Raw genomic sequence first — 57671 nt, 5'->3', positions numbered from 1 at the left:
ACGGCTATGTGCTCAGCAATGCCACCAATGGATACGTAAGTACATATCCGGACCATGAATTTATTGAACAATATCAAGTATCGAAAACGCCGAAATGGACAGGCGCGAGAAATTTCGAACAATTTAAAATGAAGGGCGGCAAACAGGTGGTCAGCCTGGTCAGAGGATCGCCTTACATGAAAAACGACTTAGGCATGATCGTTGTCAATGTGAGCACGGAATCCTTGAACAAGCTTACCGAAGAGATGCTGGATTCCAACATGAGCTTCATTCAGGTTCAGGATACCTTCGGAAATCATTTGTTCGGCACCAAAGCGGATCGTCCGCCATCCCAAGTCAATTCCCAGTATGTATCAAGCTATACGAATTGGAACTATGGAAGCGGTTTGTTGAACAACGGTTTTGTAAGCGCTATCTCTTATCTCTATAATCTTTGGTTTATCATAGGTCTTGGCATGATTGCCATCGGCTTCCTATGGATGATTTATGTTTCCAGGCGAAATTCCAAGCCAATTGAGGAGATCGCTGCCCGTTTCAGCAGCTATTCGCTTCCGGTGGTGAGCAGTAACCGACGTAAGGGGAAGCTGGATGAATTCGCATTTATCGAATCCGCCTTTGACAACATACTGGAACAATCCAAGGAATATCAGGAGAAATACCGGGAGGATCTCCATGTCAGGACCCGGTTTATGTTCCGCCAGCTGATCGAAGGGGACTCGCCTCTATCTGTATCCGAATGGAAGTCTGAAGCGGCTCGACTGAATTTGCCGCTGCCACTGGATCGATATCGTATGCTCATCCTGGAGATTGATAAGTACGGGGATTTCTGCCGGGATTATTCCAAGACCGATCAAGATCTGCTTAAATTCACTCTGCGGACGGTCGTGGATGAGATCGCTTCGAAATGGGACTGCCGGCTGTGGTCGGAATGGACATCACCTTCCAACCTGTCCATTATTCTGTTTGAAGAACGGGATCAGGACAAGTTCGAGGAGGCCGTACTGGTTCCGATTGCGGAACAACTCCTGGCATGGACGCACCAAAACTTGAAATTTACAATTACGATGGGAATGGGTCGGTCGACGGATCAGATTGGCGATATTCCGCAATCCTATAAAGATGCGATGCAAGCCTTAAAGTATAAAATCGTGCTCGGTGAGAATCGTTTGATCCGCAGCGAGGATATTTCGAGCCATGGCATTGTCGAGGTCTATACGCATTTAGGTGAGATTCGTGCCATCATCCAGTCCTTCAGAATGCAGAAGGAGCAGTGGAGCGAGGATTACGATCAATGGTTTGAACAGCTGAAGAACAGCTTCTTGACCAATGATGAAATATTCAGCCTGATGAATTATCTGGTTTATTACACCGGCCGCGAAATGTCGGGACTCGGCAAGGAAATCTACAACAAGTGGATACAGGAGGGATTGCCGAAGCTGACGGTTAAGGTGGATAATTCCCATTCCCTGGAACAGCTGAGACAGGAAATTAAACAAGTGCTGACGGAGCATTATGAACAGATGAAGCAGATTCATAATGACAACCAATACTCCAGCATCATTAGAAACATATGCGATTTAATTGAGTATGACTATGCGAATCCGGATCTGTCCCTTGAAATGCTGGGCGATCGGTATCAGCTGAACGCCAAATATGTGAGCAAATTGTTTAAGGAAAATACCGGACAAAGGTTCGTTGATTTCCTGATTGATATCCGTATGAAGGAAGCGAAGCGGCTGCTGACGGAAACCGATTATTCCGTGCAGGAGATCGCAGAGCGGGTCGGATATGCCCATGCTATTTCGTTTACCCGCGTTTTCAAGAGGACAGCTGGAGTTACCCCGGGCGAATACAGGAATGGCCGGAAGGCCAAGGAACCGGGAGAAAATGATTCAGCAGTAGAAAACGGTTAAGGCGGCGATCATGGATCGCTGCCTTTTTTGATTGAGAACGAACCCGTTGTTAAGGCGTTCCGTCCGCCTGGAATGAACCCTGATTCGCTTTCTATGAGGAGGCCCAGGCGAAAATGGTTAGTCGTTTTTATTTTTGTTTCTTGTTGCCGGATGACATTGTTGTGTACACTCGGTTTACATCGCAAGGACCTGAAAGTAGGAATGGACGAAAGGAGCTAACCCGCATGCCGAGACTGAACGCTAGGCTTCAAACCGAACCAAGCCTGGAACCGAAACCTCCCATAATATTGAAAGCGCTGCCAGAAGTGAAGAAAGGAAGGTCCAGAGGAAAACAAATTAAGCGTCATTGGCAGCTGTATCTCGTTCTCTTGTTACCCGTTCTTTATTTGATTATTTTCAAATACATACCGATGGCCGGTATTGTAATCGCATTCAAGAATTATAACGTCATCCAGGGAATCTGGGGCAGCGACTGGGTCGGGCTGAAATATTTTCGCCAGTTCTTCGATTCGCCGAACTTCTGGCTCTACATTAAGAATACGCTTGGCATTAGCTTCTACGGATTGATCGTAGGCTTTCCCGCACCGATCCTGCTGGCACTCGCGCTGAATGAAATCCGCAACGGCCTATTCAAGAAGACGGTACAGATGGTTTCATATGCCCCTTATTTCATATCTACGGTGATCATGGTTTCGATCATTATCGTCAACTTGACGCCAAATGTGGGGATGATCAGTAAATTTTTCGAGATGTTAGGTATGAGCAACACGAATTTTATGGGTATACCGGGCCTGTTTAAGTCCATTTACGTCTGGTCCGATGTTTGGCAATTTACAGGTTACGGAGCGATTATTTACATCGCAGCACTGTCCGGCGTTAACCCGGAGCTGTACGAATCAGCCAAGGTAGATGGCGCGTCCCGCATCCAGAAGATTCTGAACATCGATATACCAAGCCTTATTCCCGTATCGGTCATTCTGCTCATTCTCAATCTGGGCAACATCATGAAACTAGGATTCGAGAAAATATACCTGATGCAAAATCCGCTTAATTTAAGCACGTCGGAAGTCATATCCACTTATGTGTACAAGGTTGGTTTGCTGGGCTCCAGCTTCAGCTTCTCAACGGCGATCGGTCTCTTCAACTCGGTCATCAATCTTATTCTGCTGGTGTCCGTCAATTACATCGCCAGAAAGCTGTCGAACAGCAGCTTGTGGTAGGCCTGTTCTACGCAGCCAGTAAACAATAGCAACTTTGGAAAGAGAGGAGACCCTATGTTCAAAAAAGCCGCTATACGTGAATCGAAAGGCGACCGCCTATTCATGTTCTTGATCTATCTGTTCTTGACCCTGGTTCTTATTGCCGTAGCTGTACCATTAATCTATATCGTAAGCTCGTCCTTCAGCTCGCCTCAGGCGGTTACATCGGGCAAGGTTTGGCTGTTTCCCGTAGATTTTACGCTGGACGGCTACAAGGCGGTATTCAATAATCCGCAGATCGGCGTCGGCTATCTGAATTCCCTCTTTTATACCGTTGTCGGCACCCTCATCAATGTAACGCTCACGATTATGCTGGCTTATCCGCTGGCGAAGAAGTCGCTTTACGGCCGCAATTTCTTCATGGTTCTGCTGGTGATCACGATGATGTTCGAAGGAGGACTGATTCCTTATTACCTCGTCGTTAAGAATCTCCATCTGCTGGATACGCGGTGGGCCATGATTTTACCGGGGGCACTGGGGGTATTCCAGGTTATCGTTGCCAGGACGTTTTTCCAAACCACGATACCCGATGAATTGGCGGAAGCCGCGGAGCTGGACGGATGCAGTGACATCCGGTTCATATTCAGCATTGTCCTGCCGCTGTCCAAACCCATTATTGCGGTCATGACCTTGATGTATGCAGTCGGGCATTGGAATGCTTATTTTGATGCACTGATCTTCTTAAGGAGTCCTGACTTGTTCCCGCTTCAAATCATTCTCAGAAACATTCTAATTCTGAATTCAGTCGATGCTTCCATGATGGCGGATGTGAGCCAGATGCAGGCGCAGCAGGGGCTCAAGGATTTGCTGAAATATTCCTTGATCGTTGTTGCCAGCTTGCCTGTGCTTATCATATATCCTTTCGTCCAGAAACATTTTGTCAAAGGCGTCATGATCGGCTCGCTAAAGGGCTGATCATGACAGAGCGATTATGGTTTCAAGGAGGTGAGGCCGTACATTATTCAGATACGGCAAAAGCTGGTGGAGGCAAAAGCATAGGAAAGGGCCAAACGCCCGAAATACGGATGATAAACGGGGGGTATATTCGATGGAAAAGAGCATGAAGAAGAAAAACTGGCTAGGCATCATTAGCTGCCTAATGGCTTGCATGCTGCTGCTTAGTGCCTGCGGCGGAACCAATTCCGGCAATCAGTCAACTGGCAAGACGGACGACAACGGTGCTGCCAATGAAGATTTATTTAATGCCGTTGGTTCCTATCCGATCGTGAAGGAGCCGATGACCATTAAAATGTTCGCGCCTCAGTTTGCGTCAATCGAAAACATGGATACCAACCTATTTACCAAATATCTTGAAGAGAAGACGAACATCAATATCGCTTGGGACCTAGTACCGGAAAATGCTTTGAACGACCGCAAGCAGCTCATGCTGGCCGGCGGCGATTATCCTGAAGTCATTCTCCAAGGGAATTTGACCAAGGAAGAGCAGATGAAGTATGGGTCGCAGGGCGTGTTTATCCCTCTGAATGATTTGATTGACCAATATGCACCCAATATCAAGAAAGCGATGGAGGATATCCCTTACATGAAAGCCTCCATCACGACTCCGGACGGCAACATCTATGCATTGCCGCAGGTCAATGAATGCTACCATTGTGACAATGCGCTCAAAATGTGGATCAATAAAAAATGGCTCGATCAAGTGGGACTGCCTGTTCCAACGACAACTGACGAATTTTATACTGTGCTGAAAGCGTTCAAAGAGAAGGATCCGAACGGCAACGGCAAACAAGATGAAATCCCGCTGACAGGCTCGGATGAAATGTGGGCAGGCAACGTCTCCGCCTTCCTGATGAACTCGTTTATCCTTGATGATTACGTCGACAAGGGTTCGGGTACGTTCCTCCGCGTCATGGATGGCAAGGTTGATTTTACGGCAAACAAAGAAGAGTGGAAGCAAGGCCTCCTTTATCTGAATCAATTGTACAAAGAGGGATTAATTGATCCCGCAGCCTTTACCCAGAATGCCGATGCGGTTCAGCAAATGGCCAACCGGGAACCGGACAATATTATGGGTACGCTTTCAACGGCATTAATCAGTTATGCTTACAGCATGGATGATAAGGCGCCGCGTCATAAAGATTATGTTGCCCTGCCTCCGCTGAAAGGCCCGAACGGTGTGCAGCAGACGCTGAATTTTGCGGGAATCGGTGTTTCGCAATTTGCGATAACGAATAAAGCGACGAAAGAGCAGCAGATTGCCGCCATCCGGTTAGCGGATTATCTGTATACGGAAGAAGCGATCGTGTTGCAGGAACATGGCCCTGAAGGCAAAGGATGGCGGAAAGCTGAATCCGGAGAAAAGGGCATGGATGGGAAGCAAGCTAAATATACGGCTATTCCTATCCCCGACAAAAAGCCGACGCATAATGACGGTTGGGAGCAGATCGGTCCATCACTGAGAACCTACGCTTATCGTGCGTCCTGGACAGCTCCTCAGGATCCGCTCGCTCCCGATGGATACGGTACTCGTCTGAATCAAGTCTCCGAGGAATATGAACCGTATCAATCCAAGGAGCAATATCCATCGGGATTGTTCATCGCGCTTGAAGATGCCGAGCTCGTAGCTCAGATCAAGACAACGCTTGTCGACTACGTGAAATCCAATATGGCCCAGTTTATTACAGGCTCCAAAGATATTAACAAAGAATGGGATGCATATGTGAAAGGGCTGGATGGCATGCAGCTGAACCAGTACCTGGAAATCTATCAAAAGGCATTGGATGCCGGAAAATAATGCGAAATCGGTTCCCTGCGCACGGGTCTCCCTTGCGCAGGGGATCATCATTTTCATAGAAGGCAGGTGTATGATTCAATGAATGAACTTGCAAAGCCATCTCCGCAGCAGCTGGCATGGCAGGATATGGAGCTGGGTATGTTCTGCCATTTCGGTATGAATACGTTTTGCGATCAGGAATGGGGAGACGGAACGGATTCGCCGGAGATCTTCAATCCGGAGCAGCTTGATGCCCGGCAGTGGGCCAGGACCGCAAAACGCGCAGGCTTTAAGTATCTGGTATTGACCGCAAAGCATCATGACGGGTTCTGTCTGTGGCCGACGAAAACGACCGATTACTCCGTGAAGTCCAGCCCATGGAAAGGCGGCAAAGGAGATGTTGTCCGTGAAGTTGCCGATGCCTGCAGAGAGGAAGGGCTCCAGTTCGGGTTGTATCTGTCCCCCTGGGATCGGCATGAACCTTGCTATCCCGATAAAGAGGCTTATGACGATTTCTACGCGGAGCAATTAACCGAGCTTCTGACCGGGTATGGACCGTTGGTCGAAGTATGGTTCGACGGAGCCGGTTCCCAAGGCAGGGAATACGATTGGAACAGAATCATCGGTCTGGTGGATCAATATCAGCCGGATGCAATGGTCTTTAATATGGGGCGCCCAACGATCCGCTGGGTAGGAAATGAAGACGGCGTTGCGCCTTATCCCTGCTGGAATACGGCCACCACAGCGAGGGAGAGCATGTTCACCAGTGACATGATGACCTGGATGGAAGGAACCCCGGCCTGGGTACCGGCCGAATGCGATGTTCCGATACGCAAACGTCACTGGTTCTGGCATCCTGACGATGAAGCAAGCTTAAGAAGCCTGGAGGACGTGCTGGATATTTATTACCGTTCGGTCGGCCATGGCGCTACGCTGCTGTTGAATATATCTCCGGACAACAGCGGGCTGCTGCCTGAAGTGGATGTGGAGCGTGTCATTGAATTCGGAGATGAAATCCGCCGCAGATTCGGACAGCCGGTTGGCCAAACGAGTGGAGAAGGAACCGAGCTGCTTCTGAAGCTGGAGCATACTCAGCCAGTCAATCACGTCATCATCATGGAAGACATTGCTCATGGGGAGCGTGTGCGTGAATATGTGCTCGAAGCATTCAGCCATGGCGAATGGAAGGAGCTTGTACGCGGAAGTGCGATCGGGCATAAAAAAATCGACCGGTTCGACACCATCGAAACCGATCAATTGCGGGTTCGTATTCTTTCCAGCGTGGAGCAGCCTTTGATCCGTAATTTAGCTGCATATCACGTGGAATGAAATTAGTAAAACCAAGAACAGACTGCCACGGCAGTCTGTTTTTGTTATTTAATGTAATGGGTTGTTTTTTGGCAGGGGTTTATTCATACTGAATAACTGAATACGATGTGCAGATTGATCCCGCCCTCAGGGTTTGAAAACATAGGAGGAACCATGTCCTGGAGCAAATTGAAACAACAGCTGGAGAGCTTTCTCAGTCCTGCATTAGCTGGAAGAGTTGAATATCGCGCAACCGGTTATCGTTATTTACCTGATAAAGCAGGGCTTTGTTATATTTCGGTAGATAAAAAGAACGTACTCCATATGAGTGATAAAACCAACTCCATAAGGTGGTATCAGACGGAGCTGGAAATTAAGAATGATCCCCATATCCAAATTCCGATCAGCGACGATGAATTGGAAGCCGTCAGAAAGGAAACCAAAGGGACCGTTCCAGAAGATCGTCTCAACGTCATTGCAAGAAATAGAAAAGTATCGGTCCTCGCAAAAGAGCTTTTGTCAGCACAGGCTGCATTAAGTAAATCCAATTTTGTCGCTACGGCGAATAAGTTCTTATCTACTTCTATAGAAGAAAGCATGGAGAGCGATGATATCTTATTGAATATTCTAGCTTTGGTGGACAGACGAGTTGGCAAAAAGCGGATTGTAAACATGGCAGACAGGATGAAGCTAAAGCATCCGATTGTGCAATATTTTTATGAACTGCGGCGCCGTGCGTGATGAGCATGAATAATTGTCGTTACTCGCTTCCGATAAATATCAAAAGGCGGTAGATAAAGATCAGCTTGGGTCCAAACGTAAAGCCGCTTTCATGTACATTAGAAGTTCATATAAATAAATTCCTGCGTTTCTCCGGAAAAGAACAAAATACCAAGTACGATGGCGATCAGGACGATGGCTCCGCCAAGTGCCACTCCCACCATGATCAGTGCCCTTACGACATGATGAGTGAGGCTGCGGGCTTTCGTTTCGGCCGATGTGGTGCTATGGGGCTGTAATTCCATAATCTTTCATCCTCATATACAAGATTTCGCCAAACATGTTATTCCCTTTGTCGATAAGATGGGCCGAGTCGCGATAATATTCATGCGGGATTGTATTGTTCTCCTCTTGATTAAATTCGATATAGGGGTATCCTCTCGACTCTACCAGCTTCTGATAAGCGCCCATCGCTTCGGTATATTCGCTCCAATGGAAAAGCTTCTTGTTGGCAATATGCTCTTTATCCAGCGGAGCCGAATAGAACACGGCTTTCTTATGATGCTCCTGCAGCAGTTCAAGCGTTTTTTCAATCATGAACAACCCGAAGCTGTGATCTTGATCAAAAGGCTTACTCCACCGATAAAGCTCTGCATAGTGCTTGTCGATGCCTTCCTGTTGAGCGTCATTCATTTTGTCATAAGCGGTATACATCGGCGTATAGCTTTCTTCTATCCCTTTTCTTTCATTTTCGTTCTTGTGGACTTCCTGGCGGATTTTCTCCATCGGCGTACGAGTCCTGAACAGACGGTAGCTGATTGCGTCGCGATCATGATACAGGGCCCACTTATTCAGAAAATGGGACGTTACCCAATTGTGGGCGTTGCTTGGGAGCGATTCGCGGTTTTTGTCCGGGAAATCAACCAGCCAGCTGCGCGGGATAGGTTGACCCAGCTTCTCCACCAGCGACGGATAGACGACAACGTTCGGATCATTTTCCGAGACGACGACGATCCCATAATTGATCTCATAGACGACAAAATCAATCTCGTCGATCATCGAGGCGAGCAGGGCGTAAGTCTCCGTAAATCTTCCGCCGGAAATCCCCAGGTTGATCACGCGGCTGTCTTTCAAATGAGCCTGAAGGACGCCGGCCGAGGTATTCTCCCCCTTTTTTACGGTCGTGCCGAAGACCGTGGAGGGCCCGAACATGCCGATCACCTTTGTGCCGTCATCCGGATGCTCCTTCAAGTATTCGACCCATAACGGCGTAAAGACAATGGCATCGTATGTCGGAACGCGAAGCTCTTTTTCCGCATGCGTCACGACTTCTTGTTTCATTTGATCGACCACTTGATCGGCTTCAATGCTCAAGCCAAGCAATCCGACCAAGGCAAAGGAGATCAGCATGACGGACACGGTTTTATTCAAAACTAATTTACGCAAGATATCTTACACTTCCATTTCCATCCATATTCGAGAATCGGTAACTTATCGCATACCAAGCAGCCGGAGCATTAAATCCCATCCGTCTGCGATCGGCAATATGAAAAACACGCGGCTGATCGTTACACCGAAGAACGTGATCAACATCGCGACAGTGACCGTTACCGGCTTCAGCCATTTCGGAACAGGCTTTAATGCAGGCTTTAGCTGCTTCACATAATAGCGATGAATGCACAGCATCACGCCATGGAACATGCCCCAAATGACGAAATTCCAGGCGGCTCCGTGCCAGAGGCCGGAGACAGTCATCGTCGCCATCAGATTGAAATAGACCCGGGGAGCAGGGACACGGCTTCCCCCGAGGGGGAAATACACATAGCGGGTCAGCCATGAACCGAGCGAAATGTGCCAACGGTTCCAGAACTCGGCTATGCTGCGGGCCAAATAAGGGAAGCGGAAGTTCTCCGGGATGACAATGCCGAACAAGCGAGCTGTCCCGATGGCAATGTCTGAATAGCCAGAAAAATCAAAATAGATGACGAACGTATAGGCGACAAGCGAAATCCAGAGTCTGGCGGTATCTGCCTCAGCTATGCCGGATGCCGAGTAGACGGGCTGCGCCAGCATATCAATGGATCCGGCGAGGACGAGCTTTTTGAAAAGGCCGCACCCGATTCGGGCGACTCCGATCAGCATGTGGTCCAAGTGAAATCTCGATGTTAGCTGCGGATGAAACATCTGAAATTGCTTAATTGGACCCGCCACCATCGACGGGAAGAAGAAAATGAACGACAACAGACCTTCCGGCCGATGCTCCGGCAGCGTTCCGCGTTTGCGTTCAACCAAGTAATGAATCAGCTCGAACGTAAAGTAGGAGATGCCGAGCGGGAGCACAATCTGTTCTGCCTTAGGCAAGAAGGGCTGATGAATAAAACCAAATAGATTATGTAGCGTATCCAGCATCATATTCGTGTACTTGAAATAACCAAGGACCAGAATGGCGGTAACGATACCTGCGGGATAAATCCATCGCCTGCTCCATTTCGCTGCAGATTTCACGACAATAATCGCGATGATAACTTCCGCAAGCAACAGGAACAGGTAAGCACCTGCATAATTGTAGTAAAATGCGACGCCTGAGGCGAAGAGCACCCAAGGTCTGAGTCGATGCGGCATGAGGTGATACGTGACGACAGCCACGAACACGAACAGCCAATAAAACCAATCCGTATACATCATAATTTTCCGTATCCACCATCCGAGTTGCCAAAAATACGTGTCTCTTAAAGCACTTATCCATATTACAGTATCCATCAGTTGAAACGTATGGGAATTTTATGAATGTATTTATTTTTAAGTGGTTATCGAATCCAAAAACCGATTCAAGTTCATGCCCCTTAGGGGAAGCACATAGAATAGACGATCATCATTCTACCAAAGTTGCAACTGGCTGTTCTAAAGCATCATGGAGGGGGAGCGGTCATGGCAATCGAACCCTAATAATCAGTGCGGGACGGCTTTTTAGTTCGTTACCAACGGAACCGGACGAAATTAAAGCTCTTGTTCTAGCGATCGCCCCTCCTTTTTTCGAATTTATAGGGAGTATGCTCCTCTCTGGATTATGATATAGTCATTGAAGTGTCTGCGATATAACATAAACTGCCGTTTGATTAAGCTGGTTAAACATGCTATAAGTGAAGGAAAAGCAAGGACCTGAACAGGTTGTATTTACTATTTCGGGATAAAGATTTGTCCTGGTATGTATAGAGGAGTTTTTAATATGAAAGACAATTTTTGGCGTGATTTACCACGGCCTTTCTTTATACTGGCGCCCATGGAAGATGTGACGGATGTTGTGTTTCGCCATGTCGTAAGCGAAGCAGCCAGACCGGATGTGTTTTTTACGGAGTTTGCGAATACAGAGAGCTATTGTCACCCGGATGGGAACCACAGTGTGCGCGGACGTTTGACTTTTACGGAGGATGAACAGCCGATGGTAGCCCATATCTGGGGAGATAAGCCGGAATACTTTCGTCAGATGAGTATCGGCATGGCGAAGGAAGGGTTTAAAGGCATCGATATTAATATGGGTTGTCCTGTAGCGAATGTAGCGGAGAATGGGAAGGGAAGCGGGCTGATTTGCCGTCCCGACATTGCAGCGGACATTATCCAGGCGGCCAAAGCCGGGGGATTGCCCGTCAGTGTAAAAACAAGGCTCGGTTTCACCGCGGTAGACGAATGGCGCGACTGGTTGACCCATATTTTGAAGCAAGACATTGTGAACCTGTCGATTCATCTGCGGACAAGAGAGGAAATGAGCAAGGTCGATGCGCATTGGGAACTGATTCCGGAGATTAAGAAGCTTCGCGATGAGGTGGCGCCCGATACGCTGCTGACCATTAACGGGGATATTCCTGACCGTCAGACCGGCCTGAAGCTCGCTGAACAATACGGTGTGGATGGCATTATGATCGGGCGCGGGATTTTCCATAATCCATTCGCTTTCGAGAAGGAGCCGAAGGATCATAGCAGTGAGGAATTGCTTGGTCTGCTGCGGCTGCATCTGGATCTCCATGATCAATATTCGGCACAGATGCGGCGCTCCTTCAGCGCACTTGTCCGCTTCTTCAAAATCTATGTCCGTGGATTCCGAGGGGCAAGCGAACTCCGAAATCACTTAATGAACGCAAAGTCAACAAGTGAAGTACGTGCGCTGCTCGATGAGTTTGGAAGCAAGCATTCTGATGAGGCAGATGAACGAGGAAATTAAATGGACAGGCTGGAGAACACCAGCGCTTCAGGAGAACAAATAATATTTTTGGAAAACATGGCCGACTTGGCTGTGTTTTTTCTTTTGGACAATCTCAGCCCGTCATGCTTGCTATAGCTTTTAGCTATAACTAGTTATGAGATTTTGGTATGCCTTATAACTCTGCTCGTCGTGATATGATATCGCTATACAACGAGGGGGTTATGTACATGACTGATAAGTTCCAGATCGTAGGAAGTTTGTTGCGGCCCGAAGAGCTGCTGAAATATAAAACGCAAATTGAACATCGTGATGATATCCAATATCCGTTCTATGATAACTTCGAAGGGTATGCCGAGTGCGAGACCGAGGCGATCAAACAGGTCGTGAAAAAGGAAATCGAGCATAACCTGTCGGTCGTTACGGACGGCGAATTCTCCAAATCGATGTGGCATCTGGATTTTGTATGGGGCTTTGACGGAGCCCAGCGTTATATCGCGGACCATGGCTACTTTTTCCGGGATGTGGACGGAACCTCGAAATATGAAACACGCAAAGATATCGGCCTGCGCATTACAGGCAAACTGAGCGGAAAGAATCATCATTTCATTAAGTTGTTCAAACAGCTGCAAGAAACGGCTGGCGATCAGCCAACGAAGCTTTGCGTACCGTCTCCTTCCCATATTTATGGTGAACTTTCCTGGTCGGATAACATTGGCGGCACGGATGCGGTTTATCAGAACAAACAGGAGCTCAAAGCGGGCCTTGTGAGCGCGTATAAGGAATTTGTGGCGGAATTCGCTGCGGCAGGCGGCAAAATCCTGCAATTCGATGATTGCTTGTGGGAGCTGTTTGCAGACGACAACCCGAACTCTCCGTTTACAGGGGAGCATATTAATCAAGCGGAAGTTCAGGGTCTCGCCACCGAGTTTATTGAGATTAACAATACGGTGATTGACTTCGGTCATAGCCTCGGCTTGAAAATGTGGACACACAACTGCCGCGGGAACTATGATTCCCGCAACATGGGCGGCGGATCTTATGCGAATATCGCCAACCTGTTCCTGAAGCAGTTGAAATATGATCGCTTCTTCCTGGAGTGGGATGACGATCGTGCGGGTTCGATTGAAGCACTGGAGGTTTTCAAGGACAGACCGGAAACGGAGATTGTTCTGGGCTTGCTGTCTTCCAAAACCAATACGCTGGATGATGAAGCGCGCGTCATCCGTCTGCTTGACGAAGCATCCAAAATCATTGATAAGGATCGTCTGCTGCTCTCGCATCAATGCGGCTTTGCATCCTGCGATGGCGGGAACGAGCTAAGCGAAGCCGAGCAATGGGCCAAAATCGATCAAGGTCAACGGATTGCCAAGCAATACTGGGGTAGCTAGACAATACAACGAGATATTAATATAAACGGCGACCTTCTCCCGGAATTCAATCAGGGGAGAGGTCGCCGTGTTTTTTTGGATGGTCCCTAGTTGTTCAATGTGATCAAACGATCATTTCTGGTCTTTGCATGAGTCATACCTCCAATTATATTCTGAGCAGGATGATTTTGTTGCGTCTCACAAATGGGGTGCAGTTCATTTGAGGACTGTTTTTTGTTAAGAATGGATAAGATCCGAAAGATCAACTTAGTGAGCAGAGTCCTTTATCAAATATTCCATGTTTAGCATACCGTTAATCCGCTGTCTGCACCGCCGAATGCCGTGATGTCATGCTGGACAATACAAACACGGCAATGATGGCGATGAGAACGCCGAATACCCCGAACCAGGTAATGGATGCCAAAGAAACACGGTTAACGATCAGCCCGCCGATTCCTGCGCCAACAGCCATGGCAAGTTGCATCATGGAACTGTTCAAGCTTAGCATGACGCCCGAGGATTCAGGAACAAGCGAGACCAGGTTAAATTGCTGCGCAGGAGCGGATGACCAGGCGGCAAAAGACCAGAGGATCAAAATGGCGAATACGGCAATGATCGACTGTCCGACTAAGGATAGCAAAATCAACGAAATGACATGAAGCACCATCCCTGAAACGAGCGTGAATATAATGCCCCGTTTATCCGCGCTGTAGCCGCCGACTTTCGAGCCAATCAAACTGGCAATGCCGAACACGAACAGAGCTGCGCTAATCAATGATTCATTTAAATGAGTCACCTCTAGCAGAAAAGGGGAGATGTAAGTATAGGCGAGGGAATATCCGCCCAACCAGAAAAAAGTAATCGCTAAAGCAACCAAAACCTGAGGTTTTTTTAACAAAGCAAATTGTTTAATCAAAGGGACAGGCTTGTCGCCCTGCAAACGTGGAAAAACCGCAGAAATGACAAGCATGGCGATGACCCCGACAATTGCGATGGCCAGAAATACCGCTTTCCAGCCAAAAGCCGAGGCTACCATTCTGCCGAGTGGGACGCCGATGATGAGCGATGCGGTAATGCCCATGGTAACGTTGGCGATGGCGCTGGCTTGCTTGCCTGGCGGAGCGATTTTGGCGGCGATACTGAGCGCGTTAACGGTGACCACCCCGGCGCCTAACGCCGTAATGATTCTGGCGGCAATGAAGAGACCGAAGCCGGACAATATAAATGTCAGCAGATTTGCGATAATAAAGAGGCCCAGCGAATAAAGTAAAAGCTTACGCCGGTCCATTTTGGCCGTCAGCGCCATTAAAATAGGCGTGCCGACCGCATAGGCCAGGGAATAAACCGTAATGAGCTGGCCTGCTGCCGCAACACTTGTTCCCATCGTCTCTGCGATCCGGTCCAATACCCCCGAAATGATGTAATTGGATGTTCCAACTAAAAAGCTGACCAAGGCTAGAACGTAAACTTTCCATGTGCTATTCATAATTCACTCTCCTGATGTGTTTAAATAACGATGTTTTTAAAAATATCGAAATAAAAATATAAACCGCAATTTATGCATATATAAGCATATACTCATATTTAGGCAGGATCTCCATCAAACATAATCTGCGCCTTCGCCAAATCGAATCTAGCACCATCCAGCTAATATAGCTGTACGACGCCTTGTATATCACTCCAAATCTCCGAGTACCGCAATGACAGCCGAAGCCTCGACCAATTGCTGTTGATTGAATGCGATCGGAAGCAGCTTCTGCTTCAGCGCCGGCGAATCGATAACGAGAAACCGCCACGGCTGCAGGTTAGCGGCTGAAGGTGCCAGCGTGGCTTGCCTCAATATCTCGGTCAATTCCTCCCGCGAAATCTTGTTCTCGGGATCATAGCTACGAACCGACCGACGTTTCCGAATAACATCAAAAAAAGTTGGTGCTCCATCGTTAGTGACGGTCGTGAAACCGACATGGTTCTCTCCTCCTTTTGGAAAAGCGGTATTCTGCATTTTGTTTCAATACAACATTAGTTGTTTGAACAACACCTGTTGTATTTATATGTTATGATAACAACAGAATGGTACGCAATCATCAATAACCATAAACCGTTGTATAGGCAACACTATTTCTATAATGTCGTTTTATTGGGGAGATCAAAACCATGACAATTAAAAAGAATGAAGCTGATCCTCGTGTGATACGTACGCGGCGACTCCTTCAGGACGCTTTTGCTTCGTTAATTCAAGAAAAAGACTTTGAATCGATAACCGTTAGGGATATTGCAGAGCGGGCTACTGTTAACAGAGCGACTTTTTATGCGCACTTTGTAGATAAATTCGAAATTCTAGAGGCCAGACTAATGGATTCCTTTATGACAATCATAAATCGTAGAATTAGCGGTCACGAAGTATTAAATGAAGAAACCATTCAGAGTATTTTTCTGGGGGTATGCGATTTTCACAAGAGTCTAAGCACTATGTGCAAAAGAAGGTATACATCGCTTGGAGCTGTATTCGAAATTCAAATAAAGGAAAAAATTCAAACGATACTTCTTTCCTTTATAGACAAAGACAAGATGCTGTCGAGTCCAAACGCGAAATTCTTAATAAATACAGCTACTAACATGTTAAGTTGGGGGATGTATGGGGCGGCTTACGCTTGGAACAAAGAGGGGCGTCTAATAAGTGCGGAATCATTCGTTAAACAGACTATGCCCTTAGTGATGAACGGAGCTAAAGAATTGCTGGGATAGGTCCTGTCGCTATTGCTCTATCCTGCGGAAGAAACAAGATGCAATGCGGACAATTTGCGAATCCTTATTCAGGAGCGAGGCTTGTACCGACCGATTACAAGCGTACCGGAATCCTGGGCATGAGGCGATTCGTCTGGCGGCACTGGATATTTGGACCGTTCTTGAATAGAAAGGCTGTTTGGGACGGATGGTTGCATCCATAGAATGGCCAGGTATGAATATCAAACCGTACTAATTAATTTTCCGAGAGGTGAGCGAGGCGATGCTATATTTAAGTAACTTCAAACTCTCTTCTACCATTTCGAGCAACCCGAATATCTATCCCGATCATGTGTTCAGGCACATGGCAGGGGAAGTTCTGCTGTTTGATCGAATCACGATATTATACGGCAGTAACGGCTCCGGCAAATCCTCCTTGCTGAATCTGATCGCCAACAAATTGGGTATCGCGGGCGCTGAGCGAATGACAAGCTATGGTCACAACGCTTACGCGCAGCGGTTTATCGAGGAAAGCAGCTATCAACTCGGGCATGATGATCAGGAGCGTCCCCTATATAAGCTTCCCGACGGGAGCCGGTACATCAAGTCAGAGGATCTGTTGTATGAAATCAAGAAAATACAGCAGGAAAGCGTGCTTCGCGAAGGGCTGCTGCATGAGCAGCTCGTTCAGGGAAAGAGCAAGGCCGAGGTAGAAGAGCTGGAGCAGTCGTATGAATTCAAGAAGAAGATGGACATCATTCAATTCGCTCAGGAGAAGTATTCGAACGGGGAAAGCTCGATGCAGTTTTTTGAGGAATATTTGCTTCCCGGGAAACTTTATTTATTGGATGAACCGGAAACGTCGCTTTCTCCGGCAAATCAAATCAAGCTGGCCGAGCAAATGAACGATTTGGCGCGTTATTTTGACAGTCAGTTTATTATTGCTACGCATTCTCCCTTTGTTCTGGGTACGCTTCATGCGAAGATCTACAATCTCGATGCCAAGATGTTGCAAACGGCCGAATGGTTTGAGCTGGACCATGTACAATTCTTTTATCGATTTTTCCATAAACATCAAAGATTGTTTGAATGAATATGTTCAAGTATCAGAAGAGGTATCCTTCGAGTAAGGATATCTCTTTTTGGTATGGGGCTCCCACTAGGAAATGACTCGACTCAGGTATTTAAATATGCCACAATAAAAGATCAGGGCCACAGGGAAACAATGCAAGCCAAGATCACTTACCAATTTGCGTTCCAATAATTTATACTAATTAAGCCAGATTATATTGAAGGAGCTGCCGAATCGGATATGAACAAAAAAGAAGTTGCCAATATACGCAAGCAATTTAAGCTGGATCACGATTTAATGAATATTTATGATATTCTCAATGTCTATATTACGAAGGAAACGAATGAAATCTATCACTGGGAGCGCCTGCCGTTCGAGCTGGTGGATCGGGAGAAGCAAGAGTTATACATGGGAAATTTCAAAAAACTGCTGACCGGCGAACTGGATCAAAAATTGTTCGAATTGAGGTTTCAGGAAGCAGCGGAGGAACCGGCGCAGGTCATGCTTCACCAAGCGCTCGTGTCGGGTGATCCGGAAGAATGGCAGGACTTGATGCTGATGCTGGTGGATCGAATGCTGAAGGATGCCCAATATGAGCGGGATATGGTGGTCACGTTCGTTCGGGGACAGTATTATTTGCCGACCAAGGCGAGAAACGATGAAGCGGAAGAGAGCGAGAAGAACGAGGTGTTCGCCCATCCGTTCATTCTATGCAGCGTGAATTCTACGGAGAAACAACGGAAAACGCTCTTGTTCGATTATGTGGAGCGGGAGTTCAAGTACAATGTCATCGTGGATCCGATTATCAAGTTAAGTGCGCCAGAGCAAGGATTCCTATACCCTAGCGTGACGGACAATTATTCCGATGTGAATCGTATTTTGTATTGTACGGGAAAATCGAATTTTCCGGATCCGCATTTTGTCGAACAGGTCTTGAACGGAGAACGTTCCGTGACGGCACTCGAAGAGCGAGCGATCTTCGAGGATATCGTCAAGGAAGTGGCTGGCGAACAGCTCGATTCAGCCACCATTGCCCAGGTGTACGAGGAAATCAACCGGGTGATCGAAATGAACGAAGAGACGAAGGAGGAAGAACCTCCGAAGCTGGATTATAAAGATCTGGAGCGCGTGCTGAACGCAAGCGGCGTAGAAGACGTGACAACCGAGAAGGTGGAGCGGGCATTCGAAACCATCGTGGACAACAAGAACTATGAAATGAAAGCAACCAGCGTCATGCCGAAGTATACTACCAAATCCATCAAGATCGAAACCAAGGTAGCTACGATTTCGGTGAGCCCGCAGGATTTAAGATATGTCAAACAGGTGAATTTCCAAGGCAAACGCAACATCATGATTGAAGTCGACGAAGATGTCGCGATTGAAGGATTTACGCTGGCTTCAGAGACGCTTTTAAGTTAAATCAGTTCCATTTTAGACAAGATCAGGTATCGTACGCAGGAACAGACCGCATCCCACAGTTGGATGGCGGTCTTTTTGTTTTTCTTCCTTTTGGAAAATTGCGTCCGGAGTCAGTCATCGCATTCCCTTTGCAGTCGCTAAAGCGAAATCCTTCCTGAGGCTGATGATGGAATACATCGCGTGTCGGGTGTCTCTTGTACTGTAAGGTGTAATGATGAGATTAAACGCATCAAGGCCAACTGAAAATCCAATACGGGGAGATGTACGAAGTGACAACGTTAATCGAATTCAAAAAGGTAACCAAGGCCTATCCAATCGGCGAAGTGACGATTCAAGCCCTTGCGGGCGTTGACTTCTCCATATTAGAGGGGGAATTCGTCGTGATCCTAGGGGCTAGCGGGGCAGGGAAAAGCACGATTTTGAACATTCTCGGCGGGATGGATACGGCAACCTCGGGACAAGTGTTTGTTGGAGATCAAGAGATTACGGGATGGAGCGAGAAGAGATTAACCGAATACCGCGGCGAGCAGGTTGGCTTCGTATTTCAATTCTATAACCTGATTCCGAATTTGAATGCGCTGGAGAACGTGGAATTTGCGACAGAGGTATGTAAGGACCATCTGGATGCACGAGATATTTTACATAAGGTTGGACTAACGGATCGTTTGAAGAACTTCCCTTCCCAGCTCTCTGGCGGCGAACAGCAAAGAGTTGCGATCGCAAGAGCGGTTGCCAAGAATCCCGCGCTGCTCCTCTGCGACGAACCCACCGGTGCTCTGGATTATGTAACAGGAAAGTCCGTCTTAAAGCTTCTGCAAGATTTGAACCAGGAAACGAAGACATGCGTCGTGCTGGTCACCCATAACTCGGCCATCGCGCCGATGGCGGATAAAGTGATCCGCGTCAAGAGCGGGAAGATCGAGAGCATCACGATCAATGAGCACAAACAAAGCGTTGAAGGGATCGAGTGGTGATGAAGATTTTAGCGTTAAAATTATTAAGGGACATGAAACAGTCGGTAGGACAATTCATAGCCATAGTTTTGGTCATCGCGGTGGGAGCTTTTTTCTACACGGGGCTGGTCACCTTGAGCGACAATCTTAGCGGCTATACGAAGGGGTATTTTCAAGAACATAATCTAAGCGACTTGAACGTCTATTACAGTCAAATTTCCGCAGAGGATGTGGCGGATTTACGAAGCATTGATGGCATTCAAAATATTGAAGGGCGTTATACCGTCCAGGCCGAACAGGCTTTTGAGGATGATAAGGCTTCATTAACGGTGCATTCGATCCCCGTACCTAATACAATCAACACGTCCAGGATGATGGAGGGCAGGATGCCAGCAGGGCCGAATGAGATCCTGTTGGACTCCCACTATGCCGAAGCGCATCATTACCGTGTTGGTAATTCCATCCTCCTCCGTGTGAATGACAAGGACATGACGTTCACGATCAGCGGCTTGAATGAGAATGTCGAGCATGCCAAGAAGAACGAAACCCAGGACCACCAAGCTTATGGAATCGCTTATATCCCCGAAGAGACCATTCCTGAAATCGCTGGCGGCATGTTCTACAATGAGATCCTGATTGATGCCAAGGACGGTTACGACATGGACCAGTTAGGCCAGGCCATTGAAGCACATTCCCAGTCACTCCCTTATGTAAGCCAGGTTAGCAAAGAACGGACCTTCAACTATTCCCAGACCCAGCAAACGATTCATAATAACAAGCTGATGAGCAGGGTGATCCCGATCGTTCTCTTTTTGATTGAAGCGGTGATCCTGTTTCTGATCATGTCGAGGATTATCGATTCCCAGCGAAACCAAGTGGGCATTATGAAAGCTTTAGGGGTGAAAAAAAGAAGCATCATGCTGCATTACATGGGTTACCCCGTGCTGGCAGGCGTCATCGGCTCTATCCTGGGCTATGCTATCGCCGCCGCCCTGTTCATTCCACTCATAACAACGTCGATTGGAAGAAGCTACTCCCTGCCTGACCTGACGTTCTCCCTTTCGTTCTTTACGCTCCTACCTCCAATGATCTGCTCCAGTGCGTTTGGCATGCTGTCCTGCTATTTCAGCGGCAGAGCGATTTTACAAGAACGTGCTGCGCAGGCGATGCGTCCGAAACCGCCCAAGAAGGTGAAGAAGCTGCTCATCGAGAACATTCCAGGGATGTGGAGTCGTCTGTCCTACAGCAACAAGATTATTCTAAGAAATATCTTCTTAAATAAACAAAAAGCACTCGCAAGCTCCGTTGGCGTTGTGGTCAGTACGGTTTTGTTGATCACGGCTTTCGGCACGCAGACGGCCCTGCTCAAGGTAGCCGGTCAGATTGAAGAGGTAAATACGTATGATTTACGAGTCGATTATGCGATAGGATCGTTCCCGGATAGGGCAACACTGCCGTCCGGCATTGCAGACCATTATGGGTTGTCTACCTACCCTGTGGAACTCATCCAAGGGGAAAACAAAGAAAACGCTACGCTCGTGGTAACGGAGCAGGATAATGAGCTGATTCGCTTTTATGATGAACAAGGCAATCGGCTATCGTTAGAAGATCATGGCGTGTTGGTACCGAAATCTTACGCGGATCAGTATCATATTGCTGAAGGGGATACGATCCAGCTTCAATTCACCGCACCGGAGCTTAACCAAACCATCGTCGAGATGGAGGTTCTGGACATCTCCACCCAGTATTCGAATCCGTCGTTCTACAGCACACCGAACTATATGAAGAGTTTGGGTATCGACTATGATCCATCCTCGCTGTTAGTGAGCGTTTATAGCGCTGCCGATCTGGCGGGCGTTCGCAGCTTCTTCGAACAAGACCCGCAGGTGGAGGCCATTGCGGACAAGGATGATCTCAAGAAATCAGCGCAGTATATGCTGAAGCAAAACAGCTTTATCTTCATCATGTTTATTATCTGCGCCGTCATTCTGTCCTTCGGTGCCATCTACACGATCTCTTCCATCAACATTTATGAAAGGAACCGTGAGCTTGCCACCCTGAAGGTCTTAGGCTATCCCAAACGTAAAATCAACCGGCTAATCTTCTCTGAGAACATGCTGCTAACCGCTTTTGCGGTCATTGTCGCCCTGCCGATCAGCGGTTATGTCTATTCCATCATCATCCAGGCGCTTTCGAGTACGCATCAGCAAATTCCGGATCAATTAAACCTTGTGATTATGCTGGCATCGGTTGTGCTGGCGTTCATCCTGACCCTCCTCTCCAACCTTATGCTGCGGAAGAAAGTGACGCGGATTCATATGATTGAATCGTTGAAGGGTGTGGAGTGAGATGGATGCCCGCAGCACCGAGTACTCTAGGCCGCTAAAATATCGGTTGTTAGATATAAAATGAGGGGATTGTGAGTGACACCATGACATAAGAAAGCGCCACGCCTTTTTCATGAGACGTGGCGCTTTTATAAATCTAGCGGCGATGCGTTGACATCCCTAATAATCATCGCTTTAGTAGATATAACTACTTGGGGTGTAGTCGCATGTCTAACAGCAAAGAGAACTTATGAGGAATTAACCATCAACTACACTCATTTGCGCATATCCGGTTGTACTGTACGTACTCGCACGAGCCCCATAGGCCGTGTTACGAACCGGGTTAGTAAGATATATTTTACCACCTTGTCTAACGTTATTTACATAACCCAGGTCCGCACCAGTGTCAATGTTTGTGAACCCACCATTATAGCTTGTCCCTGGTAAAGAGTCGGCTGTCATTGTAACTCTTTTGGCGCTGCTATAAAAGGTGTAGAACGGCAGTGTCGCTGAAGAATCGGATGGCTCAAATAGGTAGACAAACCCTACATAATTCGCGGCAAGGATCTGAAAATCATAAGCCTTAAGATTAGCTAACTGTTGTTTGCGCACGTCCTCTTTCAATCTAGGCACGTCCCAGTCCGGGAACAGGTCCGAAAATTCAGGAAGTTCTTCAATGGTTCCATCCGGCAGCTCATACGCAACCTGGCCATCAACGGTCCAAGAAGTGCTGTAAATGATAGAATTCCTTGCCTCCAAAATTTCGTCCTTCCATTCCTCAGGCGCCACGTCAAGGTTCTGATACGCGAGTTCTTCTTGTGACATGGAAGCTAAGTGGTCCTGTCGATCATTCGCCAGAGCAAGGCTTGGAGTGAGGAGAAGGAGAAGAGTCAGTACCGAAAAAAATAAGAGAGCGTTTTTTTTCATTGCGGATAACCTCCATTCTAAAACTGAAAATTTGGGTTTCAAAAAGTGTTGTATTATCAAGTGAAGTATCATGCTGTCCACGTGAAGATGTACGTTAATTATCCAACGGAATCACCTCCAGTTCATGAAGTGTTACATTGTTGGGGCTTTCATTACATATATGTTCTACGGTATCGGTCTGCGGACAAGTTTCTTCATTTATTCAAGAGCATTTTTTTGGTGATCCAGATTTTATCTGGTTTGTTTAGGTTTGACATGCATATAAGACAAATGTAGAATATTAGGTAGACAATTGTCTTAAAGGAGTTGATTCATAAAACAATGAAAAAGCTGCCTGATGCGGAGTTTGACATTATGAAAGTGGTTTGGGCTAATGATCCGCCTGTAACGACCCATATTATTATGCAACAGCTTGGAAACGAAAGGGGATGGAAAGCGCAGACGGTCATTTCCCTAATGTTACGGCTGATGGAACGAGGTTTCATTCGAACTGAGAAAAAAGGAAGAGAGCGCATGTATTTTCCACTTATCACCAAGGAGGACTACCTGAAATTTGAAACAGGTGACTTTATGGAGCGTTTTCATTCGAACTCCTTCTTCAGCCTGGTTGCTACGCTGTATTCCGGTAATAAAGTAAAGGACAGCGACCTAGACCAACTGGAAAAGTGGCTGAAAGAAAAGAGGGAGTGATATGCAGGGATTGTTAGTAACCCTGATTCAATGCTCTGTTTCGATGACGTTGATAACGCTTGTATATGCGGCAATACAGCCTCTTTTATCAAAACGATATGCCGCAAAGTGGATGTATGGGATGTGGCTCCTGATTGCGGCAGGCTGGATAATCCCTTTTCGTCCACAGATCGATCAGTTAAATTTCCATGTGTCCATCCCGGGAAATCCTGTTGTCCAATCAAAGCTGTTCATGGACGTAAGCGATATGGGGAACACTCAGGCCACAGTCTTGTTGTGGGTGCTTGCAGCAGTTTGGGGATGTGGTGTTGTAAGCGTCGTATTGTATCATGCTCTGAGGCATGGTCGCTTCATAAAGAGGGTACGCCGATGGAGTGAGCCTGTTATCGATGTGAAGGTTTTGGGGATTTTGGACCGTGTAAGATCGGAACTGAGGATTACCAAACCTATAGGGTTGAGCATGTGTGAGAGTATTACAAACCCAATGCTCGTTGGCTTTTTCAGACCTGTCATTTTACTTCCGCCTATGAAACTGTCAGATGATGCATTGTCACTTATTCTAAGGCATGAGTTGATTCATTACAAACGGCACGACCTTTGGTATAAGGCCATGATTCTGACGGCAACCGCGTTACATTGGTTTAACCCGTTGGTCTATCTAATGGCAAAAGCGGCTGCGAAACAATGTGAAATTTCCTGTGATGCATTGGTTTTACAGAATGCAGATCATCAACGCCGAGTGCAATATGGGGAAACCATTATTGCCGTTGTCAGGAATGGGGCGAAGCTCCGAACCACATTATCAACTAATTTTTATGGAGGAAAAAAAGACTTGAAAAATCGGATATCTCTCATTATGGACCAAAAAGGGAAGAAGTCGGGCATTTTACTCTTTTGTTTGGCGCTGGTGGGGATTCTATGGACCGGCTCCGCGCTGACCGATGAAGCTAATGCAGATGACCCGCAAACATCTATTGCTATTGAGACTGTTACTTGGTCTTATGACAGCGATAGCCATATGGATAACGAAGTAACCCGCCTCAAAGAATCGCTGCGCCGCTACGCAAATAATTTAAACTCAAGTCATAAATAAAGAGAAGGCAACTTTGTTGAACTGACTACCGTAAAATAAACCGTCATTTAAAACCATCTTCAGCAACCTGAGTCCAGTTTCGTTCGGACTTAGGTTGCTTTCATTTTTTCAGGATATTGTGTGGAAGGATTATACTATCCCGCACCACTATAGCAGAGTCAATTCCCTGCTCTTTCGCCACCGCTTAATTTCTCATCCTGCCTTTCTTGATATCCTCAGCCCTTTTTTCGAATTTTGAAGAAATTGTTAAATCGCCCCTTTTAATCCGCTTATCGATTAAACTATAAATACCAAATATTATGAAATTATATAAAATAATCCCTAAATTGGAGAATTGGTATGCGGGGAAGGTGGTGAGAGGGTGGTTCTAAATGATGACCAACGACGTGTTATTAAAGCATTATATTTGGAAATGTATTTTTTATTGTTTTCATATGCACAAAACATGTTGAGCGACCGTTCACTAGCTGAAGAAGCCGTTCAGGACACATTTAGAATTGCGTGTGCTAAAGCCGACAAACTCTTATGTAGTCCCAATCCGAAAGGTTGGCTGTTAAATACGCTAAAGTATGTTATTAAAAACAAAGTTCGCAGTTGGGCGTACCACGGAAATTCCTTGGAGTTAGATGAAAATATAATCCCTGGGAATTGTGATGTACTCGATATTGATTTTATGTACTCTGACCTAACCAATAGTGAGGACTATAAATTGATCAAGAAGATTGCTCTTGATAAGTGCTCGATGTTGGAGGCGGCTAAAGAAATTGGGATTTCTGTAGAGGCTTGTAAAAAACGAGTTCAACGAGCGAAGAAGAAATTGAAAAAGGCTTTAAAAAAAATGGTTTAAACAGCTACCAGCATAGAAAGAAAGTGCCCTGCGCTTTGAATCCAAAGGAATAACGGATCAGTATCGTATATCAAAGTGTACGGGCTGCAGCCCCTTGATCTATAATAAGTGACGTGCATGCAATGGCAAAATTCAATCGCGAATGGAATAGGAGAACAGGATGAATAAACAAAAAATGGCCGTTATCGGCTTAGGGCATATGGGCCGGCATATGATTCACCGCTTACTGCCCCAATATACGGAGAAGATCGAGTTGGTCGCCATTTGCGACAGTGATGAATCCAGTTTGCATCGTGAAGCTGCCGAAGCTGAGATTGGTCCAAGGCAGTACACCGACTATCGCCAGCTGCTGGATGAGGTGACGCTTGACCTGGTGTATATCGCGGTTCCGCCGTCCCTGCATTATGATGTGGCCCGGATCGCATTTGAGAAAGGCATCCACGTATTCTGCGAGAAGCCGCTGGCCAATAGCTTGACCGAAGCCCGGAGTCTGGTGGAGCTGGCTGAGGAGTCCAACGTGTTCCATGCGGTTCATTTCTCGCTTCCGCTCGATCCGGCCGTTCTGAAGCTGCAGGGATTGCTTGAGCAGCAGGCGATCGGCCGGATCCAAAGCATGGAACTGTACCTGGAGTTTCCGCAGTGGCCGAGGGCCTGGCAGCAGAATCCATGGATCACGTCAAGGCAGCAGGGCGGATACCTGCTGGAGGTCGGCATTCATTGGATCCAGATGATCCAGCAGGTGTTCGGGCCGATTACGCATGTGAAGAGCGAGATCGAGTTTCCGCCGGATTCGAATCAGTCCGAAAGCCGTGTCCAGGCCGTTCTAAGATTACATAATGATATCGAGATTCGCCTGTCGGGAACCGACCAACTGGAAGGGGAGGAGCGTGTCTCCCTGGTGGTCCACGGTGAAGAAGGCACCTTGGCATTGGAGAACTGGTGCAATCTGTACCGAAGCAGCAAGGATGCCGATCTGCAGCGTGTATCTGTAGATGATGTCGTCAGTCCGCTGCCGATCCTGAAGCAAATCATTCAGATTTTGAACGGAGAGTCCGGTCTGATCTATGATTTCCATAACGGGTATAACGCGCAGGTTGTTTTGGAAGCTCTGCGCAAGCCGGGTGAGGGCTTTACGGATGTAAGGCCTCAATTGATGGGGGATAAAACGGAAGGGTTTATTGTAACGACCTGATGGGTGAATGTTCTGTCACAACAAGGACGCCATCTTAGAAGGTATCTCTCTGGTGAGGCTGTTCAATGCGGCTAGCGAGTTTGTGGGTTTCGCTATCTTGAAGCAGGTTCATGACGAGGTTTCCGCATAGGGTGCATGTGGAAATTATGGCGAGTTGGTAAGAAAGTAATACAGGTTGAAATCACATCGCGTTGAGGTGATCCATGGTGTTCGTGCAACTTAGCCGTTTCATCACGCTCGGCCTGTAGAGGATGACATAACCCTCTTGGCTCCTTTGCAGGCTGGGCCTTATCCCAAGGGGCGTGATGGAATGAAAAGCAAAGGCAACAATCGTACTCGTTCGTATTACCGTCATCATCGACGGAGAGTGATCCAGCGTAAGAGCAGGCTTGCTAAACAGCTTGGTTGGCATGCCAAGTTTACAGGTGAGTTTGCTAAGGGGAAGATTCATTGCTCTTGCAAATATTGCAGGGCGAAATCGAGAGAAATCGGATGGCCTAAGTCTGATCTTGTAAAACTTGCACGTATGAATGAGTTTAGTAGTTTGGAGTAGAGTGTTAGGTTGAATGTGGGAAAGGCCGTAGATGGTAATGTCTACGGTCTTTTATTTTGCTCAACGATGTTCAATAAAAAAACGGCAGGGTATACCCTGCCGCTTGCTCTACTCAAGATCCTCTAGAATGTATGTGAAAACATCGTCTACAAGCTTCACGATGCTGCGTATTTCCTTATCGAATGTTGAGCTGGTAATTGTTCCTTTATTATAAGAGTCGACGTTCAGTTTGACTCCGGAAGTTTTGGCTAAAGAAATTTCTTTAACTTGTCCATTGAGTTCTTTTTTCGTTTCAGCTGTTTCCTTATTGCAGACTTTCTTTGCTTCACTAAGACTTTTCTTAGCCTTATCAAGTGTTGCCTTCATCTGACTCAGTTCCGTTTTGCTGGCTTTGGACTTCTTAAGGTTGTTGTACTTGGATGTCAGCTGCTTGGATTGATTCGTGAGGGTGGTTACATCGGAGCACACAGGAGCTTTATATGTCCGTATAGCAGACTTAACTTCCTTTAACCTCTTGTTGTATTCCTCAAAGTAGATCTTATTAACCTCGGAGATCGACATTTTGATGGAGGGTGGGGCGGCATACGCCTGTGACGGGAGAATTAAGATAGCGAGCATCAACAAAAGGGCTAAAGTCTTCTTCATTTATGTATGAACACCTCTCTATAAGTATTAACATTATCATAACTTAATTTGGGTCCTAATCAATAGATAGAGAAAAGGATTTTCACAGGTTCCCACAGAATAACATGAAGCTGCACACATTTATTGAGATTTGAAGGGGATTTGAAATGAAGACGAAATTAATCATGGTTGAGGGCCTGCCGGGGTTCGGCAAATCGACGACGTCCCGTATGCTGCATGATATTCTTTCCGAGCACAACATTGAGGCCCGGCTGGTGATGGAGGGGGATACCGACCACCCGGCGGATTATGAGGGAACCGCGTGTCTGACGGAAGAGGAATTCGAGCAGTTGCTGGAAGTTGCAGGCCCTTTTAAAGAAATATGGATCGAACGGGCTGTCAAAAAAAACAGCTGGAACCTCTTACCCTACCAGAAGCTGAAGAACGAATATGGCGCTTCTTTTCCGGATGATCTATATCATTCGTTGGCTAAAAAGGATATTTACGAGCTCCCGCTGGACCTCAACCGGTGGCTCATCACCGATCGGTGGGAGGCATTTGCCGAGCAGGCGCTGCATGAGCCTACCGTCGCGATTTTTGAGTGCTGTTTCATTCAGAATCCGGTGACCGTCGGCATGGTGAAGCATGATGCGCCGGAAGATCAAGTGACGGACTACGTGCTGGGGCTGGAAAAAGCGGTCCTTCCGCTAAATCCCCTCCTGTTCTACATTGAGCAGAACGACCTGGAATACGCATTCCGCAAGGCCGCCCGGGAACGCCCGGAGGCATGGTCCACAGGGTTCGCCCGTTACTACACTGGACAGGGGTACGGCAAACATCACGGTCTGGAAGGCGTCGAAGGGACTCTGCAAGTATTGGAAGCCCGGCGCGAGTTGGAGCACAGGATCTTGGACAAGCTCGGACTGAACAAGGAGTTAATCGATAACTCCCTTTATGACCAAGAGACGTACAGAACCATGCTAATGGACAAGCTGAAGCGGCATGGGATCATCCCATAATATTTTTCATAGATAAGGAAGGACGGTTTAATGAAGCGATTACTCATGATCATGATGCTTTACATGACGGCTTTATTGGTAGGCTGCGAGAAGGAACCCGGTTGGGAGACGATGCAGCTACTTGATGAAAAGGTTGCCGAGATTCGGATTTCAACGTTCGAGACATGGGACGAGATGAATGGGGATACACTGTTGTCCTTTAAGGAAGCGAAAGATGTAAGAGCGTTTGAGGAAGCGATCCGTACCGCCCGCAAGCAGCCGGATGATGCCAAACGAACGGACCCGGATTACGACGTGATGGTCGTCTATGCCCAGCCATCTCCGATCCATGCCATCAAGCTGTGGTTGGGGGAAGAGGGTCAGGAAAGTGTGTTCAGCTATGGGTTCAAAGATTGGGGAGAAGATGTATATGTGGTTTCCGCCAAACATACGGATCGGATGAGAGAACTTATTTTGCCAGAGGGGCGTTAAAGCCGTTATCGAGCCCCTCTCTTTGACCGACACTGAATGCCTCATATCCCATAAAATAACGATTTGGATGTATAAAATCAGGGGATTGGGAGATGAATGATATCATCATTCAGGAGGCGATGAAGTGAAAAAGTTGACCAACAAGTTAAAATATATGGCTGGAGCGTTTCTTGCCGGAGCCCTGCTGATTATAGGGATTATGTTCGCTGCTGCGAATCCCGAAGGAACCTTAGGTACGATTCAACACACGATGTCTAAAATAAGCCACTTCGTTAACGGCAAGGACAACGCCACCGCTGACGGCCCATCTGAGAAACAAGGGACGGCGACCTCGGATCCTAAGATTCCTACCGACAGCAGCGATGCGCCAGCTCGCATGGTTTCAGATCCGGTTAACCAACCCGTGTACTGGGGCGAGGCTTCCAGAAAAGAATCCTTGGGGCAGCCTGTAGTCAAGCTGTACAATGCGGCGGGCAAGCCGGTTGGTTCCGCTACCTTGGAGCAGATCCATGACGGGGTTAAGGTGAAGATTTCCGCATCCGGCCTCACTCCAGGCAAGCATGGGTTCCATGTGCATGAGAATGCGATTCAGGGAACGGATTTTAAATCTGCCGGAGGGCATTTTAATCCGACTCACAAGCATCATGGCCTGGAGAATCCGCAAGGAAGCCATGTCGGCGACATGCCGAACCTGATCGTGGGCGCAGACGGCACCGTGGAAGCGGAGACGATCATTCAGCATGGCACGCTGGAAAAGAACCAGCCGAACTCGGTGCTGGGGCGCTCGCTGATCATTCATGCCGGCGAGGATGACAATGTTACCGACCCGGCGGGCAATTCCGGCGACCGTGTGGTGGGCGGGAATATACCGGAGTAATCTGGCAAGTTGATAGTGCATCCGTTTGCAGCATATGAAATTCAGTGAAAAACGCATCTCCACGGGGAGGTGCGTTTTTTTGTTAAGTTATGCTGGTTCAAGTGCATCTGGAGAATTAACCCCGCAAGATAAAATTGAATTACTTGCTTCGACGCGGTGGGGTTCGTGGTCGTATTCGTTTCTGACGACACATTCTGAAAATATTGAATGATTTTGAGCAATTGTCTCATGTAGTTCCCGGCGGCTCTCCTTCTATACTTAAGGTACGGAAAAGGAGAGTGAATTCATGGAACGAGCAACATCTTTAGCATCCGAAATACCTGTTCGCAAAAAGCCATTTCGCAAGCGCTGGGACTCTCCCCTTGCAGGTTATCTGTTTATATCCCCTTGGCTGATCGGATTTCTGGCGTTGACAGCCTATCCGATGCTGTTGTCCCTGTACTATTCCTTCACAAATTACACCCTCATGAAGCCGATCGAGTGGGTCGGCTTAGACAATTACGAGCGTATCATTACGGCGGACGACAAATTTGCCCAATCACTCAAGCTCACGTTTTATTATGTACTCGCCTCGGTGCCGCTGAAGCTAATTGCCGCGCTGATGGTTGCTCTCCTGCTAAAAAAGGCCGTGCGCGGGATATCCGTCTATCGAACGGCCATTTATTTCCCTTCCTTGATCGGGGCGAGCATCGCGGTTTCCCTGCTATGGAAAAATATTTTCGGCGTGGACGGCTTCTTCAACCAAGTGCTTGGATTCTTCGGAATTCCCGGAACGGGCTGGGTCACGAACCCGGATACCGCATTATGGTCTCTCATTGGCTTGTCGGTATGGCAATTCGGTTCATCGATGGTGATTTTCCTCGCGGGCCTGAAGCAGATTCCGAATGATCTATATGAAGCCTCCGCGGTGGATGGTGCGGGCAAGCTAAAGCAATTTTTCAAAATCACGCTTCCGATGCTGTCACCCACGTTATTTTTCAATCTCATCATGGGGGTCATTAACTCATTTCAGATGTTTACGCCTGCTTACGTTATCACCGGCGGGGGGCCGATGAACTCTACCTATGTCTATGCGTTATACCTGTATGAACGGGCATTCAGCCGTTATCAGCTGGGTTATTCCTCTTCCTTGGCCTGGATCATGCTGATCTTGATTGTGGCTGCCGCCGTGATCATTAACCTGACTTCGAAATACTGGGTATTCTACGAATCCGAGAGCCAAGGAGGGAAAGGAAAATGACCAGACGCAAATGGAACCCCGTGATCCGCCATTCGGTCCTCATTATGTTCAGCTTGATTATGGTTTATCCGGTCATTTGGTGGATTGGCGCTTCGCTGAAAACGAACCAGGAGCTTAGTTCCCCATCCATCTTCCCGTCCGTGCCGCAGTGGTCCAATTACATCAACGGATGGAATTCCGTTCCGGGGTTCACCTTTACCGACTTCTATTTGAATACGTTCTATTTAATTACTGCGGTGATCATTGTAACGGTGATTTCCTGTACGCTGGTTGCCTTCGGATTTGCAAGGCTGGACTTTCCGCTTCGAGGCTTCTGGTTTTCGCTGCTCATGCTTACGCTGATGCTGCCGGGCCAAGTGCTCATCATTCCGCAATATGCGATGTTCCACCAATTTGGTTGGGTCAACACCTACCTGCCGTTTATCGTGCCCCATGCATTAGCGGGAGGAGCGGGAGGAACCTTCTTCGTCTTCCTGCTCGTTCAATTCATACGCGGGATCCCGCGGGAGCTGGATGAATCGGCCAAGATCGACGGATGCAGCTGGTTCGGGATTTATTGGAGAATTGTGATGCCCTTGATGAAGCCTTCCATCGTGACGGTCATTATCTTCTGCTTCCTATGGAACTGGGATGATTTCCTTGGTCATCTCCTGTACATTAATTCCGTCGACAAATATACGGTAGGCTTGGCTTTACGGATGATTAACGATTCGCAAGGCGGCGCGGAATGGGGACAATTGCTGGCGATGTCTCTCGTATCCATTCTACCGGCTACATTGCTGTTTATCTTTGCCCAGAAATACTTTGTGGAGGGTGTAGCTACCACAGGACTAAAAGGGTAGTAGCTAGCTCTACCGTTATATTATAAAATGAGGAAACATTGAGGCAGCGGTACGCCGCACAGCTTCAATGTTTTTTTCTGATAGGAATGTAAAGTATGGAGGATGAGAATTATGATCAATCCCTTCAAAAGATACCGGATCGATTCCCTGTTTATTATTTGCTTTGCAGGGCTGATCACGATTGTGCTGGCGATCACGGTATGGACCAGTTATGTCATGACTTCGCGGGAATTGGCTGAAAACACGTCTTATTATCAAAAAAGACTGCTCGAGGAGCTGAACAACGAAATTACGGGCCGCCTGACGTCGATCGAGCAGATATCGCTGACCACGTCCAGGGACAATGATTTACTTACGTTTCTGTCGGGAAAAGAAGATGAGTTCAACCACTACAGGAGGTCCAAGGGTATACAGGAAGCGCTGGCTCATCTAACCTATTCGATTCCGCAAATTCAGGCCATCGATTTATATATGGAACAGCCGGAGTGGGGGGATCGGCAGAGCTATATTCAGTTCCATGGATTAACGGAGGCTGCGACAAAGCCATGGTATCCTTTGCTGCAGAACAATGACTTTTCCTGGTCAGAGGAGCATGATTTAACGACCTACAATGGGAACGTGCCTGTGCTCAGCTTTTCCCGCAAGGTGTACAACAACTCCCGGTACTTGGGTATTCTTGTCGTGCATGTGAAAGCGGATTGGATCCGCGGGATTCTCGAAGGATACTCTAAAGATTCGAACCGGATGCTGCTGGATCTGAACGGCAGGGAGCTGCTGAGCGTCGGGAAATCAATGAGGGATGCCGGATTGCAGGAGCAGGATTTGCGGTTCACGGACCAATCCGGTGTGTCACGGCTGCATACGCAGCATGGCGTCGAGTCTCTGGTCGTCTATTCCAAAGTCGCCGACTCCAACTGGATGCTGGTGGAGATTACCCCGTGGGAGAGAATTACGTCAGGCAGCGTCAAGCTGGCTGGAGCCATTATTACCATCGGCATCGGAGCCCTATTGCTGGCTTTCTTGTTAACGCTATGGCTAAGCAGGCAATTGTTGAAGCCGATCGCCCAGTTAGTGAGAGCCATGAAGAATTACGATGTCGGTGGGAGGCAAGCTGAGCTGGCCGGTGATTACACGAATGAATTCGGCATTCTGTTTGCAGGGTTTCGCAGACTGAATGAGAGAATCCAGGCATTGTACGCATCCCTTGCGCAGCGTTACGAGCAGCAGCGGAAGGCGGAAATCGAAGCGCTCCAAGCCAATATTAATCCGCATTTTCTATATAACACCTTGGACCAGCTGAACTGGATGGCGATTGCGGAGGGACAGGAGAAGATGAGCCGCATTCTGGAGCTGATGGGCCGCATGTTCCGCATCGGATTATCGCATGGAGAAAGCTTTATTACGATTGAAGAAGAGCTGACTCACGTCGCATGCTATTTGGAAATCCAGCAGATCCGGTGGGAAGACGGTCTGGAATACGAGGTGCATGCCTCCCAGGAAATCCGCAACTTATTCATTCCCAAAATGACGCTCCAGCCTTTCGTCGAAAATTCAATCATTCATGGATTTAATTCAAGGCAAACTGGCCGAATTCAAATTAAGGCTGAGGAAGAGGGCAGCCGGATCCGAATGACGATTATCGACGACGGAAGTGGGCTTGCTCCTCAGAACAAAGGGAGCCATCGCCGCAAAGGAGGTTACGGGATCCGGAATGTGAGAGAGCGGTTCTCGGCGTTCTTCAACGATGATTATGAGATCCTCGTTAAAGATGGAGAGAATGGAGGAGTGGTTGTATCGATCGCCTTTCCAAGGCTTGAGGAAGCACAGCGGTAAAGCATAATCAGACGATTTTATAATAAATTGTGCATCTCTCTTATACTCCAGTCATCTCGGAATTGATAGGATACATATTGACCACAATATATTGTTTTAGGGGGAAGTCGGCATGAACAAATGGAAGCGATTGCAGATTGTCGCGTTATGGATGGTGTTCTCCTTGCTGGTGGCGGCATGCGGCGGTAACGGAAGCACCAACTCAAGCACGGAAAGCACAACCTCAACCAAGAACAATACACAGGCCGAAAGCGGTTCGGCGACGGAAAATGTCAAGCTGCGGATTATGTGGTGGGGTTCGCAGCCGCGTCACGAAGCTACACTGAAGGCATTGGAGGTATACACGGAGAAAAATCCGCATGTTACCTTCGAGCCCGAATATTCCGGGATGGACGGTTACCTGGATAAACTCTCCACTCAGGCAGCGGCGCATAACGAGCCGGATATTTTCCAAATGGACCCGGGCTGGGTTTCGGACTGGACATCCCGCAACCAGCTCGAAGAGCTCGACACCAAGGTTAGACTGGATGAATTGACGCCGAGCCTGCTGCCGATCGGGCAGAGAGACGGCAAGCAATACGGCGTGCCGCTGGGATCGGTTGCTTTTGGGATGATCTACGACAAGGCGGCTCTTGAGAAGCTGGGCGCAACGATGCCGACAGACGGCTGGACATGGGATGATTTCTTCGCATTGGCGGAAGAGGTAAAGCCTAAACTGGCGGAAGGCCAATATTTCACGCTGGATTATGCCGGCAACTACTTTATGTTCAGCGCTTATCACTATGCCAAGGGTAAGGGCACCTTGATTACGGAAGACGGCAAATTCAATATTGATGAAGCGACTTTCCTGGAATGGACCAAGAAGTTTGAACAGCTGCGCAAGGACGGACTTATACCTCCAGCCGATTTGAACGCATCCGACAAGGAAATGGATCCGACGGCAGACCTGCTGGTCAACGGCAAAATCTTATTCCGCTACTCCTTCTCCAATAACTACACCACATGGGACAGCATGAAGGAAGGGGCGTACGATCTGGTTACGATGCCGCGGGCCGAGGAAGCGGGAGGCTGGCTGAAGCCGTCCATGTACTTCAGTCTTTCGCCTAATTCCAAGCACAAGGAAGAAGCGGCAAAGTTCATCGACTGGTTCATCAATGATCCGGAGGCAGGGGCTATCCTTGGAACCGCTCGTGGTGTGCCTGCCAATGCCAAGATCGCCGAGTCGCTGATTCCGAATCTTCCGGAGGGCGAAAAGGTTGGGATGAAACTGATTGACGCAACGACGCCGGACGGACAGATATTTACGACAGGGCCGGAAGGCTGGGTGAACTTCATCGATAAAGACTTCCCGCTCGTCCGGGATGAGCTGAGCTTCGGCAGAACAACACCGGAGAAGGCCTATGAATCGTTGAAGAAGGCCGCGCAGGAATATGAATAGATCATATAAAATGAGATGAGAACTAGATGGATGCAAGCAAGGGAGTAAAATGATTCCGAAGAAACGGAAGTGGTCGCCTTTGTGACCGGATTTTTACCGCTTAATATAAAATCCAAAAATCCGGGAGCAACAGCGATCGTAGGAACATTATACGTACTTGCCCCCCGCATCCAAATTAATAATTCAGCTTATATATTCCGGTCAACTCCCGGTTTACGTCATGCCTAAGCGGTTTTATCGCCGATTGGGCATGACGTATTACCGTTAATGTGAGGCATTGCCTTTTTGCAAATTAGAAGGAGGATCTTCAGATGTGGAAGATAGGAATCGTTGATGACGACCGCGTCGTGCTGCAGGGAATCCGAAAAGCCATCCCTTGGGATGAACTGAATGCAGAGTGGGCGGGAGAAGCCTTGAACGGGGAAGAAGGGCTTGAAATGATTGAATCGGCCAGCCCCGACATCGTGATTACCGATTTATATATGCCTGTCATGAATGGTCTGGATATGATCGAGCAGCTGCGGAAGAACACCGGCTATTCAGGAAAAGTGATCATTCTGAGCGGTTACTCGGACTTCGAGTATGCCCGTCAAGCCTTGCGTCTGAACGTGAGCGATTACTTATCCAAGCCGATCAGTCTTCCGACGCTGAAGTCTGTTTTAAATGAAGCCATATCCGATTTGGAGGAGCAGGAAGAGCTGCGCATGAAGCAGGATGAACTGCTCCAGAAGCTGCAGCTTTACGAGCCCTTCGTGGAGAAGGAGTGGGTCAAATCGGCCGCAGCGGGTGCACTGCAACATTCAGGTCTCCAAACGGAAATCCCGGAGCCTTATCGGTATTGGTCCGATTTCGATCATACGGTCATTGGCATCGAGCTGATCTCCGATCAACGGGCAGCTAATCTAAGCTTGCCGGACTGGAGCCTCCTTCGATTTGCAATCAGCAATATGGTGTGCGAAATTACCCAGGCGGCATTCCCCCGCTTCGACCATACGGATCTCCACACCAACCGCTCCGTGGTCATTATTCATCATGATCGAACGGAGTCTGCCGAGCGAGTGCGGCAGCAGCTGGAGCAACTGGGTGTCCGATTAATCGAATGTGTGCAGAACTACTTGAAGCTGAAGCTCCGAATCGGCATCGGTGATCGCAAGAGCAGTATAAGGGAAATCGGTATCTCGACAGAAGAAGCCTTTCGTGCGATCGATGTGAATACGCAGCCGGCGGTTCCGGAGTATGAGCTGTATTTCTACTGTGCACAGGAGCCGGGCAATGCGGAGGCCAAGCCTCCCGTGCGTCCTGTTAAGCTTTACCTGGAGCTGGCCGGTTCGATTCGAACCTCGCAAGAACATCAAGCACAAACGATCATCAGGGATTATATGAAGCGATTGGAACAGCAAGGGGGCATCACCAAACCATATGTCAGCATGCTGGCAGGGGAACTGTGGGGAATTATCGCTTTCGCTTTCTATGAGACGGGGACCGTCGTTGACGATTTCTTCCCGAATGACAGCATTACGCGCGAAATAGCGAAGCTGCAGCGTCCATCCGAGCTTGCGGAATGGCTGATCACCAAGATCGGGCTCGTGTTCGGCAGTCGCGAATGGGGCGGGAACGGAAAGCACCGCCAGGCTGTCGACTTTATGATCGAGTACATTCACGAGCACTATGCCGAAGATCTCACGCTTGGGGGACTGGCGGATAAGGTGTATATTTCGAGAAACTACTTGTCGATGATTTTCAAGAATATGACGGGAGAAACGTTCAACAATTACTTGACCAGAGTACGGGTCGAGAAGGCCCGGGAGCTGCTGATGGAGAAAAATGCATTGGTTTACCAAGTGGCAGAAAAGGTCGGATATAAAAACGTTCCGTATTTCAGCACGGTATTTAAGAAATTCACGGGCATGAACCCGACGGAGCTCGTGAAATGATCATGAGGAGGCATTATGAACAGCAGTTATGATCAAGCGTGGTTGCAGGTTAATGGGAGCTCGCTGAAGCAAGCTGCGGCAATCAAGCCGCTGGAAAGCTATTTGGGCAAGATCGTGACCGCGCAGGCGGTTTCTTCGCAAGTATTTCGTACGGCGATTGAAGAATTGACCACGGGCATTGCTCTGCTGGCAGGTGAACAGCCCTTCATTAGTGAAGAGATGGATGCCGGCCCCTGCTTGGTCGCAGGGACGCTGGGGAGCATTGAAAGGACTTTGCTTGACGGCTCGCCGGAAGCCGAGGAAGCCGGACGTGTAGGAGATGAAGGCTACATCATACGCCGTGTCGTAAGAAAAGACCAGGATTACATATTCATTGCAGGAGGATCGGACAGGGGACTTCTGTACGGGGTCTTTCATTTTATGCGTCTCCTGCAGACGGGCCAAGCGAACGAAGCGCTTGATCTGATTGAACATCCGAAGTACCGGCTTCGCATGGTGAATCAGTGGGACAATATGGACGGAACCATTGAGCGCGGATATGCGGGCCGGTCGATATTTTATAAGGACCATACCATCGTTTCCGATCTGACTCGTGTCCGGGCGTACGCCAGAATGCTCGCCTCTGTTGGGATTAACGGAATCACAATCAATAATGTGAATGTGCATAAGACCGAGACGAAGCTGATCACGCCTCAATTGCTACTGGATGTGGCACGCGTAGCGGATGTGTTCCGCGATTACGGCATCGTCCTCTATCTCAGCGTGAACTTTGCTGCACCGATCGAGCTGGGGGATATGTCCACGGCTGACCCGTTAGAACCAGCCGTTCAGAATTGGTGGAAACAGAAAGCTGCCGATATTTACCGAACCATTCCTGACTTTGGCGGATTTCTGGTCAAGGCCGACTCGGAGAACCGTCCCGGCCCGTTTACCTATGGACGCCATCATGCGGATGGAGCCAATATGCTGGCAGAAGCGCTGGAGCCTTACGGCGGACTCGTCCTATGGAGATGCTTCGTGTACGATTGCCATCAGGATTGGCGGGATCGCCAGACGGACCGGGCCCGCGCCGCCTATGATCATTTCAAGCCGCTGGACGGCAAATTCAAGGACAATGTGATCCTGCAGATCAAGAACGGTCCGATGGATTTTCAGGTCAGAGAGCCGGTATCGCCATTGTTTGGAGCGATGGAGCGAACGAATCAGCTGCTGGAATTCCAGATTACGCAGGAGTATACGGGACAGCAAAGGCATGTATGCTATTTGATCCCGCAATGGAAAGAGGTGCTGGAATTCGATACGCTGTGCCAAGGGGAGGGCAGCAAAGTCAAAGATATTGTAGCCGGACAAGTGTATCCGTATCAGCACAGCGGCATAACAGCCGTGTCCAATATTGGGGATGACTTCAACTGGACCGGTCACTACCTTGCCCAGTCCAACCTTTACGGCTATGGCCGCTTGCTGTGGAATCCGGAGCTGACGGCGGAGGAAATCGGCGAGGAATGGAGCCGGATGACCTTTGGACTCGATCCGGCGGTGACGGAGACCCTAGTGGATATTCTGATGGAATCGTGGCCGACCTACGAGAATTATACCTCCCCGCTTGGCGTGGGCTGGATGGTCGTGCCGCATATTCACTACGGCCCAGACGTGGACGGCTACGAATACTCCAAATGGGGAACGTATCATTTCGCGGACCGCGACGGGATCGGCGTTGACAGGACGCAGGCGAGAGGAACGGGGTACGCCGGCCAATATATTGGAGCCAATGCGTCGATGTATGAGCGATTGGAGACTTGCCCGGATGACTTGCTGCTATTTTTCCACCATGTTCCTTATACCCATGTGTTAAAGTCCGGCAAGACGGTCATTCAGCATATTTATGACACTCATTTTGCAGGGGTCGAGCAGGTGGAGCGGTGGCTCGCACGCTGGGATGCCTTGGAGCCTAAGCTTGATCAGCAGCGCTACCTGCATGTTAAACAGCGATTGCTGGAGCAACTGGAGAGCGCAAAGGAATGGCGCGATGTCATTAATACGTATTTTTATAGAAAATCGGGTATCCAAGATGAGCATAATCGAGTGATCTATTCGTAGGGGAAGGGCCTTGAATTTCAACCTGGGTTGGAATTTGGGGTTTTTTTGTTGGGGGTATAAGATAGGAAAGAATTGATCATAAAGCTCAAAGAAGAGTCGTAGGGATACTTTGTCGCTCAAAGTTCAAAGGAGTCGTTGGAAGAACTTGCAGATATGCTTGCGGTTATCCGGCCGTTAAACAAGTCATTGAGAAGCTAGGTTTAACGAGTGATAAAGTTTTAGAGTTTTATGATGAAATTAAGGAGAAGTACGGGGAAGGGAGGCAAAAAACTGATGAATGCTGCGATCCCGATACACATAAGAGGATTAAACAACATAAAGTTTGGTTCTCTGTAATTCGTATTAATAACAGGTCATTGGTAATGATGGTGAAGTATACAATGATTCTATAGAAGGGATTCATAGATTTCTGGCGAATGGATGTATATGTTGACGAGGATCGTCGATTGAAATGTACAACCCGTTTATGCAGAATTACGGTCATATTCAAGCAATTAAAAGCTTACTCCCCGACTACCAAGAGAGTCGATATCACTCGTTTCTTTCACGATGCGTTGCCGATTTAGTGTTGACCCTGAGCTAAGAAAAATTCAATCGGACGAGCTGATCGTGTACGACGTTGAACTGTCCGAATATATCCAGCGTAAAATGAACCGGATTCAAGCCGAGAAGACCGAACCCGTTCTAACAGAGTCGGATATTCAGAAGTTCTATCAATCATTGAATGAGGCGAATATCACTGATCCGAAGATTCGGGATGAGCATGTAGAGAAGGCAGGTAGTGTTGAGAGGGCGAAAAAATAGTCGAAAAATAATTGCCGCTCTGCTGTATAGTTCCATCGTCAAAATTAGACTCCAGGCGATGAACTTAAGCATTTTCCTACTATAAATATTAAAAATATAGGGGGTATTATGGATAAGATTAAACTTTTAATTGCTTGCATCTTAACGTTTTTAATCATGATTTTAAGTTTACGGGTAGGTTATTTAAATCTTAATCCTCCGATACCAGCAACTGGACCAGTAGGTGAGCCACCTGAACCTGATTCAGGAAATACAATTTTATATTTTCTAGTTTCCGGTTTCTCGTTCATTGCCCTGATCATCTTTATTTATAAGCTCCTTAGAAAGTGACGTCGCTTGAAATATGAATGGGTGACTATTTTTTGTTTAATGCTAGGTCAATCGTAAAGCAGAAAAAAGGACACCAAGTCCTAAGCAGACCTCGTGCCCTCGAATCAACGGATTCATATTGTTCGTCGTACTTCTTGTTATTTCACGAATGTGTCCGGCAGCCTCAGGGAAACGACAGCCTTGCCAGTATCCTGCAACCCCGAATCACTTAGAAATTGCTCGCGAAGCTCTTTTTTATTTTTGCCTAATGCATACTTAACACTAATATCTACGACATTGCCATGCGAACGAAATGCGGGGAATTGGTCCAACGAAAAAACAACCGCATTCGCTTGATAAGTCTTCGAATCATCAGCCCCGCAAGGAGACTTGGAATCATCCGTGCATAGGTTTACGGTAATGGGAAGGTGCCGCGGGTTGTTCTTAACTATTTCCCCATTGATGGAGCCGTCGATGTACTGGATGCTGATTTCCCGATCCTTCCTCGTATTCTCGACCGCGGAAACGACATACAGCCGATCCGGAACGGCTTGATTATTCTGGTTGACGGCATCTTTCACTAAGAAAACGTATTGGTAGTGGATGCTGATATTGTCTACGATCTCCGAGATTTCGGTCAAAGGCTCCGTGTTCACGGATCCTGCGGATTTAATCCCTTCCAAATCATAGATTACGCTTAATATCGATTCGGGGTCCGTGTTCAGCGGGACAGTTTGTTTGGCGGACGTGCTGCAGCCGGTAAAAAGGGCAGCGAAGGCCATGAAGATGGCTATGAGATATCGGTTCTTTTTGCGAATCACGCCTTTCCCAATCCTCCTTACAACGGCATGTACAATCATGGTTAATATATGAAGCTATCAAAACTAAGTTAATGGAATTCATTGTATAATGCAAGCTAGACGATACGTAGGGACGGGCGCAGGTGAAGACGGATCAAAAATCCTTAATGGCCTGCGTGAAAAGTTACCTTTAATTGAAAGCCAAATCCAGAACTTGAAGATCCATCACAACTTTCTGCATGGACCGTCCGATTGTTACTATTGAACATGAAAAAAAGGACACCAAGTCCTAAGCAGACCTCGTGCCCTCGAAGGGTTGCATATTGGAATTATTACCGAGCAATGCTTGACGCTCACCGCTCCTCTAAGCTACCTTAAGCAGCCTCACTTCAACGTCCTCACATCCACCGTATTGGACAGGACATCCACTTCATTCGGAATAATCCCTTTATCAAACATATAATCGGCGACCGCTTGCCAGCGTTGGCGGACGGTGTCATCAATCGGGTCAAACGGGTATAAAGAGCCTTCCAGCTGCTGACGCGCGACGGGTTCGGAGACGCCTTGGATGTCCTGAATTAATTGGACGGTGTGATCGACGTCGTCGGATAGAAGAGCGGACTCTTCATTCAAGCCTTCGAACACTTCAAACACGAGTTCAGGATGCTCCTTCAGGAAGCCGTTTCGCACAATATACACCGTATCGTTCTCGGATTCGATGTCGCCTGCGGAAATGACCAGCTCTGCACCGAAGTCGACGAGCGCCACGGCCGTAAAAGAACCCCATGTCGCCCAAGCGTCGACTTGCCCGCTTTCAAAGGCAGGCCCCGCTTCCGTTGGCGGAAGATAGACGATCTCGACTTCGCTCGCATCGAGGCCGCCCTTCTCCAGCGCTTTATATAGTAAGTATTCGCCCGTGCCGCCGCGGTTGACGGCGATTTTTTTACCGCGGAGGTCGGAAGGGCCCTTAATGCCGGCTTCCGGCTTGGCCACAATGCCTTGATTATCTTGATCGCCTGGCTGCTTCGTAAAAATCGTAAATTCCGAGGAGCCTCCAACAAGGGCGCTGATGGCTGCCGTAATCGAGCCGATCGTGATATCGATCGAACCGGCGTTTAACGCCTCGATCGCTGGGGACATGGCGGCAAAACCGCCGGTTTTTTCAATGCTCGCTCCGGCTGCTCCCAGCCTCTTATACAGGGGCCCGCCTTCCTCGGATAAACTTAAGGGCTGGGCACTGCGCAGTATGCCAAGACGAACGGGTACGGCCTCATCCTCAGCATTGGCTTGTTTCGCTTGGCCGGCGTTACCGCAAGCCGATAACGTAACTAACAGAATTACTAATAATAAATGTAAGCTTATTTTTCGCATAGGACACTTCCCTTTTTGCCGGATCATTTAGTGGATGTTATGAGCCCACGTGAAGACCTTCTCCTGTTCTTCTTGCTTCGGCGTCGTCACGGCCTGACGGTTAACGCGTAGATGGGGCAGGATGTATTCTCCTACACGGTAAGCTTCTTCAAGCAGTGGAACACCGGAGAAAATAAACGTTGAAATGCCCGCATCCTGATACTCTCTTAAGCGCGCCAGAACGGTTGCCGGACTGCCTACGATCGTGGTGCCCGGACCTGGTCGTACCAGACTCATCCCGGCCCATAAATCCGGATAAATTTCGAGCTCCCTCGCGTCTTTAGGAATTTGGCCGTTGTGATTGCGTAGCATGCGCTGCTGCCCCACCGAATCGCTGTTTCGCAGAACGTTTTGCATATGCTCCACGGTTTGCGGATCCATCGTCTTAAGCAGCCGATCCGCTTCTTGCCAAGCTTCTTCATCCGTATCGCGCACGATCAGATACAGCCGGATGCCATACCGCATGGTACGGCCTTGCTCAGCAGCTAAAGCTTGAAGATCTTTAATTTTCTCTGCGACTTGCGGTGGCGTTTCCCCCCAACTCAGATACGTATCGATATGCTTGGCTGCCGCGAGGTGGGCCGCTTGCGACGATCCGCCGAACCACAGGGGCGGCGTTGGCTTCTGCGTGGAGGAGAGCTGCAAGGCTTTGCCTTCGGCCGTAATATACTTGCCATGGAAATCCAGGCTTTCTCCGGCCACCGCTTGTTTCCACACCTGAATCCATTCATCCGTGTAGGCATAACGTTCATCATGCCCAAGCGTTGATCCGTAGGCGCGCATTTGCGCCGTGTTTCCGTTCACGATGTTTAATAATACGCGTCCACCGGAGAAATCATCGAAGGTTTGCGCCATTTTCGCGGCGAGCACGGGGGAAATCAGCGGCGGATGCACAGCGATGAGAAAACGCATGTTGTTCGTGCTGGAAATGAGGGAGGAGCCAAGCACCCACGTATCATGCGGGCCCGTGGCCAGCAATGCGCCGGTAAATCCCAATTGGTCGACAGCCGAGGCAATCTGCCTCAGGTAAGGCAAATCGATTTTGCGTGCACCCGCCGTTGACCAAGGACTGCGGCCATCCGGCGCGGTTAAATACCAGTACACTTCAATGTTCTCGTTATGTGCAGCCATTCTATTCTCCTCCAATTTCTACGGGTACAGGTAACACGGCATCTGAAACGACAATTTCTTTCGGCAAAATGTGCTGGCGTGCTAACAGATCGGCCACCCGCTGCTGTTCGCTTATGAACTCCTCGGTAATCGGCTGCAGCCCCCAAGGTCTCCGCCGAAACGCGGCTTCCCATGAATCCACGGAAGGCCAATCGGGCAAGTCCCGGGCAAACAGCTCCGCCGCTTCGCGCGTGTTGTCTTGAATCCATTGATCTGCTTGCTGCAGCGCTTCGACGACGGTCTTGAGCAGCTGCGGCTGACTCGTCGCAAAATCCCGGCTGGCAAACCATACGGAACGGTGGGAGATATGGGACTCAAGCGGCACGAGCGTGCGAACGAGACCTTTGTCATGCAGCTCCGTCAGCTGCGGGTCGTTGCCGACCCAAGCCTCCACTTCGCCTGCCAGCAGTGCCTTTGCCCCCTCATTGCCTATATCCGCACGAGTGACATCATCATATAGAAGGCCTGCCTTATCGAGCGCGGTTGCCAGAAAACTCGTATGCCAGGATCCTTCGGAAAGCGCAATGCGCAAACCCTTCAAATCCGCAACGGATTGCACCGCCGATTCCTTGCGAACGACTAAGGCGCCGCTGGCTGTACGAGGATTCGATACCGCAACGTACACAATATCGATATCCGAAGCCTGCGCGGTTAACGGCGGGGTAGACCCTGTACCACCGAAGTCGACTTCGCCGGAAGCGATCCGCAGAGGCGTCCTTGCTCCGTCGGTGTAATCAACCCAGGCAACGGATGTCTTGTGGTCTTTAAGAATCTCTTCCAAAAAGCCTAAGCGGCGCAATACGAATAACGAATGATTATTGGGATGGACGCCGATGGTTACGTCTGCTTTCGTTTGAGTCATGTGAGTGACACTCCTTTGGCAATGTTTTGTTCAGCCGCGGCTAACGGTTCTGGAAGAATCCAGTCCCATACGTTTACGGGATTCGGGAGGAAACCATGCTCGAACAGGAACCTGCTCTGGGCATCAAGCGCCGTTAAATAGTCTTCGCGCAGTGCCGGTCGAAGCGAAATATTACGATAAGCGGAGGCTACATATTCGGATGAAGCGCCGGTTTCCTTCGTAACGACCCGAATGAAATCCTCGGGATGATCTTTGGACCAATCGGCGGCGCGAAGCAGAGAGGTGAGAATATGTTCCACGATATGCTCCTGCTCCGTCAAGGCCGTATCGACCGTCACGGTTCGGGGCACGCCATTGTTGACTCGCACCAGCGGATCCGGATGGAACCCAAGCTCGATCACTTCCTTTAGGGCAACCGTACGGGCGGCCTCCAGCCCGGTAGCTCCTTTGACAAAAACAGCATCGATCTCACGCCGCTGCAGCGCCTCGATTTCGGTATTCCACGAATCCCGTCTTCCTTCGCGAACCGCTTCAAGGTGGGTGATGTTGACGTCATTCAGCGCTAGATTCGCAAGCGAGAGGGCATTATGAAAACCGCGAAGCGCTTGGGCAGCCCGAAAATCGATCTCTAAATAACGATGACGAGGAATCCCGATTCGTCTTCCGCGCAGATCGCCAGGCTCCTGAATATCCGAGTCGGGAAGGGTAAGAATGGCTTGATATTCATCGACCCAGCTTAGCCCGATCAGCCGCGTATCGCTCCCGGTTGAGCGTGCCCATAAAGCTGGAATGTTGCCTCCTTCCCGCACCAGGAAAGGCAAGGTGTGATTAAAATGCGCGTCCGGCAAAGCTTGACGGGTGTCTCTCGTTAGTTCCGCCGCCGTACATCCGGACTTTTCTAGCTCCTGATGAAGAAGCCCGAGATCGAGGGCCAAACTGGCTGCTGTCGGAACCGGGCAGCGTGTAATCCTAATTTCCTTCACGATTTCTTGCGGGTTATCGATGTTAGGCATGCTTTCTGGGCTCCTTTCTTTTTCTAGATATCAGAAAGTATAAACTTCGGAGAATCTGCTGCCTGATATCGCAAGAAAAACTACCGCTAAACGCGGTCTGTCTTCTTTGAAAGTACGTCGATAGACGTTTTTCTTACGATTTCACGTCCGGTCAAACGCTCGCTTATGATCCACCTCCTTCAAGAAATGGTGATCGAAATCCCCTCCCAAGCGGGATGGTGTCAGACACCTATGACCCTTTCTTTAAGGGATAGGGGAGGTTTTCTGCTTCATGTCGGGTTTCCACTTCGGTTATGCCCATGACCCGTTTCAGGATGTGATCGATGAATGCTGCCACTTCGGCATTTCCCCGTTGACGGGGGCGCGGGAAAGGGACGGCTCGATCCATCGCAATCCGGCCTTCCTCAATGAGCACCACGCGATCGGCCAAGACGACAGCCTCTTCGACATCGTGCGTAATCAAGACGGTCGTAAATGGCTGCTGCTGCCACAGCGATTCGATTAATTGCTGCATTTCAATACGGGTCAATGCGTCCAATGCTCCTAAAGGTTCATCGAGCAACAATAATTTGGGATGGCTGGCTAATGCTCTTGCTAAGGCGACTCGTTGTTTCTGACCGCCGGAGAGCACGGACGGCCATTCATTGGCCCGGGCACCGAGCCCAACCTGATCTAAAGCGGCTTCCGCTTTATGACGGTCTTCTTTTCGAAGTCCGATCGCTACGTTATCGATGACCTTATTCCAGGGCAAAAGCCTGGCGTCTTGAAACATCATCCGGGTTTCGGCATGCACCTGGTCGACCGGATGGTCATTGATCCATATGCCTCCCGACGTGGCGGGCTCCAATCCGGCGATCACGCGCAATAGCGTGCTTTTCCCGCAGCCGCTTCGCCCGATAATGGCTATGAACTCTCCGGGCTTCACGTCTAACTCAATGCCTCGAAGTACAGGTTGCTCGCCAAAGCTTTTCTGTAATTGGGTTATACGAAGATGTACACCGTGGGTAGAGGATTTCAGGGTCGACACATCCTTTCAGGGTTAGTTGTGATAATTCGGGTTCCATCGTAAGAACCGCCTCTCTAAGAGCTTCGCGATGGAATCGGCCAGCTTTCCAAATAAGGCATACAGCACAATGGTTAGCAGAATGATATCGGTTTGCATGTATTCTCTTGCATTCATGGCCAGAAAGCCGATGCCCGAATTCGTAGCAATCGTTTCGGATACGATCAGGGTCAACCACATGATGCCTAAAGCGTAGCGGAGTCCGACTAAAATGGAAGGCAAGGCGCCAGGCAGAACGATTTTCCAGAAGAGCGAAGCGGTGCGCAGTCCGTATACGCTGCCCATTTCGATCAATCCGTTATCCACGGAGCGGATGCCGTGCAAGGTATTGATGTAGACCGGAAATAACACGCCAACCGCGACCAAGAATATTTTCGACTCTTCGCCAATACCAAACCATAGAACGACTAGGGGAATCATCGCCAGATGAGGAACATTGCGTACCATTTGAATCGTGGTATCCAACAATTTTTCGGCGATGGACGATAAGCCGTTGATAAAGCCCAGTACAAGACCGATCCCCCCGCCGATTAAGAAACCAATGAACGCTCTTTGGAAACTGATGGCGATGTGTTCGATTAACTTTCCAGATAACAGCAAATCCCTGAAAGAAAATAAAACGTCTTGAGGCAGGGGGAGGATTTTCCTCGAAATCACGTCAAGATTGGATAATATAGCCCACACAACGATCAGTAAGATGGGGAGAACCCAAGGCAAACATTTTCCGATGATGGGATTGGACATGAGCTTTCTCATCATTTCAACTCACCTAGCCTTCAAAAATAGGATCAAAAGAAAAAGGCCACAACGCCAGCACAATATCTGCTGAGGCTGTGACCTCCATTTGAATGGTCGGTATCATTTAATGTTTAATAATTCCTATAAGTTTAATATGGATTTGATTATACTTCCCGATTATGGTTTCGTCAACCGGAAATATGCGAGTCTAAAGTCTATGGAAGAGGTTATGTTAAAATATGGCGTAATGTATATTCTCCCATACGGAAAATACGTTCTTAATTGAAGTGATATATAGGAGTGTTTCATATTAACAAAAAAATAGCCCTATTGTATGCTGTTCTTGTTGCTTCCCTCCTAACTTCCTGTTCGCCAAGAAACCCGGAAAAGATACGGACAAATTTGGTGCTTCCGAAAAAGAACGGATACTAAATATAGTCGGACTTGAAGGCTGGAAAAGGGTTTCAGCATCAGACTTATTCAATTCATGATTGTTAGATTGAATAAATTAGATTGTATTCGTTGCGAAGCGTATCAATATTCTCTATAAGAACTCGCAGAAATATTGTTGAACGATATACATCGAGGAGGTTGACCCAACTAAATGAAAGCAAATATCGAAGGAATTCTCCTCGTATTAGGAGAGCATCACAAGGAGGCCCACGGCATTCCGGGGGCGGACATTCAAGCAAAGGAACAAAGCTTGGTTTTCCCGTTGCCGACGGTGCTGCGGGAATATTATAAGATTTTGGGACAATCCCCATATATCACGCAAGGGTGCAATAACCAATATGAACCGCTCCCTCTGCAGGATGTGTTTATTCCTGATGATACATTTTTTACGACAGATAAGGCATTTCTGATCTTCTATCAAGTAGAGGAGTCCGTAATATATTGCGGGATCCGACTTCAGGATTTGGAGCAGGAAGATCCACCGGCCTATTTGTGCGCGTGGAACTCTCCCGACTGGCAGCTGGAAAATCGATCGCTTCAACGTTTTCTCGCTGGCAAGGGACTCGTTCAGTTGGGCGTGGAGGATCGGCTGCCGTATTGGGCCATTTTCGATGAGAGCATGTGGAGCTTGTCCGACTATCGCAGATGCATGCGTCTGGAGGAACCGGAGTTTGAGATGGAGGAAGGGTCAGAGCTGAATGCATGGAAAATCTATCTGAAGGACGATGTGCTGATCGTGTTTGAACTTGACGTATCCGAAGAGGAGACGGATGAACTGTTGGCTGTATACCTGGCGTCCTTTCAGCGAGCGAGCATGGAGAATTTGCTGAACGAGATGAGTAAGGCAACTGACTTACCTTCATTTCGAACGAATCTGTCAGCTCAGTGAGGGATTGAGGGAGCAAGTAAGAGGAGACAAGTAAGAAGTAGCGGATAGAACGAACCTATTTGATGGATAATTTTATGGTATATAAGTGGAGTGAGGGTGCTGCTAACATCCTCACTTCTGACAACACCGCTTTAAAGGCCGGCCTATTTCTTTTTGTTTTGACAAGCTGGGAACCGTATTGGAGTAGAGGTGCCGTCCCGGTTTGGTTTTTGAAACTAAAACGCGAGACCAAAACTTAAAAGTTTTGTCTCGCGTTTTTACGGCTCAGCGAGGCTACAAGACACGTCATATGATCATGTATCTGATACCGTAGACGCTTACAACAGCGCCATCGTAATCTGCTGTGGCATTCAGATCTCAAGTAAGGACCGTACCTGCTCAAGCGGTTCAATCGCGTCGTCGACGCCTTCCTGGGCAGTTACCGTATACGATGATATTATTCTTGTTTTTTCTCGTAGTAATATCCTCTTATTATCAACTGTTTTGTATCTTCGGTCACTTCCTCACCAATATCTCCTCTAACAACTTCCTCTCGTGGAAATTGTTTTGGAAAAGGTGCATAATAAAATTCTCCATGTTCAGTTACTACACTTTCCACCGGTTCTGTTCGAGCTTTTCTATCGTATTCCATTTTCCAATCTGGTAATGCTTCTTTTGGAGGAGTGGTGTCATTAATAGTCGAGTCTACAACTTGCTTAGTATCTATAAGTTCTCTGATTAAAAAAAATGCGCCCATTAGTACAAGACAACATGATGTAATGATTATAAATATTCTTAAACGCTTCTTATTCATGATCATCACCCCTTCTAAGATTTTATTAATTGTTAAAAAACTTAGAAAATACCATCAATATATCCATTTCCAGTAATCCAAAATCGTTCAAATTAGTCACCATTACTTGGTATGTACCAGGAGGTACGTGATGTGCATCTTTTTTATAGTCGAGACAAGGACTTTCAAAGGACCTGTGGCCGTAATATAAAATGGTAATGCAATTTTTGAATTAATCGCACTTCGAGGTTGTATTCCACCATTATTCATGGGATTAACATTACCTCCAAGCCTTCTTTCTTCCCTGATTATGGCTTCATACTCAGCAGCTGAATCAAAAGTATATCCGAGTGTCTCAAGTTTGTCGAAATTATAAACAAACTCATTTCCTAAAATGTATTCCATTCCATTTAATTTACCAACAGCAAATGTTTGATACCTAGCTCCATTGTAGAAAAACTCATTTTCGTTTTGAACATTATAATCTAACCCGATATAAAAATATTTAATATCTTGATATAACTCCCTATCGATATCATTAAAATAGGGTTGAATTTCATTTATGTCCTTTTTGGATATTTCTTTAATTTCTGCTATTTCAATAGAATCGACCGAAAGAATTCCGGTACGGTTTTTTTGTTGTTCTTCACCTGGGAAATCTGTTAACCGGTTATCAGGAGAATATAAATTAACGTAACTATCCCAATCCTTATTATTAATCGAGTTAACATATTTTTTTATCACTTCTGGTACGGGACTTTTTACAAATTGATCTGAATTTGAGGCATGAATTTCAGAATTGGTGCCTATGATGCCAACAAAAGTAAAAAGAAAAGTTGCTAAGGCCATCACATATAGTTTCTTGAATTGAATCAAGACCAACACTCCTTTTGAGTTGTATATTATTAGGTTTAATGAATATACCATGCTCTTTTCTTAATTTCTCCAATAATGCTTAATAACAACCAAAAGCGACTGGAAGTTACGTGTTTAGATAAAAAAATTTTTAGGATGCTAGAGATCCTTTTGCAGATAGGGGAAGGAAGATCAAACGTTCTATTGACGAAGGGCTATTCTAGTTATCTATTCGTATCATAGAGATGGGTTATTATTATTTTCTCGGAATTTCTCAATTTTTATGTGATGCAAAAATATCTTTAATAGTCATCAGAATATGTTCCTTTGATTTTTATAGCTTTTTTTGTATTCCAAAAATAAGAATGAAAGAAACACGACACCTTTAAGAGTTAGAGTGATACTATTTCTAATGCACATACTGGAGGGAGTTGAGATTAGAGTATATGTGTTCCAATAAAATGATAAGGAGTGGTGATTTTGAAGTATAGGAACAAAATATTTGTTGTCTTTTGCTTTAGTTTTTGTCTGTTTTATTAAATTCTATAGATAAGTCAGACAATAAACAGGAATTAATAGCACAAGATTTAGTCCCGAGTTGAGGACAAGAACTTACATTGCTAGTTGAATTAGAAAAGGACGTGTATCATAGCTGGGTAAGATATATGTCTAATGTTATTCGACCTCATTAAGCTAACAGGCAGGATAGTTTAAGATTATGCGCGGTGAACCGTATCACAAGTAACGGCAAGATTTTTATTCAGCGGATAAAGGAGGCTTTCCCGTGAGCAGGTGCTTCTATTGAAACGTGCCGCTGGGTGTGCTGAGGGTAGTTAATTTGTTTAAAAAGTTAATTTTAAAGGTGTGTCGATTTTGTTGCATGTCGTTCGTCGAATAAATAGAGGCAAAAATAAATGCTTCAATCTTTTGCAAAAGGAGATATGAAAATGAAATTTCTTTGTTTGGGTTACTTGGATGCAGCGGAAATGGATTCTCGCCCCAAAGACGAGATTGAAGCGATCATGCATGAATGTCCGCCTCATCTGGAGAACTTCTACAACAGCGGCCAAGTCATTGTCGATGCCGGTCTTTCCTCCGAAACGAAATGCCTGCGTCGGGCGAACGGCAAGGTGAAAGTTATTGACGGTCCTTTTATCGAAACGAAAGAAATGATCGGCAGCGCTTTTCTGATAGAAGCGCAGGACATGGAGGAAGCAATTCGAATCGCCTCCTTACATCCGACCGTCCAGGTTAGTGCGGGGGAGCAGTTTGGATGGGGGATAGAAATTCGTCCGATTGATTACTTCAAAGGAATAGACTAACCGAATGGTTAGTTCGGTGATTCAATGGAAGGGCCGTCCCGCAGAAGGATGGCCCTTAAACTTGCCGTTTCAGACAGCGCGGTGAACCGTATCATAAGTAACGGCGAATGGTTGATATTGTTACGGTCTTGATTTGGGAAATAAATTATAAATTCGTTTGCATCTCGAGAGAGGTGCTTTTTTCGTTTCAAGATTCCTTACGATCTCTTCACCAATTACAGCAAGATTTGAAAAGTAAGGTGAGGCTATATTTGTTAAGTTATATTCGACAAAGATAAGGAAGGGGACGTAGTAAAAATATTCAAAATAACCTCAATGGATGGTTGGAGTCGAAAACCTGTCATGTCGAGAAAAGACTTGGCGATCATGTTATTAATACCTAGAAGTGGAGGAATCATTGTGAGTATAGAGCACAATAAAAAGGGAAGTAAATCAATAATAACACCACATGTTCTCAAACGGTGGTCAGGATTTATGGCAGTAATAGCAGGGATTCTATATATCGTCATTCAGTTTATCCACCCGACAGATGATATCTCTTCTGTGCACACAAACGCTTGGGTAGTGGTTGCATGCCTGACTATGGCTATGTCGCTCTTTAACCTGATCGGAATTACGGGATTCTATATAAGCCAAGCGAAAGAAGCGGGGTGGCTTGGCTTGGTCGGTTTCCTTTTGTTCAATCTGTTCTGGTTAATCTCAATCATTTTTAGTTTCATCGAAGCATTCGTTTTGCCGTTGTTGACAAATGATGCTGGGAAGTTTGTGGAAGGAATGGCTGGGCTCTTTGGAGGAACGGTTAGCGAGGCTAATCTGGGGATCTTCCCAATATTAGCACCGCTCGCGGGAGTATTGTATATGCTAGGAGGTCTGTTGCTAGGCATCGCCACATTACGTGCCAGAGTCTTCCCTCGCCCAGCAGCAATTCTGCTGGCCTTCGCTTCTGTAGTGACCATTGCTGCTGCAATCATCCCCCATCCGTTTGATCGGGCATTGGCGATACCGATGGGAGTTGCTCTTATATGGATCGGATATATTATTTGGTCGGAACGTAAGTAAGCATCGAATTAGAGATGTCTTCGATTCTTCCCTAATTGAATGAAATAAATAGTTCCTCTGACGGTTTGGCCCCTCGGTGCAACCTTAAATTTCCAGATCGTCAGGGAGTTTCTTGATGGGTGCATAGATATGGTAGGTTGAATCCAGATTGTGGACGTCATTAAAAACCTGGATAAGCTCAATATCCGATTGATCAGACTCTTGCTTGGAAATCTTTAAGAATCTTGCATAGTCTGTTTTGAGCACTTCTCCAATATCAAGCAGGTCGCCAAAATAGTTGAACCTCGCACAAAAAATAGTCGGTACGTCAACCGTGAAATAAAAGGGTTCATGAATTTGAATGTCACTTGGGATTCCGAACAGAACTTTGAACCGGGTTGAATTGGGTTGACAGTTTGAATAAATGACAAAACAAGAACCATTTATGTTGTCATCAATATGATTCAACAGCATTTTTGAATGGGAGTGAATCTTCTTCTTGTAATCATCGGTGGCTAGATCTACTTCAAAGGCAATCCCGCTTATTCGGGTCTCTTTGAACTCTGTCAGTGTGAAATCCGTGACGACATCACCATTCATATTTTTAAATGGTCTTTTAACCACAGTAGGTATTGGAGTCGGAGAGATTTTATTGAACCCTGCTCTTAGCGAACTCGGAGCTACGCCGTAATGTTGTTTGAATGCCCGGGTGAATGAGGCTTGCGTACCAAAGGCTAACTGGTAAGCAATATCGGTAAGCGACAAGTTGTTGTTATAAATGAGTGGTAAAGCAGCATTCAATCTTCTAGATAGGATGTACTGATTTAACGAACAGCCCATCATGGCAGAGAAAAGCCTATGAAAATAATATTTAGACATATTGAAAGTAAGAGCAACGGATGACACGGATAAAGGCTGTTCTAAATTCTCCTCAATATGAATCAATGCTTGCTCTATTATCCTATGATGGTTCATACTAACTCCCTTCGTCACGCGCTCTAATTTTTTGTGCTAAGTATACCACACGCGTTATACCGCTTAGAAGGCAATTCGCCACCCGCGAATTGTTAAACAGAGGCTCCTCATTATTTGCATAGAATTAGGGGGGGAGTACAAAAAAACGGTCAGAATGACTGACCGATTCTGTCAGGGATAAGGGGTTATAATTGGTTATAAATAAGTCGATGTGTTATGAGCTGTGCTATACATATTGGATTAGGAGGAACGAAAATGGATTGGAATTACTATGATACGTTTATTACCGTTGCCGCAGATTGCCCCGTTGAGACTGGAACGAAGCCGCCAGACAAGAAAGACGGAAAAACCAAGCCGGGCATCGAGTTTGAGTTAATCACGAATCATCCGTATGGCTATACCCAGAAGGAGCTCTTGTACGAAGTGCATATCCGGCACAAAAACATTCCGGAGGCAGAGTTAGCCGAGAGAGGGAACCAGATTCGAGACGAGTTTTATATGAAGCCGCAACCATGCTTGAGAGCATCGATGCTCCCGAAGAAATACGGGTGGGGTATTCATTTCAATGCAAAGGGGCAAATCGCGATCGTTCCGGTGGAATCCCCTGATTATCGGCGCTTCGTGGAAGGAGCCTACGGGAATGTGAAGCTGCTAGCCGCCATGAGAAACAAGAGGAGGTGAGTGCAATCACAGGTTCAGTAAACACATGTTTGATTTGATCAGTGTCCTCCATATACAAAAAACCACCCCCAAAGCCTACGACAAACGCAGTTCACTTTGAGGGCAGCCCCATTTAATCTTACATACAACACCAATTACCTTGCCTACAACCTACTTCGCACTCGGCAGCAATTTATTCAACAAGATCGCTGCAAGCGAAGCAGCCAGAATCGGCGAGCCCAGCAAATACTGCACGAACGTAGGCAGCGTGTACAAGAAATCTTTAGGAATGAGCACTAACGCTAACGTCAAAATCATCGGGATGGCGATGATGTACATTTCTTTTTCCCCGATTTTTACGTTCTTCATGACCTGGATCCCGTTAATCGAGATGATGCCGCAGACGATGGCGAATACGCCGCCGATGACAGCCGTTGGGATCGAGGAGATCAATGCGGCCAATTTGCCGGAGCAGCCGAAGAGGACAAACCATCCGCCTACCGCCAGGAAGACCCGACGACTGGCCACACCCGTGATGGAGATGATGCCTGCATTCGTGGAATAGCCGGTAACCGGCGTGGAGCCGAGTCCGGAAGCAATCAGGCAGCTAATCCCTTCACCAATCACCCCACGGTTAATGTTCTTATCGGTTAACGGTTTATCAATGACATTGCTGATGGCAAACCATGTACCCGTCGTTTCTGCCAGCAGGACGAGATAAATAATGATCATGGTGATGATCGCCGAGAAGTCGAACGAGAAGCCAAAATCCTTAAACGGAATCTGCGGCATGCTGAACCACTTGGCGTTTGCGACAGCGCTGAAATCCAGCACACCCATAAAGTTGGCCGAGATACACCCGATAATAAGTGCGACCATCACGGACGTAACGCGGAATATCGCGCCCCTCGTGCGGAACAAAGAACCCAGGATCACGAACAGAATGAGTGCAGCCGCCGAGATCAGGGCCAGCAGCACGTTCTGATTGATGGTAGCGTCCGTGGCGCCGTAGATATTGTCTCGGATGGCAACCGGCAATAAGGACAGACCGACGATGAAGATGATCGTACCCCCGACAATGGGCGGGATGAAGGAAGTAACGATTTTATTGAAGATTCCCGTATACCCCAAAATAATCACGAGGATCGCGCCAATCAAGCTCGCGCCCAGCACGGAACTCCAACCCATCTCTCCGCCGCCGCTGGCGGCATATATCGCGACAATCGCGCCGAGCGGAACATAGGAAGGCCCCTGCGCCATCGGCAGCTTCATACAGAAATACGTTTGCACGATCGTGGCAAGCCCGGCCGCAATAAACGTGGATTGAATCAATGCGCTGGACTGATTGGGCGCTAAGCCGATTAACATGGCAATCAGGAAAGGGACGACATAGACGTCCATCGCGACGACATGCTGTAAACCGAGAATGGCGGATTTCCCGAAAGATATTTTGCCGTCGGGGGGAACCGTTAAATGCTGTGATTTTGTTTGCGTGTCATTTAGCTCTTCTGCTTGTGTTTTCACTCCGCTGGACACCTCGAATGTTAGGATGAATTGCTTGTTGAACAACCTCTATTATTCTTAACGCGTATGAGCCTTTTCCCCTTGCACCCACACCTCGCGGATATGCTCAGGCCGTGCCAGATACATGATTTTCTGAAAAATATCTTGTATGTCTTCAAACTCATCAAAAATCGGCAGCTTCGCGGATGGAAGTCTCGTATCGATCACCAGCACATCCCATGCGTAGTTTTCTTGAATGCGGCCGATCGGCAGGCTCAGACTTTCACCGCCCCCGGCCGTAGCCAGATAGAATGCCTCATGGACTGTAATCCGCGACTCGGGCACGCCGCGAGCTTCCGCAGGAAGGGAGGTGTTCACGCCATCTTCCAGCATCCTCGAGGACATTACGGCCTGTCTTATATTATCGAAGAGACTCGGTGAGAAGCCGCCGGATAGATCCGAGCCTAAACCGATCTCGACATGTTTGGCATGGAAGCGGGCGACCGGGATGACGCTATTGGCGAAATAAGCGTTGGATATCGGGCAATGCGCGATCGCGGTGCCGGTGTCAGCGAACAATTCGGCATCCTGATCATCAAGGAAATTACAATGAGCCATGACCGATTTATCGCGCAGCAGGCCAAAATCATGCAAGGCAAACGCATCGTTTTTCTGGAATCGATCTTTCACATACCCGTGCGCCCAATCGCTTTCGCTGCAGTGGGACTGCACATATGTGTCGTATTTGGCTGCCAGCTCGCCTAAACCCTTCAGCCCCTCATCCGTACAGCTTGGGATGAAGCGTGGGGTGACGACGGGATACACGCCTTGTTTTGTGGTTTTGGCGAGTTCCTGTACAGCGATAATAAATTCCTCCGTATCCGCCAGTGCCGTGGATGTGTCCTCATCGCGGTAGTAATCCGGATTCTGCTCGGGGTCGTCCATGACAACCTTTCCGACAAGTCCGCGCTGGCCTTTGCTCGCACAGATTTGGGCTAACAACAAGCTGGCTTCTTTATGCACCGTGGCAAAATAAAGGGCCGTCGTTGTTCCGTTGGCCAGCAGGGTGCTTACCACATCGTCGTAAACCTTTTGTGCAAACTCCAAATCCGAGAATTTCGATTCCAGCGGGAACGTATAGGTATTCAGCCAATCGTAGAGCGGAATGTCCAATGCGGTTCCGGATTGAGCCCATTGCGGGGCATGAACATGCAAATCGACAAAGCCAGGCAGGAAATACTGTCCTTCCTCTAGTCGATGAAAGCTGTCCGTGCCTTGATACGTATCCAGCAAGGATTGATAGTCGGCGTCTTCCGGTGCCACGACTCGTTCAATCATGCCGTCCGTATTGACGCAGTAAAGAT

The 57671-nt window shown here is 47.7% G+C and carries 50 protein-coding genes and 1 pseudogene (2 of these 51 only partly in view); 32 read left to right on the top strand and 19 right to left on the bottom strand.

The window, feature by feature from the left end; translation table 11 throughout:
* The 6 genes from RB297_RS15045 to RB297_RS15020 all read left to right on the top strand — a co-directional run.
* Positions 1 to 1913, top strand: partial view of a helix-turn-helix domain-containing protein gene (locus RB297_RS15045; protein WP_375120853.1) — the 3' portion only. The gene continues 352 nt to the left of window position 1, outside the view; only the last 1913 of its 2265 coding nucleotides appear in the window; its start codon lies off the left edge, out of view; it ends in the stop codon at positions 1911 to 1913.
* A gap of 224 nt (positions 1914 to 2137) precedes the next feature.
* Complete coding sequence (locus RB297_RS15040) at positions 2138 to 3133, top strand: ABC transporter permease (RefSeq protein ID WP_009593427.1); 996 nt, start codon at positions 2138 to 2140, stop codon at positions 3131 to 3133.
* Positions 3134 to 3187: 54 nt separating this feature from the next.
* A complete protein-coding gene (locus RB297_RS15035) occupies positions 3188 to 4087 on the top strand; it encodes a carbohydrate ABC transporter permease (protein ID WP_012819147.1) in 900 nt (299 codons plus the stop codon).
* Positions 4088 to 4220: 133 nt separating this feature from the next.
* Positions 4221 to 5927 (top strand): ABC transporter substrate-binding protein, encoded by a 1707-nt coding sequence (locus RB297_RS15030; RefSeq protein ID WP_375120852.1) that lies wholly within the window; start codon positions 4221 to 4223, stop codon positions 5925 to 5927.
* 78 nt (positions 5928 to 6005) lie between these two features.
* Positions 6006 to 7235 (top strand): alpha-L-fucosidase, encoded by a 1230-nt coding sequence (locus tag RB297_RS15025; protein WP_375120851.1) that lies wholly within the window; start codon positions 6006 to 6008, stop codon positions 7233 to 7235.
* A gap of 153 nt (positions 7236 to 7388) precedes the next feature.
* On the top strand, positions 7389 to 7955 hold the full coding sequence (locus tag RB297_RS15020) for an SF0329 family protein (protein WP_277748028.1): 567 nt from the start codon (positions 7389 to 7391) through the stop codon (positions 7953 to 7955).
* A 98-nt stretch (positions 7956 to 8053) separates the two neighbouring features.
* On the opposite strand, the gene RB297_RS15015 is transcribed toward RB297_RS15020, so the two are convergent.
* Genes RB297_RS15015 through RB297_RS15005 form a run of 3 tightly spaced genes read right to left on the bottom strand, consistent with a single transcriptional unit; the run spans position 8054 to position 10619 of the window.
* Positions 8054 to 8239 carry a hypothetical protein gene (locus tag RB297_RS15015; protein ID WP_096775017.1) on the bottom strand — a complete coding sequence of 62 codons (186 nt, stop codon included), beginning with the start codon at positions 8237 to 8239 and terminating at the stop codon, positions 8054 to 8056.
* The gene (locus RB297_RS15010; protein ID WP_375120850.1) at positions 8220 to 9380 is read right to left on the bottom strand and encodes a hypothetical protein; all 1161 of its coding nucleotides are present in this window, start codon (positions 9378 to 9380) and stop codon (positions 8220 to 8222) included. The genes RB297_RS15015 and RB297_RS15010 overlap by 20 nt, the downstream gene beginning before the upstream one ends.
* Positions 9381 to 9425: 45 nt before the next feature.
* Positions 9426 to 10619, bottom strand: coding sequence for an MBOAT family O-acyltransferase (locus RB297_RS15005; protein ID WP_375120849.1), 1194 nt, complete (start codon positions 10617 to 10619; stop codon positions 9426 to 9428).
* 541 nt (positions 10620 to 11160) lie between these two features.
* Here RB297_RS15005 and RB297_RS15000 point away from each other — a divergent pair.
* Both RB297_RS15000 and RB297_RS14995 read left to right on the top strand, forming a co-directional pair.
* Positions 11161 to 12150, top strand: a complete 990-nt coding sequence (locus RB297_RS15000) for a tRNA dihydrouridine synthase (RefSeq protein WP_375120848.1) — start codon at positions 11161 to 11163, stop codon at positions 12148 to 12150.
* A 209-nt stretch (positions 12151 to 12359) separates the two neighbouring features.
* Positions 12360 to 13520, top strand: a complete 1161-nt coding sequence (locus tag RB297_RS14995; protein ID WP_375120847.1) for a cobalamin-independent methionine synthase II family protein — start codon at positions 12360 to 12362, stop codon at positions 13518 to 13520.
* 292 nt (positions 13521 to 13812) lie between these two features.
* Here the strand turns inward: RB297_RS14995 and RB297_RS14990 are convergent, their stop codons facing one another.
* The gene (locus RB297_RS14990; protein WP_375120846.1) at positions 13813 to 14985 is read right to left on the bottom strand and encodes an MFS transporter; all 1173 of its coding nucleotides are present in this window, start codon (positions 14983 to 14985) and stop codon (positions 13813 to 13815) included.
* 192 nt (positions 14986 to 15177) lie between these two features.
* Positions 15178 to 15464, bottom strand: a pseudogene (locus RB297_RS14985) (nitroreductase family protein); the annotation flags it as partial.
* 189 nt (positions 15465 to 15653) lie between these two features.
* On the opposite strand from RB297_RS14985, the gene RB297_RS14980 reads away from it, so the two are divergent.
* From RB297_RS14980 to RB297_RS14960, 5 genes are all read left to right on the top strand, one after another.
* Positions 15654 to 16244, top strand: a complete 591-nt coding sequence (locus RB297_RS14980; RefSeq protein WP_375120845.1) for a TetR/AcrR family transcriptional regulator — start codon at positions 15654 to 15656, stop codon at positions 16242 to 16244.
* A 262-nt stretch (positions 16245 to 16506) separates the two neighbouring features.
* Positions 16507 to 17316 (top strand): AAA family ATPase, encoded by an 810-nt coding sequence (locus tag RB297_RS14975; RefSeq protein WP_375120844.1) that lies wholly within the window; start codon positions 16507 to 16509, stop codon positions 17314 to 17316.
* Between the two features lie 219 nt (positions 17317 to 17535).
* Positions 17536 to 18714, top strand: a complete 1179-nt coding sequence (locus RB297_RS14970; RefSeq protein WP_192569651.1) for a DUF4317 domain-containing protein — start codon at positions 17536 to 17538, stop codon at positions 18712 to 18714.
* Between the two features lie 269 nt (positions 18715 to 18983).
* Positions 18984 to 19688: an ABC transporter ATP-binding protein gene (locus RB297_RS14965; RefSeq protein ID WP_096775026.1), complete on the top strand. Its 705-nt coding sequence runs from the start codon at positions 18984 to 18986 to the stop codon at positions 19686 to 19688.
* Positions 19688 to 22015 (top strand): ABC transporter permease, encoded by a 2328-nt coding sequence (locus RB297_RS14960; protein WP_375120925.1) that lies wholly within the window; start codon positions 19688 to 19690, stop codon positions 22013 to 22015. Before RB297_RS14965 ends, RB297_RS14960 begins: the two co-directional genes overlap by 1 nt.
* A gap of 237 nt (positions 22016 to 22252) precedes the next feature.
* Here RB297_RS14960 and RB297_RS14955 read toward each other — a convergent pair whose 3' ends face one another.
* Positions 22253 to 22921, bottom strand: coding sequence for a hypothetical protein (locus RB297_RS14955; protein ID WP_277748034.1), 669 nt, complete (start codon positions 22919 to 22921; stop codon positions 22253 to 22255).
* A gap of 321 nt (positions 22922 to 23242) precedes the next feature.
* Here RB297_RS14955 and RB297_RS14950 point away from each other — a divergent pair, with 321 nt between their 5' ends.
* From RB297_RS14950 to RB297_RS14935, 4 genes are all read left to right on the top strand, one after another.
* Positions 23243 to 23611, top strand: coding sequence for a BlaI/MecI/CopY family transcriptional regulator (locus RB297_RS14950; protein WP_277748035.1), 369 nt, complete (start codon positions 23243 to 23245; stop codon positions 23609 to 23611).
* A gap of 1 nt (position 23612) precedes the next feature.
* Positions 23613 to 24704 carry a M56 family metallopeptidase gene (locus RB297_RS14945; RefSeq protein WP_375120843.1) on the top strand — a complete coding sequence of 364 codons (1092 nt, stop codon included), beginning with the start codon at positions 23613 to 23615 and terminating at the stop codon, positions 24702 to 24704.
* Between the two features lie 361 nt (positions 24705 to 25065).
* Positions 25066 to 25551 carry an RNA polymerase sigma factor gene (locus RB297_RS14940; RefSeq protein WP_375120842.1) on the top strand — a complete coding sequence of 162 codons (486 nt, stop codon included), beginning with the start codon at positions 25066 to 25068 and terminating at the stop codon, positions 25549 to 25551.
* 160 nt (positions 25552 to 25711) lie between these two features.
* Complete coding sequence (locus RB297_RS14935) at positions 25712 to 26743, top strand: Gfo/Idh/MocA family protein (RefSeq protein ID WP_375120841.1); 1032 nt, start codon at positions 25712 to 25714, stop codon at positions 26741 to 26743.
* 661 nt (positions 26744 to 27404) lie between these two features.
* Here RB297_RS14935 and RB297_RS14930 read toward each other — a convergent pair.
* Positions 27405 to 27941 carry a hypothetical protein gene (locus RB297_RS14930; protein WP_375120840.1) on the bottom strand — a complete coding sequence of 179 codons (537 nt, stop codon included), beginning with the start codon at positions 27939 to 27941 and terminating at the stop codon, positions 27405 to 27407.
* Positions 27942 to 28087: 146 nt separating this feature from the next.
* On the opposite strand from RB297_RS14930, the gene RB297_RS14925 reads away from it, so the two are divergent.
* The 11 genes from RB297_RS14925 (at position 28088) to RB297_RS14875 (ending at position 40805) form a co-directional block, all read left to right on the top strand.
* Positions 28088 to 28939 carry a P-loop NTPase family protein gene (locus RB297_RS14925; RefSeq protein WP_375120839.1) on the top strand — a complete coding sequence of 284 codons (852 nt, stop codon included), beginning with the start codon at positions 28088 to 28090 and terminating at the stop codon, positions 28937 to 28939.
* Positions 28940 to 28969: 30 nt separating this feature from the next.
* Positions 28970 to 29410, top strand: coding sequence for a YhfM domain-containing protein (locus RB297_RS14920; protein WP_375120838.1), 441 nt, complete (start codon positions 28970 to 28972; stop codon positions 29408 to 29410).
* Between the two features lie 124 nt (positions 29411 to 29534).
* On the top strand, positions 29535 to 30287 hold the full coding sequence (locus RB297_RS14915; RefSeq protein WP_375120837.1) for a superoxide dismutase family protein: 753 nt from the start codon (positions 29535 to 29537) through the stop codon (positions 30285 to 30287).
* Positions 30288 to 30573: 286 nt separating this feature from the next.
* Entirely contained in the window at positions 30574 to 31527 is a 954-nt protein-coding gene (locus RB297_RS14910; RefSeq protein WP_012819174.1) for a carbohydrate ABC transporter permease, read from the top strand.
* On the top strand, positions 31524 to 32369 hold the full coding sequence (locus tag RB297_RS14905) for a carbohydrate ABC transporter permease (protein WP_036661820.1): 846 nt from the start codon (positions 31524 to 31526) through the stop codon (positions 32367 to 32369). The genes RB297_RS14910 and RB297_RS14905 overlap by 4 nt, the downstream gene beginning before the upstream one ends.
* A gap of 111 nt (positions 32370 to 32480) precedes the next feature.
* Positions 32481 to 34202 carry a cache domain-containing sensor histidine kinase gene (locus tag RB297_RS14900; protein ID WP_375120836.1) on the top strand — a complete coding sequence of 574 codons (1722 nt, stop codon included), beginning with the start codon at positions 32481 to 32483 and terminating at the stop codon, positions 34200 to 34202.
* A 112-nt stretch (positions 34203 to 34314) separates the two neighbouring features.
* Positions 34315 to 35640: an ABC transporter substrate-binding protein gene (locus RB297_RS14895; RefSeq protein WP_096775040.1), complete on the top strand. Its 1326-nt coding sequence runs from the start codon at positions 34315 to 34317 to the stop codon at positions 35638 to 35640.
* A 311-nt stretch (positions 35641 to 35951) separates the two neighbouring features.
* The gene (locus tag RB297_RS14890) at positions 35952 to 37574 is read left to right on the top strand and encodes a response regulator transcription factor (RefSeq protein WP_375120835.1); all 1623 of its coding nucleotides are present in this window, start codon (positions 35952 to 35954) and stop codon (positions 37572 to 37574) included.
* Between the two features lie 15 nt (positions 37575 to 37589).
* Positions 37590 to 39671: an alpha-glucuronidase family glycosyl hydrolase gene (locus RB297_RS14885; RefSeq protein ID WP_375120834.1), complete on the top strand. Its 2082-nt coding sequence runs from the start codon at positions 37590 to 37592 to the stop codon at positions 39669 to 39671.
* A gap of 609 nt (positions 39672 to 40280) precedes the next feature.
* Complete coding sequence (locus RB297_RS14880) at positions 40281 to 40475, top strand: hypothetical protein (protein WP_375120833.1); 195 nt, start codon at positions 40281 to 40283, stop codon at positions 40473 to 40475.
* Positions 40476 to 40583: 108 nt separating this feature from the next.
* A complete protein-coding gene (locus tag RB297_RS14875; RefSeq protein ID WP_375120832.1) occupies positions 40584 to 40805 on the top strand; it encodes a hypothetical protein in 222 nt (73 codons plus the stop codon).
* Positions 40806 to 40942: 137 nt separating this feature from the next.
* Here RB297_RS14875 and RB297_RS14870 read toward each other — a convergent pair whose 3' ends face one another.
* The 7 genes from RB297_RS14870 to ssuC all read right to left on the bottom strand — a co-directional run bounded on the left by RB297_RS14870 (position 40943) and on the right by ssuC (position 47858).
* Positions 40943 to 41605, bottom strand: a complete 663-nt coding sequence (locus RB297_RS14870) for a hypothetical protein (RefSeq protein ID WP_375120831.1) — start codon at positions 41603 to 41605, stop codon at positions 40943 to 40945.
* Between the two features lie 363 nt (positions 41606 to 41968).
* Positions 41969 to 42955: an ABC transporter substrate-binding protein gene (locus tag RB297_RS14865; protein WP_375120830.1), complete on the bottom strand. Its 987-nt coding sequence runs from the start codon at positions 42953 to 42955 to the stop codon at positions 41969 to 41971.
* 27 nt (positions 42956 to 42982) lie between these two features.
* Complete coding sequence (locus RB297_RS14860) at positions 42983 to 44125, bottom strand: LLM class flavin-dependent oxidoreductase (RefSeq protein ID WP_375120829.1); 1143 nt, start codon at positions 44123 to 44125, stop codon at positions 42983 to 42985.
* Position 44126: 1 nt separating this feature from the next.
* Positions 44127 to 45026, bottom strand: a complete 900-nt coding sequence (locus RB297_RS14855; protein ID WP_375120828.1) for an aliphatic sulfonate ABC transporter substrate-binding protein — start codon at positions 45024 to 45026, stop codon at positions 44127 to 44129.
* A complete protein-coding gene (locus tag RB297_RS14850) occupies positions 45023 to 46039 on the bottom strand; it encodes an ABC transporter substrate-binding protein (protein WP_375120827.1) in 1017 nt (338 codons plus the stop codon). The genes RB297_RS14855 and RB297_RS14850 overlap by 4 nt, the downstream gene beginning before the upstream one ends.
* A 229-nt stretch (positions 46040 to 46268) precedes the next feature.
* Positions 46269 to 47066, bottom strand: a complete 798-nt coding sequence (locus RB297_RS14845) for an ATP-binding cassette domain-containing protein (protein WP_375120826.1) — start codon at positions 47064 to 47066, stop codon at positions 46269 to 46271.
* A gap of 12 nt (positions 47067 to 47078) precedes the next feature.
* Positions 47079 to 47858, bottom strand: coding sequence for an aliphatic sulfonate ABC transporter permease SsuC (gene ssuC, locus RB297_RS14840; protein WP_375120924.1), 780 nt, complete (start codon positions 47856 to 47858; stop codon positions 47079 to 47081).
* A 586-nt stretch (positions 47859 to 48444) separates the two neighbouring features.
* Between ssuC and RB297_RS14835 the strand changes: the two genes are divergently transcribed.
* A complete protein-coding gene (locus tag RB297_RS14835; RefSeq protein WP_375120825.1) occupies positions 48445 to 49182 on the top strand; it encodes an SMI1/KNR4 family protein in 738 nt (245 codons plus the stop codon).
* Between the two features lie 436 nt (positions 49183 to 49618).
* Here the strand turns inward: RB297_RS14835 and RB297_RS14830 are convergent, their stop codons facing one another.
* Positions 49619 to 49975: a hypothetical protein gene (locus tag RB297_RS14830; RefSeq protein WP_277748057.1), complete on the bottom strand. Its 357-nt coding sequence runs from the start codon at positions 49973 to 49975 to the stop codon at positions 49619 to 49621.
* Between the two features lie 102 nt (positions 49976 to 50077).
* The gene (locus tag RB297_RS14825; RefSeq protein WP_375120824.1) at positions 50078 to 50830 is read right to left on the bottom strand and encodes a hypothetical protein; all 753 of its coding nucleotides are present in this window, start codon (positions 50828 to 50830) and stop codon (positions 50078 to 50080) included.
* 926 nt (positions 50831 to 51756) lie between these two features.
* Here RB297_RS14825 and RB297_RS14820 point away from each other — a divergent pair.
* Both RB297_RS14820 and RB297_RS14815 read left to right on the top strand, forming a co-directional pair.
* Entirely contained in the window at positions 51757 to 52131 is a 375-nt protein-coding gene (locus tag RB297_RS14820; protein WP_213580333.1) for a YciI family protein, read from the top strand.
* Positions 52132 to 52473: 342 nt separating this feature from the next.
* Positions 52474 to 53190, top strand: a complete 717-nt coding sequence (locus RB297_RS14815) for a hypothetical protein (RefSeq protein ID WP_375120823.1) — start codon at positions 52474 to 52476, stop codon at positions 53188 to 53190.
* 84 nt (positions 53191 to 53274) lie between these two features.
* Here RB297_RS14815 and RB297_RS14810 read toward each other — a convergent pair whose 3' ends face one another.
* The gene (locus tag RB297_RS14810) at positions 53275 to 54144 is read right to left on the bottom strand and encodes a helix-turn-helix transcriptional regulator (protein ID WP_375120822.1); all 870 of its coding nucleotides are present in this window, start codon (positions 54142 to 54144) and stop codon (positions 53275 to 53277) included.
* A 255-nt stretch (positions 54145 to 54399) separates the two neighbouring features.
* Between RB297_RS14810 and RB297_RS14805 the strand changes: the two genes are divergently transcribed.
* Positions 54400 to 54825, top strand: coding sequence for a DUF6157 family protein (locus RB297_RS14805; RefSeq protein ID WP_096775052.1), 426 nt, complete (start codon positions 54400 to 54402; stop codon positions 54823 to 54825).
* A 150-nt stretch (positions 54826 to 54975) separates the two neighbouring features.
* Here RB297_RS14805 and RB297_RS14800 read toward each other — a convergent pair whose 3' ends face one another.
* Together RB297_RS14800 and guaD are read right to left on the bottom strand one after the other, a co-directional pair.
* The gene (locus tag RB297_RS14800) at positions 54976 to 56328 is read right to left on the bottom strand and encodes a uracil-xanthine permease family protein (protein ID WP_012819212.1); all 1353 of its coding nucleotides are present in this window, start codon (positions 56326 to 56328) and stop codon (positions 54976 to 54978) included.
* 57 nt (positions 56329 to 56385) lie between these two features.
* Positions 56386 to 57671, bottom strand: the 3' portion of a protein-coding gene (gene guaD, locus RB297_RS14795; protein ID WP_375120821.1) for a guanine deaminase. Its footprint extends 79 nt past the window's final position; 1286 of the gene's 1365 nt are visible here — the last part of the coding sequence; its start codon lies beyond the right edge, outside the window; it ends in the stop codon at positions 56386 to 56388.

The sequence above is a fragment of the Paenibacillus sp. CR_12 genome, from assembly GCF_041953985.1.
GTDB lineage: Bacteria > Bacillota > Bacilli > Paenibacillales > Paenibacillaceae > Paenibacillus_AQ > Paenibacillus_AQ lautus_A.
Note: the sequence above shows the minus strand (reverse complement) of the source record. Positions and strands in the feature narration are given on the sequence as shown.

Coding starts and splice junctions, on each gene's coding strand:
- RB297_RS15040 (WP_009593427.1), top strand. CDS start 2,138: ATGCCGAGACTGAACGCTAGGCTTCAAACCGAACCAAGCCTGGAACCG.
- RB297_RS15035 (WP_012819147.1), top strand. CDS start 3,188: ATGTTCAAAAAAGCCGCTATACGTGAATCGAAAGGCGACCGCCTATTC.
- RB297_RS15030 (WP_375120852.1), top strand. CDS start 4,221: ATGGAAAAGAGCATGAAGAAGAAAAACTGGCTAGGCATCATTAGCTGC.
- RB297_RS15025 (WP_375120851.1), top strand. CDS start 6,006: ATGAATGAACTTGCAAAGCCATCTCCGCAGCAGCTGGCATGGCAGGAT.
- RB297_RS15020 (WP_277748028.1), top strand. CDS start 7,389: ATGTCCTGGAGCAAATTGAAACAACAGCTGGAGAGCTTTCTCAGTCCT.
- RB297_RS15015 (WP_096775017.1), bottom strand. CDS start 8,239: ATGGAATTACAGCCCCATAGCACCACATCGGCCGAAACGAAAGCCCGC.
- RB297_RS15005 (WP_375120849.1), bottom strand. CDS start 10,619: ATGATGTATACGGATTGGTTTTATTGGCTGTTCGTGTTCGTGGCTGTC.
- RB297_RS15000 (WP_375120848.1), top strand. CDS start 11,161: ATGAAAGACAATTTTTGGCGTGATTTACCACGGCCTTTCTTTATACTG.
- RB297_RS14995 (WP_375120847.1), top strand. CDS start 12,360: ATGACTGATAAGTTCCAGATCGTAGGAAGTTTGTTGCGGCCCGAAGAG.
- RB297_RS14990 (WP_375120846.1), bottom strand. CDS start 14,985: ATGAATAGCACATGGAAAGTTTACGTTCTAGCCTTGGTCAGCTTTTTA.
- RB297_RS14980 (WP_375120845.1), top strand. CDS start 15,654: ATGACAATTAAAAAGAATGAAGCTGATCCTCGTGTGATACGTACGCGG.
- RB297_RS14975 (WP_375120844.1), top strand. CDS start 16,507: ATGCTATATTTAAGTAACTTCAAACTCTCTTCTACCATTTCGAGCAAC.
- RB297_RS14970 (WP_192569651.1), top strand. CDS start 17,536: ATGAACAAAAAAGAAGTTGCCAATATACGCAAGCAATTTAAGCTGGAT.
- RB297_RS14960 (WP_375120925.1), top strand. CDS start 19,688: ATGAAGATTTTAGCGTTAAAATTATTAAGGGACATGAAACAGTCGGTA.
- RB297_RS14955 (WP_277748034.1), bottom strand. CDS start 22,921: ATGAAAAAAAACGCTCTCTTATTTTTTTCGGTACTGACTCTTCTCCTT.
- RB297_RS14950 (WP_277748035.1), top strand. CDS start 23,243: ATGAAAAAGCTGCCTGATGCGGAGTTTGACATTATGAAAGTGGTTTGG.
- RB297_RS14945 (WP_375120843.1), top strand. CDS start 23,613: ATGCAGGGATTGTTAGTAACCCTGATTCAATGCTCTGTTTCGATGACG.
- RB297_RS14935 (WP_375120841.1), top strand. CDS start 25,712: ATGAATAAACAAAAAATGGCCGTTATCGGCTTAGGGCATATGGGCCGG.
- RB297_RS14930 (WP_375120840.1), bottom strand. CDS start 27,941: ATGAAGAAGACTTTAGCCCTTTTGTTGATGCTCGCTATCTTAATTCTC.
- RB297_RS14925 (WP_375120839.1), top strand. CDS start 28,088: ATGAAGACGAAATTAATCATGGTTGAGGGCCTGCCGGGGTTCGGCAAA.
- RB297_RS14920 (WP_375120838.1), top strand. CDS start 28,970: ATGAAGCGATTACTCATGATCATGATGCTTTACATGACGGCTTTATTG.
- RB297_RS14910 (WP_012819174.1), top strand. CDS start 30,574: ATGGAACGAGCAACATCTTTAGCATCCGAAATACCTGTTCGCAAAAAG.
- RB297_RS14905 (WP_036661820.1), top strand. CDS start 31,524: ATGACCAGACGCAAATGGAACCCCGTGATCCGCCATTCGGTCCTCATT.
- RB297_RS14900 (WP_375120836.1), top strand. CDS start 32,481: ATGATCAATCCCTTCAAAAGATACCGGATCGATTCCCTGTTTATTATT.
- RB297_RS14895 (WP_096775040.1), top strand. CDS start 34,315: ATGAACAAATGGAAGCGATTGCAGATTGTCGCGTTATGGATGGTGTTC.
- RB297_RS14890 (WP_375120835.1), top strand. CDS start 35,952: ATGTGGAAGATAGGAATCGTTGATGACGACCGCGTCGTGCTGCAGGGA.
- RB297_RS14885 (WP_375120834.1), top strand. CDS start 37,590: ATGAACAGCAGTTATGATCAAGCGTGGTTGCAGGTTAATGGGAGCTCG.
- RB297_RS14875 (WP_375120832.1), top strand. CDS start 40,584: ATGGATAAGATTAAACTTTTAATTGCTTGCATCTTAACGTTTTTAATC.
- RB297_RS14865 (WP_375120830.1), bottom strand. CDS start 42,955: ATGCGAAAAATAAGCTTACATTTATTATTAGTAATTCTGTTAGTTACG.
- RB297_RS14860 (WP_375120829.1), bottom strand. CDS start 44,125: ATGGCTGCACATAACGAGAACATTGAAGTGTACTGGTATTTAACCGCG.
- RB297_RS14855 (WP_375120828.1), bottom strand. CDS start 45,026: ATGACTCAAACGAAAGCAGACGTAACCATCGGCGTCCATCCCAATAAT.
- RB297_RS14850 (WP_375120827.1), bottom strand. CDS start 46,039: ATGCCTAACATCGATAACCCGCAAGAAATCGTGAAGGAAATTAGGATT.
- ssuC (WP_375120924.1), bottom strand. CDS start 47,858: ATGAGAAAGCTCATGTCCAATCCCATCATCGGAAAATGTTTGCCTTGG.
- RB297_RS14835 (WP_375120825.1), top strand. CDS start 48,445: ATGAAAGCAAATATCGAAGGAATTCTCCTCGTATTAGGAGAGCATCAC.
- RB297_RS14830 (WP_277748057.1), bottom strand. CDS start 49,975: ATGAATAAGAAGCGTTTAAGAATATTTATAATCATTACATCATGTTGT.
- RB297_RS14820 (WP_213580333.1), top strand. CDS start 51,757: ATGAAATTTCTTTGTTTGGGTTACTTGGATGCAGCGGAAATGGATTCT.
- RB297_RS14815 (WP_375120823.1), top strand. CDS start 52,474: ATGTCGAGAAAAGACTTGGCGATCATGTTATTAATACCTAGAAGTGGA.
- RB297_RS14810 (WP_375120822.1), bottom strand. CDS start 54,144: ATGAACCATCATAGGATAATAGAGCAAGCATTGATTCATATTGAGGAG.
- RB297_RS14805 (WP_096775052.1), top strand. CDS start 54,400: ATGGATTGGAATTACTATGATACGTTTATTACCGTTGCCGCAGATTGC.